Origin of the sequence: Brevundimonas sp. DS20 (genome assembly GCF_001310255.1) — a bacterium.
Classification (GTDB): domain Bacteria; phylum Pseudomonadota; class Alphaproteobacteria; order Caulobacterales; family Caulobacteraceae; genus Brevundimonas; species Brevundimonas aurantiaca.
On sequence record NZ_CP012897.1, the window covers coordinates 1,887,949 to 1,942,683 of the forward strand.

Annotated in this window: 57 protein-coding genes (2 of these 57 cut by a window edge); 22 read left to right on the plus strand and 35 right to left on the minus strand. The window is 67.3% G+C overall.

Annotation, left to right across the window (positions count from 1 at the left end; all coding sequences use genetic code 11):
- The 8 genes from ychF to JL11_RS09135 form a co-directional block, all read right to left on the minus strand.
- Window positions 1-1,090, minus strand: the 5' portion of a protein-coding gene (gene ychF / locus JL11_RS09100) for a redox-regulated ATPase YchF (protein ID WP_054765390.1). Its footprint begins 5 nt before the window's first position; the window shows 1,090 of its 1,095 coding nt (coding positions 1-1,090); the start codon lies at window positions 1,088-1,090; its stop codon lies off the left edge, out of view.
- Between the two features lie 70 nt (window positions 1,091-1,160).
- Window positions 1,161-1,646, minus strand: coding sequence for a copper chaperone PCu(A)C (locus JL11_RS09105; protein ID WP_054765391.1), 486 nt, complete (start codon window positions 1,644-1,646; stop codon window positions 1,161-1,163).
- A 13-nt stretch (window positions 1,647-1,659) separates the two neighbouring features.
- Entirely contained in the window at window positions 1,660-3,015 is a 1,356-nt protein-coding gene (locus JL11_RS09110) for a PepSY-associated TM helix domain-containing protein (protein WP_054765392.1), read from the minus strand.
- The gene (locus tag JL11_RS09115; protein ID WP_054765393.1) at window positions 3,015-5,099 is read right to left on the minus strand and encodes a TonB-dependent receptor family protein; all 2,085 of its coding nucleotides are present in this window, start codon (window positions 5,097-5,099) and stop codon (window positions 3,015-3,017) included. Before JL11_RS09115 ends, JL11_RS09110 begins: the two co-directional genes overlap by 1 nt.
- A 67-nt stretch (window positions 5,100-5,166) precedes the next feature.
- Window positions 5,167-5,553: a DUF2946 family protein gene (locus JL11_RS09120; protein WP_054765394.1), complete on the minus strand. Its 387-nt coding sequence runs from the start codon at window positions 5,551-5,553 to the stop codon at window positions 5,167-5,169.
- A gap of 37 nt (window positions 5,554-5,590) precedes the next feature.
- Complete coding sequence (gene pth, locus JL11_RS09125; protein ID WP_054765395.1) at window positions 5,591-6,211, minus strand: aminoacyl-tRNA hydrolase; 621 nt, start codon at window positions 6,209-6,211, stop codon at window positions 5,591-5,593.
- 88 nt (window positions 6,212-6,299) lie between these two features.
- The gene (locus JL11_RS09130; RefSeq protein WP_054765396.1) at window positions 6,300-6,917 is read right to left on the minus strand and encodes a 50S ribosomal protein L25/general stress protein Ctc; all 618 of its coding nucleotides are present in this window, start codon (window positions 6,915-6,917) and stop codon (window positions 6,300-6,302) included.
- Window positions 6,918-7,069: 152 nt separating this feature from the next.
- On the minus strand, window positions 7,070-9,355 hold the full coding sequence (locus JL11_RS09135; protein ID WP_227975894.1) for a hybrid sensor histidine kinase/response regulator: 2,286 nt from the start codon (window positions 9,353-9,355) through the stop codon (window positions 7,070-7,072).
- Window positions 9,356-9,507: 152 nt separating this feature from the next.
- Between JL11_RS09135 and JL11_RS09140 the strand changes: the two genes are divergently transcribed.
- The 6 genes from JL11_RS09140 (at window position 9,508) to phoB (ending at window position 16,197) form a co-directional block, all read left to right on the plus strand.
- Window positions 9,508-10,920 carry a sensor histidine kinase gene (locus JL11_RS09140; protein WP_054765398.1) on the plus strand — a complete coding sequence of 471 codons (1,413 nt, stop codon included), beginning with the start codon at window positions 9,508-9,510 and terminating at the stop codon, window positions 10,918-10,920.
- A gap of 144 nt (window positions 10,921-11,064) precedes the next feature.
- Complete coding sequence (pstC, locus tag JL11_RS09145; protein WP_054765399.1) at window positions 11,065-12,495, plus strand: phosphate ABC transporter permease subunit PstC; 1,431 nt, start codon at window positions 11,065-11,067, stop codon at window positions 12,493-12,495.
- Window positions 12,488-13,792: a phosphate ABC transporter permease PstA gene (gene pstA, locus JL11_RS09150; protein ID WP_054765400.1), complete on the plus strand. Its 1,305-nt coding sequence runs from the start codon at window positions 12,488-12,490 to the stop codon at window positions 13,790-13,792. Before pstC ends, pstA begins: the two co-directional genes overlap by 8 nt.
- 4 nt (window positions 13,793-13,796) lie before the next feature.
- A complete protein-coding gene (gene pstB / locus JL11_RS09155) occupies window positions 13,797-14,759 on the plus strand; it encodes a phosphate ABC transporter ATP-binding protein PstB (RefSeq protein WP_054765401.1) in 963 nt (320 codons plus the stop codon).
- The gene (gene phoU, locus JL11_RS09160) at window positions 14,759-15,484 is read left to right on the plus strand and encodes a phosphate signaling complex protein PhoU (protein ID WP_054765402.1); all 726 of its coding nucleotides are present in this window, start codon (window positions 14,759-14,761) and stop codon (window positions 15,482-15,484) included. The genes pstB and phoU overlap by 1 nt, the downstream gene beginning before the upstream one ends.
- Before the next feature lie 20 nt (window positions 15,485-15,504).
- Window positions 15,505-16,197, plus strand: a complete 693-nt coding sequence (gene phoB, locus JL11_RS09165; protein ID WP_054765403.1) for a phosphate regulon transcriptional regulator PhoB — start codon at window positions 15,505-15,507, stop codon at window positions 16,195-16,197.
- Window positions 16,198-16,204: 7 nt separating this feature from the next.
- Here phoB and JL11_RS09170 read toward each other — a convergent pair whose 3' ends face one another.
- From JL11_RS09170 to JL11_RS09190, 5 genes are all read right to left on the minus strand, one after another.
- A complete protein-coding gene (locus JL11_RS09170; RefSeq protein ID WP_156314185.1) occupies window positions 16,205-17,368 on the minus strand; it encodes a CsgG/HfaB family protein in 1,164 nt (387 codons plus the stop codon).
- A gap of 42 nt (window positions 17,369-17,410) precedes the next feature.
- Window positions 17,411-18,313 carry a holdfast anchoring protein HfaB gene (gene hfaB, locus JL11_RS09175; protein ID WP_054765405.1) on the minus strand — a complete coding sequence of 301 codons (903 nt, stop codon included), beginning with the start codon at window positions 18,311-18,313 and terminating at the stop codon, window positions 17,411-17,413.
- A gap of 131 nt (window positions 18,314-18,444) precedes the next feature.
- On the minus strand, window positions 18,445-18,882 hold the full coding sequence (hfaA, locus tag JL11_RS09180) for a holdfast anchoring protein HfaA (RefSeq protein ID WP_054765406.1): 438 nt from the start codon (window positions 18,880-18,882) through the stop codon (window positions 18,445-18,447).
- Between the two features lie 59 nt (window positions 18,883-18,941).
- Window positions 18,942-19,640, minus strand: a complete 699-nt coding sequence (locus JL11_RS09185) for a hypothetical protein (RefSeq protein ID WP_054765407.1) — start codon at window positions 19,638-19,640, stop codon at window positions 18,942-18,944.
- A gap of 74 nt (window positions 19,641-19,714) precedes the next feature.
- On the minus strand, window positions 19,715-20,638 hold the full coding sequence (locus tag JL11_RS09190; protein ID WP_054766903.1) for an Hsp33 family molecular chaperone: 924 nt from the start codon (window positions 20,636-20,638) through the stop codon (window positions 19,715-19,717).
- 283 nt (window positions 20,639-20,921) lie between these two features.
- On the opposite strand from JL11_RS09190, the gene JL11_RS09195 reads away from it, so the two are divergent.
- The 3 genes from JL11_RS09195 (at window position 20,922) to JL11_RS09205 (ending at window position 25,405) form a co-directional block, all read left to right on the plus strand.
- The gene (locus JL11_RS09195) at window positions 20,922-21,473 is read left to right on the plus strand and encodes a YtxH domain-containing protein (protein WP_054766904.1); all 552 of its coding nucleotides are present in this window, start codon (window positions 20,922-20,924) and stop codon (window positions 21,471-21,473) included.
- 121 nt (window positions 21,474-21,594) lie between these two features.
- Window positions 21,595-23,487 carry a phosphoglycerate dehydrogenase gene (gene serA / locus JL11_RS18240; protein ID WP_054765408.1) on the plus strand — a complete coding sequence of 631 codons (1,893 nt, stop codon included), beginning with the start codon at window positions 21,595-21,597 and terminating at the stop codon, window positions 23,485-23,487.
- 112 nt (window positions 23,488-23,599) lie between these two features.
- Complete coding sequence (locus JL11_RS09205; RefSeq protein ID WP_054765409.1) at window positions 23,600-25,405, plus strand: autotransporter domain-containing esterase; 1,806 nt, start codon at window positions 23,600-23,602, stop codon at window positions 25,403-25,405.
- A gap of 22 nt (window positions 25,406-25,427) precedes the next feature.
- On the opposite strand, the gene JL11_RS09210 is transcribed toward JL11_RS09205, so the two are convergent.
- On the minus strand, window positions 25,428-25,991 hold the full coding sequence (locus JL11_RS09210) for a GGDEF domain-containing protein (RefSeq protein WP_054765410.1): 564 nt from the start codon (window positions 25,989-25,991) through the stop codon (window positions 25,428-25,430).
- 178 nt (window positions 25,992-26,169) lie between these two features.
- Between JL11_RS09210 and purE the strand changes: the two genes are divergently transcribed.
- From purE to JL11_RS09230, 3 genes are all read left to right on the plus strand, one after another.
- The gene (gene purE / locus JL11_RS09215) at window positions 26,170-26,661 is read left to right on the plus strand and encodes a 5-(carboxyamino)imidazole ribonucleotide mutase (RefSeq protein ID WP_054765411.1); all 492 of its coding nucleotides are present in this window, start codon (window positions 26,170-26,172) and stop codon (window positions 26,659-26,661) included.
- Complete coding sequence (locus JL11_RS09220; protein WP_054765412.1) at window positions 26,662-27,744, plus strand: 5-(carboxyamino)imidazole ribonucleotide synthase; 1,083 nt, start codon at window positions 26,662-26,664, stop codon at window positions 27,742-27,744.
- Between the two features lie 227 nt (window positions 27,745-27,971).
- A protein-coding gene (locus JL11_RS09230; protein ID WP_156314186.1) for an IS3 family transposase occupies window positions 27,972-29,161 on the plus strand; the annotation gives its coding sequence in 2 pieces (ribosomal slippage) (window positions 27,972-28,224 and window positions 28,224-29,161; 1,191 coding nt in all).
- A 53-nt stretch (window positions 29,162-29,214) separates the two neighbouring features.
- On the opposite strand, the gene JL11_RS09235 is transcribed toward JL11_RS09230, so the two are convergent.
- Complete coding sequence (locus JL11_RS09235; RefSeq protein ID WP_054765414.1) at window positions 29,215-29,862, minus strand: COQ9 family protein; 648 nt, start codon at window positions 29,860-29,862, stop codon at window positions 29,215-29,217.
- A gap of 188 nt (window positions 29,863-30,050) precedes the next feature.
- Here JL11_RS09235 and rpsU point away from each other — a divergent pair, with 188 nt between their 5' ends.
- The gene (rpsU, locus tag JL11_RS09240) at window positions 30,051-30,293 is read left to right on the plus strand and encodes a 30S ribosomal protein S21 (protein WP_087120183.1); all 243 of its coding nucleotides are present in this window, start codon (window positions 30,051-30,053) and stop codon (window positions 30,291-30,293) included.
- A gap of 112 nt (window positions 30,294-30,405) precedes the next feature.
- Here the strand turns inward: rpsU and JL11_RS09245 are convergent, their stop codons facing one another.
- From JL11_RS09245 to JL11_RS09280, 8 genes are all read right to left on the minus strand, one after another.
- Complete coding sequence (locus tag JL11_RS09245) at window positions 30,406-31,767, minus strand: ABC transporter permease (RefSeq protein WP_054765415.1); 1,362 nt, start codon at window positions 31,765-31,767, stop codon at window positions 30,406-30,408.
- Window positions 31,764-32,714 carry an ABC transporter ATP-binding protein gene (locus tag JL11_RS09250; RefSeq protein WP_054765416.1) on the minus strand — a complete coding sequence of 317 codons (951 nt, stop codon included), beginning with the start codon at window positions 32,712-32,714 and terminating at the stop codon, window positions 31,764-31,766. The genes JL11_RS09245 and JL11_RS09250 overlap by 4 nt, the downstream gene beginning before the upstream one ends.
- Window positions 32,715-32,789: 75 nt before the next feature.
- Window positions 32,790-34,676 carry a CocE/NonD family hydrolase gene (locus tag JL11_RS09255; protein ID WP_054765417.1) on the minus strand — a complete coding sequence of 629 codons (1,887 nt, stop codon included), beginning with the start codon at window positions 34,674-34,676 and terminating at the stop codon, window positions 32,790-32,792.
- A gap of 70 nt (window positions 34,677-34,746) precedes the next feature.
- Window positions 34,747-35,379: a M23 family metallopeptidase gene (locus JL11_RS17960; RefSeq protein WP_054765418.1), complete on the minus strand. Its 633-nt coding sequence runs from the start codon at window positions 35,377-35,379 to the stop codon at window positions 34,747-34,749.
- 157 nt (window positions 35,380-35,536) lie between these two features.
- Entirely contained in the window at window positions 35,537-36,157 is a 621-nt protein-coding gene (locus JL11_RS09265) for an SAM-dependent methyltransferase (protein ID WP_054765419.1), read from the minus strand.
- Between the two features lie 67 nt (window positions 36,158-36,224).
- A complete protein-coding gene (locus JL11_RS09270; protein WP_054765420.1) occupies window positions 36,225-36,449 on the minus strand; it encodes a YdcH family protein in 225 nt (74 codons plus the stop codon).
- A gap of 48 nt (window positions 36,450-36,497) precedes the next feature.
- Window positions 36,498-36,995 (minus strand): TIGR02444 family protein, encoded by a 498-nt coding sequence (locus JL11_RS09275; RefSeq protein ID WP_082382665.1) that lies wholly within the window; start codon window positions 36,993-36,995, stop codon window positions 36,498-36,500.
- Window positions 36,992-37,591 carry a UbiX family flavin prenyltransferase gene (locus tag JL11_RS09280; RefSeq protein ID WP_054765421.1) on the minus strand — a complete coding sequence of 200 codons (600 nt, stop codon included), beginning with the start codon at window positions 37,589-37,591 and terminating at the stop codon, window positions 36,992-36,994. The genes JL11_RS09275 and JL11_RS09280 overlap by 4 nt, the downstream gene beginning before the upstream one ends.
- Before the next feature lie 115 nt (window positions 37,592-37,706).
- On the opposite strand from JL11_RS09280, the gene JL11_RS09285 reads away from it, so the two are divergent.
- Window positions 37,707-37,880, plus strand: a complete 174-nt coding sequence (locus tag JL11_RS09285; RefSeq protein ID WP_054765422.1) for a YdcH family protein — start codon at window positions 37,707-37,709, stop codon at window positions 37,878-37,880.
- 167 nt (window positions 37,881-38,047) lie between these two features.
- Here the strand turns inward: JL11_RS09285 and JL11_RS09290 are convergent, their stop codons facing one another.
- Window positions 38,048-38,716 (minus strand): DUF1013 domain-containing protein, encoded by a 669-nt coding sequence (locus tag JL11_RS09290; RefSeq protein ID WP_054765423.1) that lies wholly within the window; start codon window positions 38,714-38,716, stop codon window positions 38,048-38,050.
- Window positions 38,717-38,937: 221 nt separating this feature from the next.
- On the opposite strand from JL11_RS09290, the gene JL11_RS09295 reads away from it, so the two are divergent.
- Window positions 38,938-39,573: a beta/gamma crystallin-related protein gene (locus JL11_RS09295; RefSeq protein WP_054765424.1), complete on the plus strand. Its 636-nt coding sequence runs from the start codon at window positions 38,938-38,940 to the stop codon at window positions 39,571-39,573.
- Between the two features lie 6 nt (window positions 39,574-39,579).
- On the opposite strand, the gene JL11_RS09300 is transcribed toward JL11_RS09295, so the two are convergent.
- Window positions 39,580-40,551 carry an NAD(P)H-quinone oxidoreductase gene (locus JL11_RS09300; RefSeq protein ID WP_054765425.1) on the minus strand — a complete coding sequence of 324 codons (972 nt, stop codon included), beginning with the start codon at window positions 40,549-40,551 and terminating at the stop codon, window positions 39,580-39,582.
- Between the two features lie 90 nt (window positions 40,552-40,641).
- Here JL11_RS09300 and JL11_RS09305 point away from each other — a divergent pair, with 90 nt between their 5' ends.
- Entirely contained in the window at window positions 40,642-40,845 is a 204-nt protein-coding gene (locus tag JL11_RS09305; RefSeq protein WP_054765426.1) for a DUF1192 domain-containing protein, read from the plus strand.
- A gap of 104 nt (window positions 40,846-40,949) precedes the next feature.
- Entirely contained in the window at window positions 40,950-41,465 is a 516-nt protein-coding gene (gene rcdA / locus JL11_RS09310; protein ID WP_224761396.1) for a protease adaptor protein RcdA, read from the plus strand.
- 18 nt (window positions 41,466-41,483) lie between these two features.
- Here rcdA and JL11_RS09315 read toward each other — a convergent pair whose 3' ends face one another.
- Window positions 41,484-43,046: a L,D-transpeptidase family protein gene (locus JL11_RS09315; protein WP_054765427.1), complete on the minus strand. Its 1,563-nt coding sequence runs from the start codon at window positions 43,044-43,046 to the stop codon at window positions 41,484-41,486.
- Between the two features lie 167 nt (window positions 43,047-43,213).
- Window positions 43,214-43,438, minus strand: a complete 225-nt coding sequence (rpmE, locus tag JL11_RS09320) for a 50S ribosomal protein L31 (RefSeq protein ID WP_054765428.1) — start codon at window positions 43,436-43,438, stop codon at window positions 43,214-43,216.
- A 138-nt stretch (window positions 43,439-43,576) separates the two neighbouring features.
- Here rpmE and JL11_RS09325 point away from each other — a divergent pair, with 138 nt between their 5' ends.
- Window positions 43,577-45,460 carry an ABC transporter transmembrane domain-containing protein gene (locus JL11_RS09325; protein WP_054765429.1) on the plus strand — a complete coding sequence of 628 codons (1,884 nt, stop codon included), beginning with the start codon at window positions 43,577-43,579 and terminating at the stop codon, window positions 45,458-45,460.
- A gap of 20 nt (window positions 45,461-45,480) precedes the next feature.
- On the opposite strand, the gene JL11_RS09330 is transcribed toward JL11_RS09325, so the two are convergent.
- From JL11_RS09330 to JL11_RS09355, 6 genes are all read right to left on the minus strand, one after another.
- Window positions 45,481-46,521: a glycerophosphodiester phosphodiesterase gene (locus tag JL11_RS09330; protein WP_054765430.1), complete on the minus strand. Its 1,041-nt coding sequence runs from the start codon at window positions 46,519-46,521 to the stop codon at window positions 45,481-45,483.
- Window positions 46,522-46,716: 195 nt separating this feature from the next.
- Window positions 46,717-47,523: an inositol monophosphatase family protein gene (locus JL11_RS09335; protein ID WP_054765431.1), complete on the minus strand. Its 807-nt coding sequence runs from the start codon at window positions 47,521-47,523 to the stop codon at window positions 46,717-46,719.
- A gap of 187 nt (window positions 47,524-47,710) precedes the next feature.
- Complete coding sequence (gene efp / locus JL11_RS09340) at window positions 47,711-48,277, minus strand: elongation factor P (RefSeq protein WP_054765432.1); 567 nt, start codon at window positions 48,275-48,277, stop codon at window positions 47,711-47,713.
- 101 nt (window positions 48,278-48,378) lie between these two features.
- The gene (locus JL11_RS09345) at window positions 48,379-48,936 is read right to left on the minus strand and encodes a tryptophan-rich sensory protein (RefSeq protein ID WP_054765433.1); all 558 of its coding nucleotides are present in this window, start codon (window positions 48,934-48,936) and stop codon (window positions 48,379-48,381) included.
- 54 nt (window positions 48,937-48,990) lie between these two features.
- Window positions 48,991-49,233, minus strand: a complete 243-nt coding sequence (locus JL11_RS09350) for a helix-turn-helix domain-containing protein (protein WP_054765434.1) — start codon at window positions 49,231-49,233, stop codon at window positions 48,991-48,993.
- The gene (locus JL11_RS09355) at window positions 49,234-49,719 is read right to left on the minus strand and encodes a hypothetical protein (RefSeq protein WP_054765435.1); all 486 of its coding nucleotides are present in this window, start codon (window positions 49,717-49,719) and stop codon (window positions 49,234-49,236) included.
- A gap of 96 nt (window positions 49,720-49,815) precedes the next feature.
- Between JL11_RS09355 and JL11_RS09360 the strand changes: the two genes are divergently transcribed.
- A complete protein-coding gene (locus JL11_RS09360; protein WP_054765436.1) occupies window positions 49,816-50,751 on the plus strand; it encodes an ABC transporter ATP-binding protein in 936 nt (311 codons plus the stop codon).
- Complete coding sequence (locus JL11_RS09365) at window positions 50,751-51,467, plus strand: ABC transporter permease (RefSeq protein ID WP_054765437.1); 717 nt, start codon at window positions 50,751-50,753, stop codon at window positions 51,465-51,467. The genes JL11_RS09360 and JL11_RS09365 overlap by 1 nt, the downstream gene beginning before the upstream one ends.
- 149 nt (window positions 51,468-51,616) lie before the next feature.
- On the opposite strand, the gene bfr is transcribed toward JL11_RS09365, so the two are convergent.
- A complete protein-coding gene (gene bfr, locus JL11_RS09370) occupies window positions 51,617-52,117 on the minus strand; it encodes a bacterioferritin (RefSeq protein ID WP_054765438.1) in 501 nt (166 codons plus the stop codon).
- Window positions 52,118-52,259: 142 nt separating this feature from the next.
- Window positions 52,260-52,445, minus strand: coding sequence for a (2Fe-2S)-binding protein (locus JL11_RS09375; RefSeq protein ID WP_054765439.1), 186 nt, complete (start codon window positions 52,443-52,445; stop codon window positions 52,260-52,262).
- 127 nt (window positions 52,446-52,572) lie between these two features.
- On the opposite strand from JL11_RS09375, the gene thiE reads away from it, so the two are divergent.
- Both thiE and JL11_RS09385 read left to right on the plus strand, forming a co-directional pair.
- Window positions 52,573-53,226: a thiamine phosphate synthase gene (thiE, locus tag JL11_RS09380; protein ID WP_054765440.1), complete on the plus strand. Its 654-nt coding sequence runs from the start codon at window positions 52,573-52,575 to the stop codon at window positions 53,224-53,226.
- Between the two features lie 76 nt (window positions 53,227-53,302).
- Window positions 53,303-54,735 carry the 5' portion of a sensor histidine kinase gene (locus tag JL11_RS09385; protein WP_054765441.1) on the plus strand. Its footprint extends 235 nt past the window's final position, so 1,433 of the gene's 1,668 nt are visible here — the first part of the coding sequence; the start codon lies at window positions 53,303-53,305; its stop codon lies off the right edge, out of view.

A 54,735-nucleotide genomic window follows, 5' to 3' on the forward strand; every position in this document is an offset into this window, starting at 1 on the left:
TGAACAGGAAGTTCATCACGTCGCCGTCCTTGACGACGTAAGACTTGCCTTCCGCGCGCAGCTTGCCGGCTTCGCGCGCCTTGGCCTCGCCGCGCAGGGCGACGAAGTCTTCGAAGGCGATGGTCTCGGCGCGGATGAAGCCTTTTTCGAAGTCGGTGTGGATGACCCCGGCCGCCTGGGGCGCGGTGTCGCCGACATTGATGGTCCAGGCGCGGGCCTCTTTGGGACCGACCGTGAAATAGGTCTGCAGGCCCAGCAGCTTGTAGGCCTCGCGGATCAGCCGGTTCAGGCCGGGTTCCTCCAGACCCAGGGTCTCCAGGAACTCTTTCTGCTCGGCGTCGTCCAGCACGGCGATCTCGGATTCGATCTGGGCCGAGATGACGACCGAGTTGGCGTTGTCCTGGGCGGCGCGGGCGGCGACCTTGGCCGACAGCTCATTGCCCTGGTCGGCCGAACCCTCTTCGACATTGGCGACATAGAGGGCGGGCAGGGCGGTCAGCAGCTGCAGCATGTGCCAGGCCTTCATATCCTCCTTGGATACCTCGGCGGTGCGGGCGGGCTTGCCGGCGTTCAGCTGGGCCAGGGCCAAATCGACCAGTTTCAGCGTAAGCGCCGAATCCTTGTCGCCGGTCTTGGCCCGCTTCTCCAGCTGGGGCCGGCGGCGCTCCAGGCTTTCCATATCGGCCAGCATCAGCTCGGTCTCGATGATGTCCAGATCGGCGATCGGATCGATGCGGTTTTCGACGTGGGTGATGTCGTCGTCGACGAAGCAGCGGGCGACGAAGGCCACGGCGTCGCAGTCGCGGATATTGGCCAGGAACTGGTTGCCCAGACCTTCACCCTTGGAGGCGCCGCGCACCAGGCCCGCGACGTCCACGAAGGTGATACGGGCAGGGATGATGTCCTTGGAGCCTGCGATCTCGGCCAGGGCGTTCAGGCGCGGCTCGGGCACGGCCACGTCGCCGGTGTTCGGCTCGATGGTGCAGAACGGATAGTTGGCCGCCTGGGCCGCCGCCGTCTTAGTCAGGGCGTTGAACAGGGTGGACTTGCCGACATTGGGCAGGCCGACGATCGCGACTTTCAGGGCCATGGGATTCCTCGTGAGGCGCGAGCCTTTAGCCGGTTCGAACCGGTTTGTCAGGCTCGCGCTTCAAAAGGCCTCAGTGGGCGGCGTGATCCATCCCCGCCATGGTCGGTTGGCGCACCGCCGCCTGAACCGTCACCTCGGGCGCCGAGGCGAACGTCAGGGTGATGGGCACGGTCTCGCCTGCGACCAGGGGGGCGGTCAGGCCGATCAGCATCAGATGATTGGCGCCGGGCGCCAGCTCGACCGCCTGACCGGCCGCCAACGGCAGGCCCTCGGTCAGTTGGGCCATCTTCATCATGCCGTTCTCGGTCTTCATCTCATGGACCTGAAGCTCGGCCGCGCGCGGGGTGGAGCCGCCGGTCAGCCGGTCGTCGGTCGCGGCGGTCAGGGTGACGTAGCAGCCCCCGGCCTTGGCTCCGTTGGGCGAAGGGCGGCACCAGGCGTCGGCGGCGGTCACGGCGGCGGCCGTCGCCTCAGCGGCAGGGGCCGGCTTGTCCGCAGGCGGGTTGCAGGCCGTCAGTGCAAGGGCGGCGACGGCGAGGGACAGATGGGTCTTCATGGCGTCGGTTCTTTCAGGAAACGGCGGGACGGCGCCGGATCATCGGCCGCACGGCTCGATCGAGCAATACGGCGAAGACCAGGCTCAGGCCCGTCAGGGGATAGAGGAGGGCGAGGGGCAGGACGATGCCCAGGACGGCGGCGCGGATGCGCGGTCCGGGCGGGGCGGGCGGGGCGCCCAGCCGAAGGCGCGACAGGTTGGGCGGGCGGCGCTTCCACCACATGACCAGACCGCTGATCGCCAGCAGCCAGACGCCGATACAGCCCAGCAGCATGATGATCCGGTTCACCTGCCCGTACTGTGTGCCCTGGTGGGTGTAGACGCCCCATTCGATGGTTTTGGCGCCGACGCCGAACCGGTCGTAGCCGAGGTCGGCCAGCAGACGCCCCGAGGCGGCGTCGATGTACAGGGACCGGCTGTCCTGAACCCGGCGGGCCTGGGTCGTGATCGTATAGGCCGTGCCGCCGGCGGCGGGGATGTTGACGGCGTATGGCCGGTCTAGACCGGCGTTGTCGGCGGCTTTCAGCACCCGATCCAGGGAGCCATGGCCCGCGTGGTCGTGGGTCATGACCATTCCGTCCATGGCCCAACCGGCGCCGATGGGTTGGTCATGATGTTCGGCCCTTTGCCAGGCTCCCGCGACAGGCGCGGGCGGGCGGCCCAGACCGCTGGACTTGACGGCGTCCATCACCGTGTCGCCCCAGAAGGCCGACCAGGGCATGCCGGTGACCGCCAGGAACAGCACCACACCGCCGACGTAAAAGCCCGTCAGGGCGTGCAGGTCGCGCCAGAAGGGGCGGCGTCGGGCGTCGGTCGTTCGGAGCGAGACGGTCGCGACAGCCCGTCCACGCGGCCACCACAGATAGAGGCCCGTGGCGAACAGGATGATGGTCCAGCCCGCCACGATCTCGACCAGGATGTTGAACGGCCGCCCCAGCAGGGTCAGGCTGTGGGTCTTCTTGACCAACTCCATAAAGCCGCCGGCGGGAATGACGCCGGTGACGCGGCCGGTGTGGGGATCGACGAAGACCGTCTTCTGCACCCCGTCGGGTCGATCCACGCGCAGGCGAACGGCCTGGTCCGCCTGGGCGGGCAGGACCAGATTGGCGACCCGACCGCCGTCGGCCGCCTGGGCCGCCGACGTCAGCCAGGTTTCCGGCGCGGTCTGGGTTTGGGCCGCCGGCACGCGGATCATGTCCCGATAAAGGGCTCCGTCGATCTCGTCCTTGAACAGATAAAGCCCACCCGTCAGGGCCAGCAGCATCAGCACGGGCATGACGAAGACGCCGGCGTAGAAATGCCAACGCCAGACGGCGCGGTAGGCGCCGGACAGATCCTCCGGCGCCTGGGTTGTGGCCTTCCCGGCCATCAGTAGCTCATCCTGACGCCGACATAGGCCGAGCGGCCTTCGCCGGGGAAGAAGACGGCCTTCGAGACGCTGGCGAGGCTGGCGTCGGTGACGGCGCTGAAGTTGGAGACATAGGTTTCGTCGAACAGATTGCGCACGTCTGCGAAGACAGTCAGTCCATCCCGCACATCCCAGCCCATGTTCAGGTTCGCCACCGTATAGCCGGGCGACTTCAGAGACGGCGTATTGGCGTAGTCGACCCAAGAATCCGCCATTGACCATTCCACGCTGGGCGCCACGAACCAGCCTGCGGTGTGGTCATACCTCAACTCGGCCCGGTAAAGGTGCGGCGGCACGACCGGCAGATGGCCGTCGCCATATGTGCTGTCTCCGTCGAAGAAGAAGTCCGAGAAGGCATAAGTCTGGCGCAGGCGCCACTGCGGCGCGATCCGCCAATCCAGCCCGGCCTCAATGCCCTGGTGAACGGTCTCTTCGGCGTTGAAAGTGACGGTGGTGCCGAGCGTCGGGTTCGACACATAGTTCAGCAGTTCGTGGTCCAGGTCGGCGCGATAGGCGGTGACGTCCCAGGTCACCGGCCCTCGGCGACCGCGCGTGCCGATCTCCCAGGTCACCGCCTCCTGCGGGACCAGGGGCTGATAGCCGGCGGCGGTCGGCGACAGGGCCGAGAAGTTGGGCGGCTCGACCGAGCGGGTGACATTGGCAAAGACCTGATCGCCCTGCTCGTTTTCCCACAAAAGGCCGGCGCGGGGGGCGAACCAGTCGAAGCTCTTGTCGACGGTCAGGTCGATCGTGCCGGAGACGCCGGGGACCACATAGCTCTGATAGTCCCGCTCGGCGCGGCCCCAGGTTCCCCCGGCGACCAGGGCCAGGCGGTCGGTGACGAACAGCCGCCCCTCGCCGAAGACGTCCAGCCCCTTGCCGTTCTGGAAGCTGCGGGCGCGCAGGCCGTTCTGCTGTCCCGCCAGATTGCCCCATTGTTTGGCGTCCAGATCGCCCTGACGATACCAGGCGCCGTAGAAGGCGTCGGCGCGCAGGCCGAAGACCTGTCCCTGCCAGTCGAACCGTCCGAAGGCGCCGTAGTTGCGGCTTTCCTGATCGATCACCTGGAAGATGGGGTGGTCCAGATCCTTCCAGGTTCCATAGATCGCGCCCTCGAACACGGTGGACGGATCCAGCCGCCAGCGCGTCTGCACCGTCGTGCGGACTGATTGCATATTGCGCTGATAATTCAGGGTGATGTTGCCTGGGTTGGCCGCTGTTGGGTCGGTCAGGGCGCCCGACAGGCTGACGCTGCCGGGGATTTCCTGATGGATGTCGCCCCCCGAGACCAGCAGACGAACCTCCCGGTCCTGGCCGAAGCTGCGGCCGATGTTGGCGGACAGGTGCAGGGACTTGCCCTCGCTCTGTTGACGCCAGCCGTCCACGCTCTGGCCCGTGACGGCGGCGAAGCCGTCCCAGTCGCCGCGAACGCCCGCCACCTCAGCATGGGCGCGCACCGTGCCATAGGAACCGCCGTCCAGCCGCAGGTTCAGGTTCGATGCGGCCGTGCGCCCGGTCGGGGCGACTAGATTGACCGCTCCGCCCAGCAGGGCGCCGCCGAAGCGCAGGGCGTTGCCGCCCTTGTACACCTCGGTATAGCGGGCGATCAGCGGGTCGATCAGCTGGAAGTCGCCGAAGCCGTCGGCCTCGTTGAACGGGACCCCGTCCTGGGCCAGCAGGGTGCCGCGGTTGTGGCTGGAGTTGCCGATGCCGGAGCCCCGGATCGAAAGCCGGATGTCGCCGCCCCACTTCTTCTGGGCATAGACGCCCGGCGCGTCGCGCAGCACGTCGGCGAGGTTGGGCGCATAGCGGTCGGCGTAGGATTCGGCCGAGACGACGGCGACCGCGCCCGGCGTGCGGGCCAGACGCTCCCGCGCCTCGGCGACGACGGCGGGGTCGTCGGCGTTGCGGCGGGCGGTGACGATGACGGTGTCGAGGACGGCGGGCTCTGACGCCTGTTGCGCCAGGGCGGGGCTGGCCCATCCGGTCGTGGACAGGGCGGCGAGCAGCAGGGCGCAGGGCGCCGCAGTGGTCTTGAGAGACATGATGATCCTGAAGTCAGAACGGGAAAGGGCGCGCGAGCGTGGGGCCGGCGCGGGCTTCGGGTCTGGTTCAGGCGTGGGGTGGGGCGGTGGACGGCGGACGCGGCGGCGCGCGGGCCGGCGGCGGTGGGCTGACACGGGCGGGCGTATAGACGACGGTCTCGACCGTGCGGAGGACCGGCGCGGGTTCGGGCGCGGGCGGGACGGGCAGGGCGGCGGCCAGGGGCACGACGCAGGCCGCGCACTTGGCTCCCAGATGTTTGTTGACCGGGCCGTCCATGCCGCCGGACTGGATGGTCTGCGGCCCTTCTGCGGAACAGATGACCAGAGGCTGGCCCGGCTGGGCCGCCGCCAAGGCGCCGAACGGCAGCAGACTTCCGAGCACGATGGCGAAGACCGCCGCCAGGAAGGCGAGCGACTTCGATGTCGACCAATGATCGGCCTCGGAACGGTTCACGCCTCGCCTCTACGGCGTTTCGCCAAGGGCGTACAGGCTACAGTTCGCCGCGCGCCGCCTGTCGGGGGCTGAACTTGGGCGCCGGGGCCAGGCGCATGACCTCGCCCTGATAGCGTTCGTCGTCGCCGGCGACGGCGAAGGGCAAAGCGTCAGCGCAGGCCTCGAGCAGGGCGTCCAGCCAGGGCTGCTCCGCCTTGTGGAAGTCGCCCAGGACGTGGGGCATGACCATTTCCTTCTCGCCGGGATGGCCTATGCCCATGCGCGCGCGACGGAAGTCCGGTCCCAGGTGGCTGATCAGCGAGCGGATTCCGTTCTGGCCCGCCGCCCCGCCGCCGGTCTTCATACGGAAGCGGCCGGGGGCAAGGTCGATCTCATCGTGGAAGACGATGATCTCGCTGGGCTTGATCTTGTAGAAGCGCGCGGCCTCGCCGACGGCCCGGCCGCTCTCGTTCATATAGGTCTGGGGCTTCATCAGCAGAACCTTGACCGGCCCGTTCGCCGTATCGACCTGGCCTTCGCTGACGATCGACTGGAACTTGGCCCGCTCGGGGCCGAAGCGCCAGCGCCGCGCGATCTCGTCGGCGGCCATGAAGCCGATGTTGTGGCGGTTTTTCTCGTATTTGGCGCCCGGATTGCCCAGGCCGGCGATGATGATCATGGCGCTCCTCATGCCGTTTGCGTCGCGCAAAGAAAAGCCCCGCCGCGGCGAGCCGGGCGGGGCCTGATCCGGTCGATGCGACGAAGGCTCAGCCTTCGGTCGTCTCGGCCTCGGCGGCTTCGTCGGCGGCGGCCGACAGGGCGGCGGACGAGACCTTGATGGTGGCGATCACGAAGTCGCGGTCGGTGATGGTGGGCTGCGCGCCCTTGGGCAGGGCGATGTCCGAGATGCGGATGGTGTCGCCCATCTGCGCCTTGGCCAGATCGACCACCAGTTCTTCCGGAATGCTGTCGGCCTTGACCAGGATTTCAACGGCGTGACGGACGACTTCCAGCGAACCGCCCTGACGGGCGAACGGCGCTTCGTCAGCGTTCTTGAAGTGCACGGGCACTTCGATCTTGACCGGGGCGTGCTCGTCGACGCGCATCAGGTCGAAGTGCAGGGGACGGTCCGACACCGGGTCGAACTGTACGTCCTTGGCGATGACCGGCTGGGTTTCTTCGCCGTACTTCAGCGTCACCAGATGGCCCAGCAGCTTGCCGGTGTAGAGCGACTTGCGGAAGTCCTTCTCGTTCACCGAAAGGGCGACGGGGGCCTTGTCGCCGCCGTACAGGACGCCCGGCACGAAACCGGCGCGACGGGCGGCGCGGGCGCCACCGGTGCCGACGCCTTCGCGGACGTCCACGTTCAGAATGATCTCGGCCATCTGGCTCGCCTCAACAACAACGGAAACACCGCGCCAACCCTGGGCCCGCGCGGCGGGGGTCATGAACCCTCGAATTCAAGAGCGCGGGCTATTACACGCATCATGACGGATGTGCAACCGCCTGAGACCGGATCGGGGACCGCTCAGCGGAATCACGCCGCCTGAGCGTCGATCTTCGGCAGGGCGGCGGGGTCGATGACGATCGCCAGCAGTTCGGCGGCGTTGAACGGCTTGGCCAGATGGTGGTCCGCTCCGGCCGAGCGACCCGCCGCCACATGTTCAGGCATGGCGTTGGCCGTCAACATGACGATCGGGGTTCGCGCCGACCCGGTCGCGCTTTCATGCAGTCGAATCTCCCGGGTGGCGGTCAGGCCGTCCATCACCGGCATCTGCATGTCCATCAGCACCAAGTCAAAGCTGCGAAGACGGAAGGCGTCAACGGCCTCTGCGCCGTTTTCGACCATGCACAGCTCGACCGAGGTCTGGGCTAGAATCAGCTCGATCACCCGACGGTTGGTGGGATGGTCGTCGGCGACCAGCACCCGCACGGGACGGCGCAGGCGAGCCGGCGTTTCAGGGTCGGCCTGGGGTTCGCTCTGGGCCGGAGCGTCGCAGACCGACAGGGGCAGGGTCAGTATGAAGGCCGAGCCGCCCCCGGGCTCGCTTTCGCAATCCAGGTCGCCGCCCATCATCTCCGCCAACTGGCGGCAGATCGACAGCCCCAGGCCGGAGCCGCCGAACTTGCGCGTAATGCCGCCGTCGGCCTGTTCGAAGCGTCGGAACAGACGCTCTCTCGTCGCTGAGTCGAAACCGATGCCGGTGTCTTCGACGGTGAAGCGCAGGGTCGGCCCACGCGCATGGTCCGCTCCACGCTGGACGGTCAGGCCGACAAAGCCCTGGCTGGTGAATTTGACGGCGTTGGAGATCAGATTGGTCAGGATCTGCTTCAGGCGCACGACGTCGCCCCTGACCCAAAGCCCGTCTTCGACATCGATGTCCACATGGAAGCCGAGGTGCTTCTCGCGGGCGTTCTCGGCATAGAGCTGGGCCGCCTCGCGCACCGCGCCAGCCAGTTCGAAGGCGTCCTCAGTCAATTCCAGCCTGCCCGATTCGACCCGCGCCAGATCCAGAATGTCGCTCAGCAGGGTCCGAAGCGTCTGGCCGGAGGCTTGCATCAGATCCAGGATTTCGCGCTGCTCGGCCGTCAGTTCCGTCTTGGCTAGAGCCTGGGACAGGCCGATGACGCCGTTCAGCGGGGTGCGAATCTCGTGGCTCATATTGGCCAGGAACAGGCTCTTGGCCACATTGGCCGCCTCGGCCGCGTCGCGCGCCTCGCCCAGGGCGCGGGCGTCGTGCTTCAGGTCGGTGATGTCGTTGCAGACGGTGACGGTCCCACCCTCCGCCGTCCGGCGGTCCTGGATCCGCAGCCAGCGGTCGCCAGCCACCTGCTGCTCAATGAAGGAGGATGCGGCGCGGCGCGCCCTCAGCCGCTCGGCGATCCACTCGTCCTCGCGCCCGATGGCGTCGTCATACCGCCCTTCGTCCATGCCGATCCGAATCAGGTCCAGGAAGGGGGTCCCGACCTTTAGAAGCGGCCCCAGTTCCGGGTTCACCTGGGCATAGCGGGCGTTCCACAGCACCAGTCGATCGTCGGCGTCGAAGAAGGCCAGGCCGTCCGGCATGGCTTCGACCGCCTCGCGGATGCGCGCCAGGGCTCCCGCCCGCGTCATATAGGCCATGACCCCGATCACCCCGCCCGTTCCGCCGACGGCCAGAAAGACGAGGATGATCAGGGGGCGCATCGCCTCTGGAGACAAGGCGGCCTGCCGTCCCGCCGCCGGATCGGGCGTCACGCTCAGCGCCGCCGTACCCATGACATGGAGGAACATGATGGCGGCGACCGCCCCGCCGGCGCTCAACAACAGGCGAGGAAGGCTGCCCCGACGATGCAGGAAGGCGGTTGCGCCCGCGATGGCCATGCCGCCGACGATAGACAGAACCACCAGATCGGACCGCCACTCCATCCGACCGGACGCCTGGAAACCCACCATGCCCAGATAGTGCATGGCCGCCACGCCGGACAAGGCGATCAGCCCCGCAAACGTCCGCCACAGCCGTCCTCGCGCCAGGGCCACGACGACGGCCAAGCCGATCATCGCCATAGCCAGTATGCTGGACCCCAGGGCCAGGCCGACGTCATAGGTCCCGCCCAGGCGGGCGGCCAGCGCCTTCATGGCCAGGACATGGGCCACCCAGGTCGTGAGCGAGGCGACGATGCCGGCGGCGACGGCGAGCCGCCAGCGCGTCTTGACGTCCCGCCGGCGTGTCAGCTCGATCAACTGCAGGGTCGACGCCATTCCCGCAAAGCAGAAGGCGACGGCGAGCAGGCTGAGCCGCCAGTCGTGACCGTACAGGACCGCGTCCATCGTCCGAACCAAGGAAGTTCCCCCTTTGGCGACAGCCTGCCTAAAACTCCTAAACAAACCGTGCGGTCAGGCTTGGAGAAATCGCCGGTCCTGTCGGCGCGGCGTCACAAAATCCGTGCAAGGATGGGATTTACCCAACCGTTCGAGCGAGTCTCGCGCCGCCCATGTCCTATGATTCCTCGCCTTCGCCGGTGGCGCCGACCTCGACGTCTCGACTCTGGACGGTCGGCATCAGCATCGCGATCGCGGTGGGGGTTCTGCTGGGTCTCGCCTTCGTCCATCCTCAGATCGCCGGATGGCTGGTCGGCGGGGCGGTGGTGGTGGCCGGATCGGCCTGGCTGCTGAACGCCCAGTCGCCGGCGCCGGCGCCGACGCCGACGCCGGAGGGCGCGCCGGCGGACGGGCCGACCGATCCCGTCACCGCCGACCTGCTGGACCGGGTGTTCGAAAGCCTGGACGATCCTGTTCTGATCGTCAGCGGCGGCGAACCGGACGACATCGCCGGTCGGCGCATCGTGATGGCGAACAAGGCCGCGCGCGACCTGTTGCGGATTCATCGTCAGGGCGCGCTGCTGGTCCAGGTGATCCGTGAGCCGGGGGTGCTGGAAGCCGTGGACGAAGCCCTCTTCGGCGACGTCTCGCGCACGACAGACTACACCACCGGCGGGCAGCGGGACCGGCGCTGGCGCGCCTGGACGCGGCCCTTGTCCACCGAGGCGGGGGAGGGGCGCGATCCCCTGGCCCTGGTCGTCCTGCGCGATGAGACCGCCGCGCGCCGCACCGAGATGATGCGCGTCGACTTCCTGGCCAACGCCAGCCACGAACTGCGCACGCCGCTCGCCTCGCTCAGCGGCTTCATTGAAACCCTGAAAGGTCACGCGCGCGACGACGCCGCAGCGCGCGACCGATTCCTGGACATCATGTCGGCCCAGGCGGATCGCATGGGACGTCTGGTCGCCGACCTTCTGTCGCTCAGCCGGATCGAGCTGAATGAACATATTCCGCCGTCAGGCCGGGTCGATCTGGATCGCGCGGCGGCCGACGTGGTCGACGCCGTCAGCATTCTGACCCAGGCGAAACAAATCGTCGTGGCCCTGGATCGCGGGGAGACGCGCGCCTCCATAAACGGCGACCGCGACGAAATCCTCCAGGTCGTCCAGAATCTGCTCGACAACGCCGTCAAATATTCGCCTGCCGGGGGAACGGTGGAGATTTCGGTGCGCTCGGACCTGTCGTTCGACGAGGCCTGGTCGTCCCGCATGCCGGGCGCGACCCGGCTGCCGCTTGTCACGCCGGACCGGGCTGCGGGCGTCCTCTATGCCGCCGTCACCGTGCGCGATCACGGGCCGGGCATGGCGCGCGAGCACCTGCCGCGACTGACCGAGCGATTCTATCGGGTCGAAGGTCAAAAGAGCGGCGAGCGCCAGGGCACCGGACTGGGTCTGGCCATCGTCAAACACATCGTCAATCGCCACGAGGGCGGTCTGGTGGTGGAGAGCGCACCGGGTCTGGGCGCCGCATTTACCGCCTGGTTCCCCATGGTGGTCGAACGGCGGGATGTTCGCGCCGCCTCCTGATCGCCGCGCCGCGCCGCCTGCGCTGTTATGGAACTGTCATCAAGTCGTCTTATTCCGCTGACCATTCGCGGGCAGTAGTCGCGCCGCGTAGCCGCCGGATCGCCGGCCTTCTTTCGATTCGCGCCTGACCGCCTCGGACCCGGAATGATCTGGATTTACCTACTGATCCTCGTCGCGCTCAGCGTCGCCGCCTATCTGGGCGGTCGCGCCCTGGCCGTCCGCCGCGCCGTCGGGGCCAAGCCGCATTCGCGACCCGGACAGCATGGCGCCTACGCCCTGATCTGGGTCGCCGCGCCGGCCCTGCTGGTTCTGGTGCTGATGAGTCTGTTCTCGGCGCCCCTGGAGCGGCAGCTGACCGCAGTGGACACGCCGCCGGAGGTGGCCGCCCTGGATCCGTTCCGTCGCGACGCATTCTTCGCCGACGCCCATCGCCTCGGTCGCGGCGAGCCCGCCCTTCAGATCTGGGAACGGCCCCTGGCCGAGCAGCTCCCGGTCGAAGCGCGCCGCATGGTCAGTATCGAGCGCACCTTGAAGTGGGGCGGGGGACTGGCCGCCGTCCTGGCCGCCGTCCTGGGCGGTCTGTTCGCCATGACCCAAATCCGTCCCCAGACACGCGCGCGCAACCGGGTGGAAGGCTGGGTGTACGGCGCCCTGTTCGTCTGTTCCGCCATCGCCGTTCTGACGACGATCGGCATCATCGCCTCCCTGGCCTTCGACTCCTTCCGCTTTTTCCAGCGGGTCCCGATCTTCGACTTCCTGTTCGGAACCCAGTGGAGCCCCCAGATCGCCATCCGCGCCGACCAGGTGGGATCGACCGGGGCCTTCGGCGCCGTGCCCCTGTTCGCGGGCACCCTGCTGATCATGGCGATCGCCATGTGCGTGGCCGCGCCGATCGGACTTCTGTCGGCCATCTATCTGTCGGAATACGCCGGGCGCGGCACGCGGGCGGTGGTCAAGCCGCTGCTGGAGATTCTGGCCGGGGTGCCGACGGTGGTCTACGGCTTCTTCGCCGCCCTGACCGTGGGGCCGCTCCTGCGGGTCTTCTTCAATGAAATCGGGCTGTTTCTGATCGGCGGACCGCTGGACGGCCTCGGTCATTATCTGGCCCTGGTGCAGAACCAGATGGCTCTGACGGCCGGCGCTGTGATGGGGATCATGCTGATCCCCTTCGTCTCCTCCCTGTCGGATGACATTCTGAACGCCGTGCCCCAGACCCTGCGCGACGGCTCCTTCGCCATGGGCGCCACCAAGTCGGAGACGGTGAAGCGGGTTCTTCTGCCGGCCGCCCTGCCGGGCATCGCCGGCGCCCTGCTGCTGGCCATGTCGCGCGCGATCGGCGAGACCATGATCGTGACCATGGCGGCGGGCCTTGCGGCCAACCTGACCTTCAATCCGCTGGACACGGTGACCACCGTCACGGTCCAGATCGTCACGCTGCTGACCGGCGACCAGGAGTTCAACAGCGCCAAGACCCTGTCGGCCTTCGGCCTGGGGTTGACCCTGTTCATGGCGACCCTGGTGCTCAACATCGTCGCCCACCGCATCGTGCAGACCTATCGGGAACAATATGACTGACGCGACCTCCGATCGCCTCGCCGGCGCGACCGACAGGACGCGGCTGGACCGACTGCGCGCCGGGCTGAAACGACGCCACGCCAAGGAGGCGCGGTTCAAATGGTATGGCCGTCTGGCCATCGCCGCCGCCGTCCTGTTCCTGGCGATCCTTCTGGTGCGGATCGTGGAGCAGGGGCACACCGCCTTCTACACCCATACGGTGACCGTCCCGGTCTATATGGACCCGGCCCGCGTGGATCGGGCCTATCCTCAAGGGTCCAACTTCGAGCAATTGGCCGCCGAGCAGCAGCTGGCGCGCTGGGGCGTTCAGGACGACGCCGCCGGTCGCGCCTCGGCCGAAATGCGCGGCCTGTTCTCGTCCGAGCTGAAGTTCGTCGCCGCCGACCTAGTCGCCAAACGCCCGGACGTCATCGGCGAGACCGTGCCCCTGGCCGCGCCCCTATCGGACGATGCGGACCTGTATCTGAAAGGCGAGATTTCGAAATCGACCCCTGAAGACCAGCGCCGTCTGACGGATCGGCAGATCGCCTGGTTGGAGCGGATGCAGGCCGAGGGGGTGGTGGGGGCGCACTTCAACACCGCCCTGTTCACCAACGGCGACTCGACCCAGCCGGAACTGGCGGGCGTGCTGGGCGCGGTGGTGGGTTCGGCCCTGATGCTGATGGTCACCGCCCTGATCGCCATTCCGCTGGGCGTCGGCGCAGCGGTCTGGTTGGAGGAGTTCGCGCCCAAGAACAGGCTGACCGACATCATCGAGGTCAATATCAACAACCTCGCAGCCGTGCCCTCGATCGTCTACGGCCTGTTGGGCCTGGCGCTGTTCATCAACTGGATGCACCTGCCGCGCGCCAGTCCCCTGGTCGGCGGCCTGGTCCTGGCTCTGATGGCCCTGCCGACCCTGGTCATCGCCACCCGGTCCTCGCTGAAGGCGGTGCCGCCCTCGATCCGGGAGGCGGCCCTGGCCATGGGCGCCTCGCGCACCCAGACGGTGTTCAGCCACGTCCTGCCCCTGGCCATGCCGGGCGTGATGACCGGCGCCATCATCTCCATGGCCCACGCCCTGGGCGAAACCGCGCCCCTGCTGCTGATCGGCATGGTCAGCTTCGTGCCGGGCGTACCGCACGCCATCGACCAGCCGGTCGGCGCCCTGCCGTCGCTGATCTACATTTGGGAAAACGCCTCTGAACGCGCCTTCCACGAACGCACGGCTGCGGCGATCATCGTTCTGCTCGTCTTCATGATCATCATGAACGCGGCGGCTATCATCTTGAGGCGGCGCTTCGAGCGCCGGTGGTAAGAGCATGAAAACTCGCATCTTCCGTTCTGCTGAAGACCAGACCGGCGCCGGGACGGCCGATCCGACCGACGCCGTGCGCATGGGCGGTCAGGTTCTGCCTGCGGCCGTGAGTGAAGCGTCTGAAACGGCTGGCGACGCGGACCGGATCGAGGCCGCCGCCGAATCTTCGCGCCAGGCGGATCAGACGGTCGTGGCTACGCCGCCCACCGGCCCGATCAAGATCGCCGCGCGCGACGTTTCGGTCTTCTACGAGGGCAAACAGGCCCTCTTTGAGGTGTCGCTGGACATACCGGACAAGACGGTCACGGCCCTGATCGGTCCTTCGGGCTGCGGCAAGTCGACCTTCCTGCGCACCATGAACCGCATGAACGACACCATCTCCGGGGCCAAGGTCACGGGGCGGATCGCCATGGACGGCGAAGACATCAACGACCGCTCCATCGACCCGGTCCTGCTGCGCGCGCGGGTCGGCATGGTATTCCAGCGTCCGAACCCCTTCCCCAAATCGATCTACGAAAACGTCGCCTACGGCCCCAAGATCCACGGCCTGGTCTCGGCGAAGTCCGAGATGGACGGCGTGGTCGAAAGCGCCCTGAAACGCGCGGGCCTTTGGGATGAAGTCGCCGATCGCCTTCAGTCCTCGGCCATGGGCCTGTCGGGCGGCCAGCAGCAGCGTCTGGTGATCGCCCGCGCCATCGCCGTGAACCCCGAAGTGATCTTGATGGACGAGCCCTGCTCGGCGCTTGATCCCATCGCCACCGCCCGGATCGAAGAGCTGATCGACGAACTGCGCGAGCGGTTCTGCATCGTCATCGTCACCCACTCCATGGCCCAGGCGGCCCGGGTGTCGCAACGCACGGCCTTCTTCCACATGGGGCGTTTGGTCGAGACCGGCGACACCGAAGACATCTTCCAGAATCCGCGCGAGCGGCGCACCCTGGACTACATCACGGGACGCTTCGGCTAATGAACCAGCACACGGTCAAGGCTTACGGCGACGAGCTGAATCAGATCACGGCCGAGATCGCCCGCATGGGCGGTCTCGCCGAGGCCCAGGTCGCAGATGCGATCGACTCTGTCGCCCGGCGCGACATCGCCCTGGCCCGCGCCGTGGTCGAGCGGGACCTCAAGCTCGACGCCCTGCACCGTGACATCGAAAAGAAGGCCATTCGCCTGATCGCCCTGCGCCAGCCGGTCGCCAGCGACCTGCGCCGCACCCTGGGCGCCATGAAGATCGCGACCGACCTGGAACGCACCGGCGACCTGGCCAAGAACATCGCCAAGCGCGCCCTGATCCTGGCCGAGGGCGAGCCCATGCAACCCCTGACCCGGTCGATCGAGCGGATGGGGCGGCTGGTCTCGACCCGGCTGCGGGACGTGCTGGACGCCTATACGGCCTCAGAGCTGGATCGCGCCGTCGCCGTCTGGCAGACCGACGACGAGGTCGATGAGCATTACAACGCCCTGTTCCGCGAACTGCTCACCTATATGATGGGCGACCCGCGCACGATCGGGGCCTGCACCCATCTGCTCTTCATGGCCAAAAACCTGGAGCGGATCGGCGACCACGCGACCAATATCGCCGAGACCGTGCACTACGAAATCACCGGCGAAGACATCGTGGGCGAACGCCCGCGCGCCCAACCCACGGCCGAAGATTCCGATCCGACGCCGAACCTTTCGACGCACTGACCCGAGACCGGAGACCCGACGTGCAGCCCTATATCCTTGTGATGGAAGACGAGAACGCGCTGGCGACCCTGCTTCAGTACAACCTTGAAAAGGAAGGCTACGACGTCACCGTCGCCGCCGAGGGCGAGGAGGGGATGCTCCAGATCGACGAGCGCCAGCCCGATCTCGTTCTGCTGGACTGGATGCTGCCCAAGCTGTCGGGCATCGAGGTCTGCCGTCGCATCCGGGGCAAGGCCGAGACGCGCAACCTGCCCATCATCATGCTGACGGCTCGCGGCGAGGAAAGCGATAGGGTGCGGGGGCTGGATACCGGCGCCGACGACTATCTGACCAAGCCCTTCTCGATGGTCGAGCTGATCGCCCGCATCCGCGCCGTCTTGCGCCGCATCCGTCCGGGTCTTGCCGACGACCGCCTGAACCACGGCGACATCATCATCGACCGCGTCTCCCATCGGGTGAAGCGGTCTGGGCAGGAAGTCCATCTGGGGCCGACCGAGTTCCGCCTGCTGGATCACTTCATGCAGCATCCGGGCCGGGTCTTCAGCCGCGAGCAGCTGCTGGACGCCGTGTGGGGGTCGGACGTCTATGTCGAGGCGCGCACAGTGGACGTCCACGTGGGCCGTCTGCGCAAGGCCCTGGCCATCGGCGACGACAGCGCCAATCCGATCCGCACGGTCCGCTCAGCCGGCTATTCGCTGGATCTGGAAGGCTGATCAGCCCTCAGCGCCGGACGCGCCAGGTGCCGGGCTCGATCACCGGCCCCGGATGGGCTTGAACCGATCGATTTGACGCCGTCTGGACGGGGAGGGGAATGGGCGTCGCCGCCTCAAGGCGTCGCTCGATTTCAGGCTCTACCGCACGGGCGATCCGGGGCGCCGCGTCTTCGGCCATGAGGAAGTGATGCGGACCCAGGGGAAGCAGAGGCGTGACCCCGTCTTCGCTCTCCAGTCCGTCGGGCAGGCAGGCGGACCGGTCCAATCCATAGAGGTGGCTGGCCAGGTCGAATACGCCGCGTTCCACCAGGGTGCGGATCCCCAGCTGCATCGGCTCCAACTGGCTGGCGCCCCCCGATATGTCGAAGACGTTGCCGTCCAGAAAGTCGAAGACGCCGGCCTTGATCTCTCGGCCGATCAACTGCTTCTGATAGGAGGCGACGGCCGCGACCTGTTGGCTGACGGAATCCACCAGGCGCAGGTCGATGGCGATATTCATCACAAAGGCGCTGTTGCGGAAACTGCCCTTGGCGCCCTGGCTGTCCACCTCGCCCCCGGCGGCGTCGACGCCCGAAGATCGGATGTTGTAGTTCAGCTCGGTGACGCCGCCGACGATATAGTAGCGCGAACCCGCGATCTGACCGGCCAGGACCGGTCGGGGGGCAAGAGCCGTCGCATCGGCCGGAACGACGGTCGAGACCACCTCGGGGTCCGGTTCCGACGGCGTCCGGGGCGCGATCGTCGCGGCAGGCGTCGTTTCGCCGATCAGGGCCCCGGACAGAGCCCCCGTCTGGGCGTAGGCCAGCTCGATGTCGGACACGGAGCGGTCATAGCGTTCGACCACCGGCAGTCCGGCTCGGCCCAAGGCGGTCATGGCGAAAAGCGCGGCGCCCTGGCTGACTTTTCGTCCAGTGTCCCAGTCGTTCTTGCCGGTCAGGTCCGAAATGGCCCCCACGGCCAAGGTCGGCCCGCGCAGGCTCTGGGCGCGCGCCACCCGTCCAAGGCACTCTAGCGATTGAGTGTAGGGCGTCGGGTTCGGTGTCGCCGGCGCGCCCCCCAGGGTGCGGGCGTAAAGCCCGGTCGCCGGATCGTAATGGGCGCCGACACAGCCGGACATTCCAACGGCCGCGACGCACAGGGCGGCGGTCATTTGTATCGACAGGCGCTGCATGGCGCCTTGAATGCCCCAAATCCGTGAAGATTCAGGAAAGCGTCAGGAGCCGGGCAGGGCGGCGTAGGTCGGCAGCGTCGGACCGGACGGATTGGCGGCCGGGTTCAGACAGTCGGCGGTCGCGTTCCCGCCCTGAAGATTGGCGATCAGCTGAAATACGCCCCGCTCGACGAGCGTGCGCACCGCCGCTTGCAAAGGCTCCATGGCGCCGCGTCCGCCGTTCAGATTGGCGCCGTAGTCTCCGACCGTCCCGACCACCCCCAGGCTGGCGTCGCGCCCAGTCACCTGTTTCTGGAAAGAGGCCATGTCGATCACCTGCTGTGTGCGGGTGTCCACCAGGCGCAAATCGACGGCGACGTTCATCACATAGCCGGTCGTGGACGCCGTGCCCCGCACCCCGGCTGCGGCCGCCTCTCCGACCGTGGCCTTCAGACCGGAGGAGGCGATATTGTAGTTCAGCTCGGTGACGCCGCCGACGATGTAGTACTGCGACCCGGCGATCTGGCCCGCATAGATGGGGCGGAAGTTCTGTGGATCGGAGCCCGCCCGTTCGGGGGTGTCCGACAACAGATGTTGGCGGGCGTAGTTCAGCTCGATCTCCGCGACGGAATTGTCCAGCCGTTCGACAACGGGAACGCCCGCCTTACCCAGGGCGGTGATGGCGAACAGGGCCGCGCCCTGCGGGATTTTGGCGCCAGTGTCGAAATCCACGCGCCCCGTCAGGTCGGAAATCCGGCCGACCGAGATGCGCGGGGCCGGGCGCCCCGCCGCACGTTCCGCCAGGCAGGTCAAGGCAGGTGTATAAGGAGTCGGATTGGAGGTGACAGGGGCGTCGCCGATCGGCGGGACATAGTTCTGGCGCGTCTCAGCCGACGCCAGGCCGGGCGTCAGTCCCAGACCAGCGGCGATAACGAGCGCGGCGGCGCGAAGGGCGATCGGCGACATGTGTCGTTCCTGAACAGTCTTAGGTCTCTCGACGGTTGAAACGCACCGTTCGGGCCAGCGGGAAATTCGCCCGGAAAACGAAAACGCCCGTCGGCGAACCGACGGGCGTCCAGCCTTCCCTGATCGAAGACCTATTGTCCGGTCGTGTTGCGTCCGGTCACTGTGGTGGTCGCATTGATCGGGGCGTTGTTGATCTGTGTCGAATCCAGCACCACCGTGTTCCAGGAACCGTTGACGTTGACGTTGATCTGATTGCCGATCGCCGTCGAACTGGCGGTCAGGGCCCCCGCCGTGAAGCTGTCTGCGCCGGAGCGGAAGAAGTCCGCCCCGGAGGTCTGGCCGTTGGCGTTGACGTTGATCTGGCTTCCGCCCTGACCGTCCTGGATCACCCCGTTCATGATGACGCGGTTGTTGTTCGCATCACGGGTGGACGGATTGAAGGCGGTGGACAGGGTGCGGCGGGCCCCACCGTATCCGGCCTCCATCTGGGCGACGCTGGACTGGGCCTGAACCGCGCTTGCAGCGGCGAGAAGGCTCAGAACGAAGAGCGCAAGCAGCCGGTGTCTCATTTAAGTCTCCTCGCCTGATCTGTGGCGGGACGCGACCGCGGCCGCGTCCCGCCGTAGGATCAGAAGCCCTTGACGGTCAGGCTGTTGCCGATCGACGTGGCGGCGGCGTCGATCTTGCCGGAGACGGCGCCGACCGACAGGTTCGTCACGGCGTTCAGAGGCGCGGCGTGGGCGAACTGGTTGGAGGACAGGTTGGCCACGTCGGCGGTCACATTGGCGATGTTGCCGCCGGCGATGGCGCTGACGGTCAGATCGCCGCCGACCGAACCCAGCTCGGCGTTGACCACGGCCGACGGATCGCGGTTCAGGATTTGCTGGTTCAGATCGATGCGGCCCGCCTGCGCCACGTCCACCGACGTGTTGTTGGCGATGGCGCTGGAGTTCAGGGTGACGTCCGAGGCCGCGTCGCCGATCTTGGCGTTCAGCGTAGCGTAGGCCTCGCCTTGGAAGACTTGGTTCGAAGACAGGGATTCGACCGACCGGCCCTCGGCCTTGAAGTTGTTGCCGATGGAGGTGGCGGCGGCGGTGACGGTGTCGGCGGCGTGACCGATTGTGGTGTTGACCGTGGCGTTCAAGATCGAGTTCGTGCCGTCGATGCGCTGGGTGTTGGCGATCGACTTGCTCCAGACTGCGTCATAGCAGGGGTCGGTGGGGCGGCAGGTGTTGCTGGTGGTGGTCGTGGTGGCGGTCTGGGCGAAGGCGACAGGCGCGACGCTCAGAGCGGCCAGTGCGGCGGCGGCGGCGATGGCGGTTTTCATGGCGATGTCTCGAATTCGGTCAGAGGGACGGTCCTCCGTCCCCCAGGTCGCAAACACCATGCCTGAATGCCCGATCAGATCTGGGCCGCCACCACCTCGTCCGGTTCCAAGGCGTAGACCGTGGCGCAATATTCGCAGGTGACGTGGATACGCCCGTCGTCCTCGATCATTTCGGCCCGTTCGGCCGGGTCGAAGGAGGCCAGGACCGAGGCGATGCGGTCCTTGGAACACCGACAGACGGCCGTCAGCGGTCGCGCACCCTCCAGCCGGACCCCGTCCTCGTGGAACAGGCGGAACAGCAGGGTTTCGGGCGTGATGGTGGGGTCGATCAGTTCGTCGTCGGCCAGGGTGCCGAACAGGGCGCGGGTGCGGTCCCAGACTTCCTCGGTCGAGCCGCGCGTCTCGTCGCCGGCGATGATCTGGATCATCGCCCCGCCGGCGCGCCACTGGACCCCGGCGCCGGTCTGGACCGAGCCGACGGCTAGGCGCACCTTGGTCGGCACCTGTTCTGACTGCTGGAAATAGTGTTCGGCGCACAGAGACAGGCTCTCGCCCTCGATCGGGGTGATGCCTTGCGTTCGTTCGAAATCAGGACCGCGGTCCAGGGTCATGATGAAAACGCCCTGACCCAGCAGGGTCCGGGCGCCCGGCCGCGCGAAGCCCTGAGAGGCCGCCGCCACCTCGTCCTCGTCATAGCGGCAATAGCCCCGCAGAGAGCCGTCCGTGCCATAGTCGGCGACGACATAGCGCACCGGCCCGTCGCCCTGGGCCTGGACCAGGAGCCGGCCTTCGAACTTCAGGCTGGAGCCGATCAGGGCCGCCAGGGCGCAGGCTTCGCCCAGCAGGGCGGCGACCGGCTCAGGATAGGCGTGGGCGGCCAGTATGGTGTCGATCGCCGCGCCCAGCCGAACCAGGCGACCGCGCACGGGCCAGCCCTCGATCTGGAAGGCGGCGGCCAGGTCGTCGGAAACAGCGGATTGGGGCGCGTGATCGGTCACGGCAAGGTCCTTGGAAGGCGTCATTTCGGGATCGGGGCTATTTAGGCGCCCGAGACCGGCTTGGTAAGAGGCGCCCCCAACATCCCGCCGGCCGCGCCTCAAGGGCTTGCGCCTGCGCCCAAGCCAGGCATCTTTCTATCTGACCCGGTCGGGTGGGGCGGAACCGTTTTTGGCGCGGTTCGCTCCTTCGCTGATGCGGAACCGCCGTTCCGCCTATCGGCCGAACGACGGCGGGCGCCGTGACCCGACCGCGAACGGTCTGGATGAAGAGGTTCACTATCCTATGGTTCGTAACTTCAACGCCTTGGACGAAGTCCGCAAACATCCGGGCGTCAGCGCCGGGACCCTGGCCGCCCTTCTGGTCGGCGCCGGTCTGGCCATCTATCTGTCGCAGCGCAGCGGCCCGACCCGCTATGAGCGGATCAAGATGCGGATGAATCCCCGCGCCTGGGTCGATACGGCCGATCTCCGCGACCGGTTGCATGACGCCGTGGACGCTTTCCGCCACCGGGCCGAAGACGCCGGGGAATGGGCCGGCGAGCGCGCCGGCGAATGGTCGCGCGAAGCGCGTCACCGGGCCGCCGACGGCGCCCGTTACGCCCGCGCCCGCGCCGACGGCTGGTTCCACGCAACTCGCAAGGGCTCCAAGAAGGCGCTGAAGAAACAGGGCAAGAAGGCGCGTCACTACGCCGATGAAGCCGGCGCCTACGCCCGGGATCATGCACGGGAGGGCGGGGCCTTGCTCGCCGTCGCGACCCTTGCGGCTGCGATCGGCGCCGTCGTTCTGGAAAGCCGCCGGCCGGACAGCCGCGTGCGCCGTATCGCCCGGTTCTGAGATTTCTTGCCGCCCGCGGCTTGGAATATCGCGGCGGGCGGCAAGGATTAAGCGCAACTGATCGCCTTCTTCAGCACGCCTCGGCTTTGCCGCAGGCGCGAAGGCGGCTAAGACGCGGCCCATGACTGCGCGCCCCACCCTGATCTTCGACTTTGATTCGACCCTGGTCGATTTCGAGACCCTGGAAGCCTTGGCCGACATTGCCTTGGCGGACTCGCCCCAGGCTGAGGCGACGCGGGCCGAAATCGCCGCCCTGACCGATCAGGCCATGGCGGGCGACCTGGCCTTTGGGGAGGCGCTGCGTCGGCGTCTGGCCCTGCTGCCCCTGACCCGCGACCATGTGCAGTCCCTGGCGGAGCGCGCGCCCGACCGGCTGACCGCCTCGGTGCGGCGCAATCTGAACTTCTTCCAGCAGCACAAGGGCAGGGTGGTCATTCTGTCCGGCGGCTTCCGCGAGGTGATCGCGCCGGTGGCCGAACTGCTGGGCGTTTCGCCCGACCGGGTGCTGTGCAACGACCTGATCTATGGCGCGGACGGGCGGGTCACGGGCGTCGACGACGCCAATCCCCTGTCCCACGCCGACGGCAAGCCGGCCGTGATCCACGCCCTGAATCTGTCGGGTCGCGTGGTCATGGTCGGCGACGGCTGGAACGACGCCGAGGTCAAGCTGGCCGGCGCGGCGGACGCCTTCTACGCCTTCACCGAGGTCGCGCGTCGTCCGTCGGTGATCGAGGTCGCCGACGCCGAAGCCGCTTCTCTGGACGAGGTGCTGCACGCCGAGGGCCTGTCCGGCCGCTGGTCCTTTCCGCGCAGCCGGATGAAGATGCTGCTGCTGGAGAACATCCACCCCGTCGCCGTCGAGCGGCTGGAGGAGGCGGGCTATTCCGTCGAGACCATGAAGGGCGCCCTGGACGAGGACGATCTGATCGCCGCCATCAAGGGCGTGCACGTGTTGGGCATCCGCTCCAAGACCACGGTCAGCCGCCGGGTGCTGGAGGAGGCCGATCGGCTGATGGCCGTCGCCGCCTTCTGCATCGGCACCAACCAGATCGATCTGGAGGCCGCCGCCGATCACGGGGTGGCGGTGTTCAACGCCCCCTATTCGAACACCCGCTCGGTCGTTGAATTGGCCGTCGGCCTGATGATCGTCCTGATGCGCGACGTGCCCGACAAGTCTGCGGCCATGCACGTCGGAAAATGGAACAAGTCGGCGACCGGATCGAAAGAGCTGCGCGGCAAGACCCTGGGCATCGTCGGTTACGGCGCCATCGGCAGCCAGCTGTCGGTGCTGGCCGAGAACCTGGGCATGCGGGTGCTGTTCTACGACCTGTCGGAACGGCTCGCCCTGGGCAACGCCCGGCGCATGCGGTCGCTGGACGCCCTATTGGCCGAGAGCGACGTGGTGACCCTGCACGTTGACGGGCGGCGTGAGAATTCCAACATCTTCGGCGCGGCCCAGTTCGCCCGGATGAAGGAGGGCGCGCTGTTCCTGAACCTGTCGCGCGGCCATGTGGTCGATGTCGGCGCCCTGGCCCAGGCCATGGGGTCCGGCCGGATCGCCGGGGCCGCGGTCGATGTCTTCCCGGAAGAACCGCGCACCAATTCCGACCCATTCGAAAGCCCGCTTCAGGGGCTGAAGAACATGATCCTGACGCCGCACATCGGCGGTTCGACCGAGGAGGCCCAGGAAGCCATCGCCGAGTTCGCGGCCGAGCGTCTGCTGGGCTATCTGAACCGGGGCGACACCACCTTCAGCGTCAATCTGCCGAACGTGCAACTGGCCGAGGTCTCCGGCGCGCACCGCATCCTGCACATCCACAGGAACCAGCCGGGCGTCCTGGCCGAGCTGAACCGGGCCCTGGCGGCGGCGGGGCTCAACATCCTGGGGCAGCATCTGAAGACGGACGAGCGCACCGGCTATGTCATCACCGACGTGGACCGCGACTATGATCCCGAGGCGCTGCGGACGCTGAAGACGGTGCCCGGCACGCTGAAGTTCCGCACCCTGCATTAGGCGTCTCCGACATATTCTGCCGGATGCTGACGTAACGGCATCTTGCGCTCTTCGCAGAGTGGCGCATCCTCCGGCTTAACGGCCGCGACACAGACGGCTGTGGGAGGAACATATGTCACGCTATCTCAACGGCGCCGCCGCCGCGGCCCTGGCGCTCGTCGCCTGCGCCTTCGCCGGTTCGGCCTCGGCCCAGACCTATAATCGCCTGGTCGTCTTCGGCGACAGCCTCAGCGACAACGGCAATCTCTATCTGGCCTCGGGCGGCACGCAGCCGCCGTCGCCGCCCTATTATCAAGGCCGGTTCTCCACCGGCCCGGTCTTTACGGAGTTGCTGGGCTTCAACGCCGTCAACTTCAACGGGTCGGTCAGCGGCAGCATCAACTACGCCTTCGGCGGCGCCCGTACCGATTCGTCGGCCGGCCCGCCGCCAGGCATGCTGACCCAGTTGGCCGCCTACACCAGCCGCGGCGGAACCTTCGGGGCCAATGACCTGGTCAGCGTCCTGGGCGGCGCCAATGACATCTTCCAGGGTCTGCCTGCCGCCGGCGCCTCCTCCAGCCCGGTCGCCGCCATCACCCCGGTCGCGACCGGCGCGGCGGCCAACGTCAACAGCCTGGTCAACAGCGTGGCCGGAGCAGGCGCGGGGACCATACTGGTCACCAACCTGCCCAAACTCAGCCTGACGCCCCAGTTCCGAGGCACGACAGCGGCGCCCTTGGCGGATTATGCGGTGACCACCTTCAACACCGCCCTGCAAACGGGCCTGACCGCAACGGCGGCCGCCCGTCCAGGCAGCAACATCATCATGATGGACCTGTTCAAGATCGGCGACACCTTGGCGGCCAATCCCGGCCAATTCGGTGTGACCAACGTCACCCAGGCCTGTTTCAACGGGGTGACGGTCTGTTCGAACCCCGCCAGCTACTTCTACTTCGACGGGGTGCATCCGACCGCGACGGGGCACCAGATCATCGCCCGGCTGGCGACCGACTACCTCTATTACGGCGACATCGGCGCCCAGGCGGCCTTGCAGGGGGAGACCGCCTTCCGGCACCGTGAAGACGCGCTGGACGCCGCCAGCGAGGCCCTGTCCGGGCGCGAGGCCTGGGAGGCGGGCGTGGCGATCACCGCCTCGGCCATGGTCGACAGCGTCGAGACGGATGCGCGCGGCTCGGTCACCGATTCTTCCAGCGACGGCTGGGGTGCTCGCATCGCCCTGGAAGCCGGTCCGTCGGAACATTGGCGTTTTGGCATGGCCGGGACGGCCCGCACCAGCGACGTCGAAAGCCAGGCCTTGACCTTCAGCGTCGAAAGTTTCGGCCTGGACCTGTACGGCGGCTGGCGCTCGGGCGACCTGTTCGTCAATGCGGCGGTCGGGGTGGCGCGCGACAATATCGACGACATCGAACGCACCACCAGCCTGGCGCCGATCGTCCATACAGCCGAGACGCGCGCTCTCAGCACCGGCGCGCGTTTGCAGGGCGGGATGTGGTTCGAGATGGGGGGGCTGGCCCTGTCGCCTCGCGCCGCCGTCACCTGGGCGACCAGCGACGTCGACGGCTATTGGGAGCAGGGCGTCGCCGCCCAGTACCAGTACGAAGACCGCGAGATGAAGGCGATCAGCGGCGAGGTCGCTTTGCGGGCCGAGGCGGAGATGGGCCGTTTCGCCCTGTTCGCCGAGGGCGGCTATCGCGACGCCCTGGACGACAGTTCGGATCCGGTCCGCGTCGGCCTGTACAATAATCCGGCCCAGGTGCTGGAGCGTGAGGTGGAGGAACCCTTCGGCGGCCAGTTCCTGGCCTCGGCGGGGGTCGAGGGCTCGGTCGGCCCTGTGAAGGTGTCGGTGGCCTATCGTGGTCGCTACGGCGAACACGCCGACAGCCATATGGGCGGCGTCCAGCTGCGCCTGCCCCTGTAGGACGGAAGGCGGGGAAGGGGCCTCAGCGCCCCTTCTTGCGCACCCACATGGCGGCGTCGGCCTCGGTCAGCCAGACCTCGGCGTCCGTATGGCCGTCCCAGGCGCGGACCCCGAAAGAGCCCCCCAGGGGGGTGCGTTCGCCGTTCCAGACGAAGCCTTCGGTCTCCAGAGCCTCGGCCAGCTGTCGCGCCTTGGCCCGCCCGTCTTCCTGGCCGGCGTTCAGCATCAAGAGGGCGAATTCGTCACCGCCCAGGCGGCCCACGGCGTCGGATTCCCGCAGATGGCCGATCATCATCCGCGCAACGGCCACCAGCGCCGCATCCCCGGCGGCGTGACCCAGGCGGTCGTTCACCCCCTTGAACCCATCCATATCCAGATAAAGCAGAACTGCCGGCACCTCATGCCGCTGGCAATAGGCCATGGCCCTTTGTAGGGCGGCGACGAAGCCGCGACGGTTCAGGGCCGGGGTCAGGACGTCGTGATCGGCCGCCGCCTCGGCCGCCGCCGCGCGCTGTTTCCAGGCGTCCAGCTCGGCGCGCAAGCGCGCGATCTCGGCGGTCAGGTCGTGTTCGGCCACGTCGGTCACGGCGCAGGCAGGCTCCGGCGGCGCGACTCAGACGGACGCGCGATAGGTCGATGTTAGAGGCTGGACGGCAGAGATTGAAGGCGGCGGGGCGCGGATTCCGGCGATGAACCGGCGCTGTTCGGTTGCGGCGGCGCCCCGTGTGCTGTAACGGGCGCCTTTCCGCGAGGGGCCTTGAACTATGGCGACTTCCGCAACGCCGGTGGCGATCATCATGGGCAGCCGTTCGGACTGGCCGACGATGAAGCTGGCCGCCGACAAGCTGGATCAGCTGGGCGTCGCCTGGACGGCCAAGGTCGTCAGCGCCCACCGCACCCCGCAGCGACTGGTCGAGTTCTCCACCGGCGCCAAGGTGGCGGGCTTCAAGGTCATTATCGCCGGAGCCGGGGGCGCCGCCCATCTGCCGGGCATGGCCGCCTCGATGACGGACCTGCCGGTGCTGGGCGTCCCGGTTCAGTCCAAGGCCCTGAAGGGCATGGATAGTCTGCTGTCGATCGTGCAGATGCCGGCCGGCGTCCCGGTCGCCACATTGGCCATCGGCGAGGCGGGCGCCGCCAACGCCGGCATCCTCGCTGCCCAGATCCTGGCCCTGTCGGATGAAGCCCTGGCCCAGCGCCTCGCCGCCTTCCGGGCCGCCCTGACCGATTCCGTCGCCGAAACCGTCGAGGACTGAGTGCCCCAGCTTCCGCTTCCCCCAGGCTCCACCCTCGGCATCCTCGGCGGAGGACAGCTGGGTCGGATGCTGAGCCAGGCCGCCTCGCGCCTGGGCTTCGACGTCGTGATCCTGGATCCGGAACCGAACAGCCCTGCGGGCCGCGTGTCCCATAGCCAGATCGTCGCCGCCTATGACGATCCCGAGGCCCTGACGGCGCTCGGCCGCGCCGCCGACGTCGTGACCTTCGAGTTCGAGAATGTGCCGGCCGCCTCCATCGAGCGGCTGGCCGAGGCCGGCGCCCTGGTCGCGCCGGGGCCGACGGCGCTTCGCGTGTCGCAGGACCGGGTGGACGAAAAGACCTTCCTGAACGCCGTCGGCGCCCCGACGGTGGATTTCGCCGTGGTCGATACGCTGGACGACCTGGTCGTCGGCCTGACGGAGCTGGGCCTGCCCGCCCTGCTGAAGACCCGCCGCGAAGGCTATGACGGCAAGGGCCAGGTCTGGATTCACGCGATCGAGGACGCGCCCGCCGCATTGGAAAGCCTGGGCGGCCGTCCGGCGATCCTGGAGGCCAGGGCGACCTTCGTGCGCGAACTGTCGGTCATCGCCGCGCGCGACTGGGACGGTCATATGGCGGTCTATCCCTTGGGCGAGAACCGGCACGAGGGCGGGGTGCTGCGCACGACCCTGGCCCCCGCCGCCGTCGACGAAAAGACCCAGGTGCGCGCCCGCGCCATCGCCGAGGCGATCCTGGACGGCCTGGACTATGTCGGCGTGATCGGGGTCGAGCTGTTCGACCTCGGAGACGACGTTCTGCTGGTCAATGAGATCGCCCCGCGCGTCCACAATACCGGCCACTGGACTCAGGACGGCTGCGTCTGTGACCAGTTCGAACAGCATATCCGCGCGGTGGCCGGCTGGCCCCTCGGCCCCACGGCGGCCCATGCCCGGATCGAGATGAAGAATCTGCTGGGCGACGAGGTCGATCAATGGCGCGCCCTGTCCGCCAAGGCCGACGAACGGCTGCACCTCTACGGCAAGGCCGAGGCTCGACCGGGCCGCAAGATGGCCCATGTGAACCGGGTGTTGGGGACGGTCTGACCTCCTCACTTTCGTCATCCTCCGGCGAGCGTAGCGAGAGCGGGGGACCCAGCGGCGCGCGAGAGCGCGAACCTTTTCCCGGACACGAGCGCCAAAAAGCAGCCTGCGGCTAACACATCGCCTTCGGCGCCGCTGGGTCCCCCGGTCTGCGCCGCGAAGAGGCGTGACGTGATCCCCTGAAACTCCGCCAGGAATAGCTAGAGTCCGCCCAACGAAGGACGGACAGAATGAAGCGATCAAGGTTCACAGAAGAGCAGATCATCGGGATCCTGCGGGAGCAGGAGGCCGGTGTGGCGACGGCGGAGGTGTGCCGGCGGCACGGGGTCAGCTCTGCGACCTTTTACAAGTGGAAGGCCAAGTTCGGCGGGCTCGACGTGTCGGAGGCTCGGCGGCTGAAGGCGCTCGAGGATGAGAATGCCCGGCTGAAGCGGATGCTGGCGGACGCGATGCTGGACAACGTGGCGCTGAAGGACCTGCTGGGAAAAAAGTGGTGACGCCCGCCGGTTGGCGCGAGGCGGCTGGTCATCTGCAGGCTGCCTACGAGATGAGCGAACGGCGGGCGTGCCGTGTCCTGGGCGTCGATCGGACGAGCGTGCGCTATCAGGCGACGCGCCCGGACGACGGCGCCCTGCGCGACCGGCTGAAGGCCCTCGCCCAGGAGCGTCGCCGGTTCGGCTATCGCCGCCTGCACGTCCTGCTGCGACGCGAAGGCCATGCGGTCAACAGGAAGAGGGTTCAGCGGATCTATCGCGAGGAGCGACTGACGGTGCGCCGGCGCGGCGGTCGGAAGCGAGCGATGGGCATGCGGCGACCACTGGACCTGCCGCTGGTGGCCAACCAGCGCTGGTCGCTGGACTTCGTCGCCGACCAGATGACGGACGGGCGGCGCTTCCGCATCCTGACGGTGATCGATAACTGCACCCGCGAATGCCTGGCGCTGGTGGCCGACACCTCGCTGTCGGGCGCGCGGGTCGTGCGGGAGTTGGACGCCGTCATTCGGCAGCGGGGCCGGCCCGACACCATCGTCAGCGACAACGGGACGGAATACACCTCGAACGCGGTCCTGGCCTGGGCCGACGACACCGGCGTCGGCTGGCATTACATCGCGCCCGGCAAGCCCCAGCAGAACGGCTTCAACGAGAGCTTCAACGGACGCCTGCGTGACGAGCTGCTGAACGAGACGCTGTTCCGATCCCTGCCGCACGCCCGCGCGGTGCTGGAAGCCTGGCGGCGCGACTACAACGAGCGGCGTCCGCACTCGAAGCTCGGGTGGCTGACGCCGCAGGCTTATGCAGAAGCGCTCAGTGGACAGATCGGCCGGTCCGCTGCGCTGGTTGGGGGCTGCGCTGACCGGCCTCTTGCAAACCCCGACAACCCCAGCTCAGATCAACCCAGGACTCTCGTTATGGCTGGATGAGAAACGGGGGTCACGTCAGGCGGCTTGCCGGAGGATGACGAAAGAAGAAGCGCCTAACCCCGCGCCCCATACCGGATGCGACTCAGCAAATCCGTCACCTTGCGGAACGGCGCCTCGAAATCCTTGCCAGCCTTCCACTTTTCGAAGGCCATGACGTTTTCGATGCGGCGAGCGACAAAGGCTTCCGCCGCCTCGCGGCCGTCGAACCAGCGCATCGTCAGGGCGGGAATCAGTATGCCCGACAGGATGGTCCGCTTCGAATAATGGTTCCAGTCGGTCGATTCATCCCCAGCCCAGCGCCACATTTGGTCCGCCGTCTCCCACGCCAGCTTCAGCCCCAGATCGGCATTGACGGGCAGGGCCAGGAAGGCGGCGCAGCGGCGCGTCGCCTCCAGGTCGGCCGCGCCCGCCTCCATCCGTTCGGACACGGCGCGGGCGATTCGCTCGCGAATCTTCAGCGACTTGGGATCGACGGCGACCAGGGCCTCCAGGGCGCGCGCGTCGTGGCGGCGCGACAGCAGGGCCGCCAGATCCCGCGCGCCGTTGGGCAGCAGCAGTTCCTCATCCCCCAGCGACAGGCCGCAGGCTTCGCACGCCTCCCGGACCAGCCGGGCGTTCCAGCCCAGGGCGGGGGCGCGGGCGACGGCGGCGTCCAGCACGGTCTGTTCGGTCTGATCGGCCCAATCGTCGGTCTGTGTCATGGGCGGATCATACGCCCGTCTTTTCGGGGTTTCGAGCCTGGAAGAATGGTTGCGACGAACTGGACAGACGCGGCGGGCTCGTGTATCAGCCCGCCTTCATCCGAGAGCCTCGCTCCCGGGAGAGGATTTTATTTGTCTGCCCGTCTCCCTTCGAAAGGACGCGGCGGGCGGCCAAAGGAGAGATACCCCTGGTTCAGATTTTCGTCCGCGACAACAACGTCGATCAAGCGCTGAAAGCCCTCAAGAAGAAGATGCAGCGCGAAGGCAGCTTCCGTGAAATGAAGCGCCACGTGCACTATGAAAAGCCGTCGGAAAAGCGCGCCCGCCAAAAGGCCGAGGCCGTCCGTCGCGCCCGCAAGCTGGCCCGCAAGCGCGCCCAACGCGAGGGCCTGCTGCCCGCGCCCAAGCCGCGCGTCCCCGGCGGCCGCTAAGGCTCAGCCCGAAAGGGCTCAGGCGTAGGCCGAAAGATCAAAGGCCGCTTCCTTCGGGAAGCGGCCTTTTTCTTGTCGCCTCCGTGGTGCGAGGCGGAGAGGAGGCGGCGCCTCATCCCCGTCCCGTCACCGCCCGTCCGAACGTCTTCCAGCTCAGCTTCACGTCTGACAGGGCTCCGGCGCGGAAGGCGCGGCCGGCGATCCAGACCATCAGGGCGGCGGTGGCGAACATGCCGATCAAGGTCAGAATGACCTCGATCAGGGGCGGATCGCTGGGCGCACGCGCGCTCATCAGGAAGGGGGTGAAGAAGGGAATCCACGACAGGACCTTCACCACCGGCGCATCGGGGCTGGTCAGGGCCATCTGCATGACCAGGATCGGCACGACCAGGATCATCATGATCGGCCCCATCAGGGTCTGGGCGTCGCGCGGCGTCTCGCAGAAGGCGCCGATGGCCGCGAACAGCACGGCGTACATCAGGTAGCCGCCGACCATATAGGCGATGAAATAGAAGACCAGGCCGCCGTCCAACAGCACCTGGCCGATCGTCGCCGCCGTATCGGGCGAGGCCGACGTCAGGACCGAGGTTCCGATTCCCGCCCAGACCGCCAGCACGGTCAAGGTCAGCATCGCCACCCCCAGAACCTTGCCCGTCAGGATTTCCGAGGCGGAGGCCGAGGACAGCAGCACCTCCAGAATCTTGTTCGACTTCTCCTCCATCACGCTGTTCAGCAGGATGGAGGCGCCGGTGATCACCAGCGACCACAGCAGGAAGCCGGCGCCCAGGCCGATGAAGGCCGGAATTCGATCACGCATCGACACCTCGCCCCCGCTGGCGGCGTTGGGCGAAAAGGCCTTCACCTCGGGCTTGAAGGATTCGATCTGCTCGACCAGGGACGGGGCGACGCCTGCAGCGGTCAGGGCCTGGTCGCGATAGCCGGTCCGCAGGGCGTTGCGGACGAAGTCGGCGACGTCATTGTCCATGGCCCGCGCGGTCCAGACCTGGGCCTGGGGCTTGCCGTCGACGCGGCTCAAGAAGACCACGGCGTCCACGCGCCGGTCCTTGGACGCATCCTTGTCCAGCACCTCGCGCAAGGCCGCCTCACGTGCGGCGCCGGGCGCCGCGACGGTGAGGGCGGGCGGGGCGTCGATCAGCCGCATCTTCGGACCGCTGATGGAGGCGGCGGCGCGGCCGGCCGCGGCCTGGCCCTTCTGGGCTGCTTCCTGCACCCGCTCCGCCAGACGGTCCTTCTCTTCCTGAAGGGCGGCGCGCACCTCGGCGGCCAGGCCGGTCGCCGCCGGACCGTCCTCGATCACCGTCACTACCTTGATCGGTTCCGCCGAGCGGATCAGCAGGGGGATGCCCCCGCCCAGGACGGCGAACATCGGAAAGGCCAGAAGCGACAGCCAAAAGCCCACGGTCTTGGCGTAGGCGACATATTCGCGGCGGGCGATCAGCAGGGTGCGTTTCATTGGACCGCCTCCGCGCGGACGGCGGGTTGATCGGGATTGTCGCCGGTCAGGCCGATGAAGGCGTCATGCAGGGTCGGTTCCTTCAGGGCGAAGCCCCGGACGTCCAGCCCGCTCAGGAAGGCGGCCTTCAGCGTGTCTTGGCCCCCCGCGCCGGCCGCCAGCACGATCTTCAGTCGGCGCACCCCGTCCTGATCGGACAGGGTCTCGACCCCCGCCACGCCGGGCAGGGCGCCGGCCGCCTCGGGCGAGATGGCGCCTTCCAGGTCCAGGACGCGGGGGGAGGTGGCCTTGGCCTCCTCGACCGTGCCTTCGAACGCCTTACGCCCCTTGGCCAGCAGCACCACCTTGTCGCACAGCCGTTCGGCATGCTGCATCACATGGGTCGAGAACAGGACCGTCGCCCCGTCCGCCGCCAGGCCGCGGATCATCTCCTCCAGCCCCTGCTGGTTCATCGGATCGAGGCCTGAGAAGGGCTCGTCCAGGATGACGAACTCGGGCCGGTGCACCACGGCGGCGATTAACTGAACCTTCTGAGCCATCCCCTTGGACAACTCCTTCATCTTCTTCTTCTGCGCCGCGCCCAGGCCCTGCTGCTCCAGCAACTGCCTCGCGCGCTTCTTGCCTTCGTGGGAGGGGAGGCCCTTCAGGGCGCCGAAGAAGGCGATGGCCTCCACCGGGGTCATCTTCTTGTAGAGACCGCGCTCCTCAGGCAGGAAGCCGATCCGGTCGCGGACCAGCCGCCCGTCCGGCGCGCCCAGGATGTCGATCCGGCCCGAGGTCGCCGGTTGCAGCCCCAGGATCATCCGCAGGGTTGAGGTCTTGCCCGCCCCGTTCGGCCCCAGAAAGCCGCAGATCGAGCCCTTGGGCACTTCGAAGCTCAGGTCGCGCACGGCGTCGAAACCGCCGTACCGCTTGCTCACGCTTTCCAGCGTCAACGCAGCCGTCATTCCGTCTCCCCTTATGATTGCAGCCAGCCTAGCAAGGCGGAAGCGGTTCAGGCCAGCCGCTTCCGCCCCGTCGCCCTATTTCAGGACGGGCAGGTCGATGTAGGAGGCGTCGTCTCCGGCGTGATGCAGGGCGTTGTCGGCGACCCGGCCCTGGGTCTCGCTTTCGTTCGGCCCGCCGGTGTTCAGATTGCGGACGAATTTCGGGAAGTTGGAGCTGGTCACCTCGACCCGGATGCGGTGGCCCGGCTGGAAGGTGTTGCTGATGGTGATCGGCGTGGGCTGCACCGTCGCGATCTGGCCGGGCGTCAGGGGCGTGGGCCGGTCGTAGCCGGTGCGATAGCGGGCCCGCAGGATGGTGTCGCCCAGGATATAGGCCGTCCCGTCCGGCGCCACATCCACCAGCTTGACCGCGAAGTCGGTGTCGGGCGCCGATGACGACACCTTCAGCACCGCATCGACGAAGCCCGTCACCTGCATCGGCTCGGTCAGCGGGTCCGAGGTATAGACCAGCACGTCGTCGCGCGCCTCGATCTGACGCTGGTCAAAGGCGCCGGCCGTGACCAGCCCGCCGTTGCAGCAGTCGCCGCCGCCGATGGTCTGGACCGGGTTCATAGGATCATAGCGATAGCGGTCGGCCTGTTCGCCCGTCGGCGGGGCCTCGGGGCTCAGACGGCCGTCGCCGTTCAGACTGTTGGCCGCTCCGCCGGATCGCAGATACATCCGCACGGTCTGGACGCCGGCCGGCGGCCACTGGGCGGCGGTGCGCCATTCGTTCTGGCCCATGTTGAAATATTGGACGTGCGGCGTGCTGTCGGGGAAGGCGCGGCGCTCGCCCTTCAGCCAACGGTCGAACCAGGCCAGGACCAGGCCGTCCGCGTCGAAACTGGCGTCGCCCAGGTCGCGATCGCCCGAGCGGAAACCGGCCTTCAGCCCGGCGAAGGCGCAGTGAGTGTTCGGCCCCACCACCACATACTGGTTCTCGGCCGCCTCGCGGTCCTGGGTGGTCGAGCGAGCGTGATTGAACAGCTCCATGTTCGGCCCGATGGAGACGTCGTACCAGCTGTTGAACCACAGGGCCGGCACGCCCCAGCCCATGTCGTCGTGATAGAGGCCGCCCTCGCGCCAGGCCGGATCGGCGGGCGTGCGGGCGATCAGTTCCTCGAAGGTCGCGGGGGGCTCGCCCAGGTCCTTCAGCATCTCGTTGACCGGCAGATGGCGGATCTGGCTGGGCCAGTTCACCTCGGGCTTCTTGGCGTCCAAGTCGTTGTAGCGGACGATGCGGGCGCGGGTCTCCTGGTCCGTCTCCGCCGGGATCTGGGCGCGAAGCGGATTGTCGACACCGTACAGCCAGACGAAGAAAAGATTGCGCGGCACGCCGCCGGTGTACCAGTTGCCCTGTTCCTGGAACCGCCCGACCTTGCCGATTCCGGCGCCCGACGCCTGGGGGACCATGGCCGCATGGGCGGGATGGTTCTGGGCCGCCAGCGCCAGCTGCCATTCGGCCGAGGACGAGCAGCCCAGGGTGCCGACCTTGCCGTTCGACCAGGGCTGGGCTGCGATCCAGCTCAGGGCGTCATAGCCGTCGGTCTGGGGATAGCCCAGGATCTGATAGTCCCCGCCCGAGAAATAGCGCCCCCGCTCGTTCTGGATGACCAAGGCATAGCCGCGGCTGACCCAGGTCAGGGCGCTGCGGGTGGTGCGGGGGTTATAGGCCAGCTCATTATAGGGAGTGCGGATGAAGACGGTCGGCAGGGGGCCCTGGGCGTTCTTGGGCCGATAGATGTTGGTGGCCAGTCCGACTCCGTCGCGCATCGGCATCATGACCGCCATCTGCACATCGGCGATGCGGGACAGTTCGGTCTGGGCGGCCGCATCGCTGTACCGGCCATAGTCCTGGGCGGCGACCACGGCGGGCGTAGCCGCCAGTACGGCCGCGACGACGGCGGCGACGATTCTGTTCATGATGATGCCCCTCCAAAAAGCTTGCAGAAGGTTAGGCTGCAAAGAAGGGCGCGGCAATCTTTCGCCGGGATCAGTCCTTCGCCTTGACCGCCACCTTGAAATGGCGGCCCACGATCTTGGCCGGGTTCACCTGGGCGCCGCTGCGGCGCACTTCGAAATGCAGATGGGGGCCTGTCGAATAGCCGGTCGAGCCGACCAGGCCGATTCGCTGTCCGCTCGTCACCAGATCGCCGCTGGCCACATCAATGCGGCTGAGGTGGCCGTAAAGGGTGCTGAGGCCGTTCGGATGGCGCACCTCGATAAAGGCGCCGTAGCCCCCGGCCTCATAGCCGGTGCGGACGATCCGGCCCTCTGCAGCGGTGAAGACCGACGTTCCCTTGGGCGCGGCGATGTCCACGCCCTTGTGCGCGCGGGCGCGGGCCTCGATCGCCAGCTTGCGCAGGCCGAAGGGGGAGTTGATCGCATAGCCGCGCACGGGGGCGGAAAACCCGATCTCCCGCATCACCGGACCGGCCTTTTCGACCTGAGCCTTCACCGGCGGGGCCACGGGCTCGGCCGCAACTGTCGGCGCCGCTTCGCGCGTCACGCCGGGGGCGGCGGCGGCGGCCAGCAGGGCCACGGTCGCAAAGGCGGCGGTCTGGCCGCCGTGGATCAATAGGCTTTTGCAACGCGCCAGGGGCGCGTCGGTCAGCAGGCGTCGCATTCGGCGGCGTCTCCAGCTTGGACAGGCTCTGGATTGAGCCGGAGCATGGAGCGACACGCGCGGGCGCGTTCGAAACCGTCATGCTCCTGGAAGCGGCGCTTATGCTCCTAGGCTGGGGCGACTTTTGGACCCTGATCGGGCCGGGATGGGGCTGGGCCTAATCCAGCGGGCGTCGCGCGACCAGGTCGATCAGGGCCGAACGGCCCCTGTGGCCGGCGCCTTCGTCCAGATCAGCCTCATAGGCGTGTAAGTGCTCGATCCCGAAATCGCCGAACGCCGCCTCCAGCAGTTCAGAGGTGTAGAGCTGTTCGACCTGGGAGGGACCCCCGGTGCCGTAGTCCAGCTGGCGCGGCGTATAGCCGTGCAACAGGATCAGGCCGCCCGGCTTCACCGACCGCTTCATGCCCTCAAAGATCGCCGCACGGAAGTCGGGTGGCGCGAACTGGATGAAGACCGCCGCCACGGCGTCATAGGCCGCTTCCGGCCAGGTCCAGCCCTCAAGGTCCTGAATCTGGAAATCGACCTCGACCCCCTCCCGCGCGGCCAGGCGTCTCGCCTTGTCCTGCGCGGCGGGCGAAATGTCGGTGGCGGTCACCTGGTGGCCCAGCCGGGCGAGATAGACGGCGTTCCTGCCTTCGCCGTCGGCGGGCGTCAGAATCCGACTGCGGGGCTTCAGCCGGTCGGCGTGCGTCACCACGAACTGGCTGGGCGCCGTGCCGAAAACATAGTCGGCGGTCGCCGCATAGCGGGCGTCCCAGCCGTCACTCAAGGTCGCCATGATCGGCCTCCATTCCTGCGAATGGCTATCATTTGCGACCATTCGACGCAACCCAAGCCGCTGGACCTCAGGCGATGATGTCCGGCAGGATCTGATCCTCGATTTTGACGATCTCGTCCTTCAGCGCCAGCTTCTTGCGCTTCAGCCGGGCGATCAGCAGCTGGTCTGGAACAGCCGCCTCGGACAGGGCGTCGATCGAGGCCGAGAGGTCGGCATGCTCCTGGCGCAGCAATTTGACGCGGGCGTGAAGCGCCGCCTCTTCTTCGGTGATGTCCGGCACATCGTCGTTCATCGTGCAGTCCATCTTGCAGTCGGTGGTGCCAACATAGTCGGACGACCGTCAGGCGGAAAGGGTTTCGGCCAGCCGCTGCAGGGCCGGGCGAGGCGTCACCGGCGCCCAGAGCCGCGCCGTGGCGACCAGGGCTTCCAAGGCAGGGCGCGGCGACGCGCGGGGCGCGTGGTCGTCCGCTTCGTGGATCAGGGCTTCCAGGGCGGCGAGCAGATGGCGTTCCGCCTCCAGCTCCAGCCCCTTGATCTTCTCGCGGACCGCCAGGCGCGGCGCGTCCTCGATGTCGGGGACGGGCGCCTTCAGGGTGCGGCGAACGGCGCGCAGCGGCGCGACCACCACCCCGTCCCAGGCGCGGGCGATGTCGCAGGCCGCCTCGATCGTCTCGGCGTCGGCTTCATGGCCGGCCGCAGCGGCCCAGGCCGACCACAGCAGCAGGGGAACATTCTGGTCGTGGCTGTCCTGCAAGGCCAGGCAGGCTTCGCTGACGCCGGGTCGCCCATAGGCGGCGACGGCCCAGTCCCACAGGCTGCGCGTCTCGACGGCGGTCACTTCAGCCCGTCCCAGCGCCGCACGGCGCTCCAGTCCAGCCCGAACAGATCCAGGGTCCGCCCCACCGACTGGTCCACCATCTCCAGGATCGATGCCGGCCGCGCATAAAGGGCGGGCAGGGGCGGGGCGATGGTCGCGCCCATTTCGGCCAGGGCCGTCATCGTCCGCAGATGGCCCAGATGGAAGGGCGTCTCACGCACCATCAGCACCAGCGGCCGCCGTTCCTTCAACGTCACGTCGGCGGCGCGGGTCAGAAGCGAGGAGGTCACGCCCGTGGCGATCTCGCTCATCGTCTTGATGGAGCAGGGGGCCACGATCATGCCCAGGGTCTTGAAGGAGCCCGAGGCGATGGTCGCCCCGAGGTCGGCCAGTTTGTGAACGACCGAGGCCTTGGCGGTCAGGTCGTCGGGCGACAGATCGGTCTCCTGCGACAATGTGAGCAGGGCGGCCTTGGTCACCACCAGATGGGTCTCGACGCCTAAATCCTTCAGCGCGTCCAGCGTCCGCGCGCCGTAGATCGCGCCGGACGCCCCTGAAATTCCCACCACCATCCGATAAGGAGCAGTCCGTATGGCTCCGTTCACATCATCGACCATTTTTGGGGCCAGCCTCCGTCGTGCCCGGACGAAAAGCAGTCACTGGAATGTGATTCCACAGCCTGCCGAACCGGGCGCTCACTCTACTGGTCCCTAACCAACGGAGGCGCAAGCCATGACCATCGAGGCTCGTATTCGCGAACTGGGTAATCGGCACCGCATGCTGGATCAGACGATCCAGCGAGAACTCAACCATCCGTCCGTGGACACGCTGCAGGTCAAGGAATTGAAGCAGAAGAAGCTTCGCTTGAAGGAAGAGATCACCATTCTGGAGCAGCGGGCCCACTGAGGGTCGCGCACGCCCAGACGACGACGGCCCCGGAGACCGCTCTCCGGGGCCGTTTTTATTCCCGTCATCCTCGGGCTTGACCCGAGGATCGGATGATCCGCCGCTGGTGCGAAGACGTCAGCGCACGGCGCCGGGCCCTCAGGCCAAGCCCAAGAGCGACGGACGGATCAATCCTTGGCGCCGAACACCGATTCCGCCGTCGGCTCGGCGCCGGGACGCTGGCGGGCTTCGGGAACGAATTCCGGCTCTTCCTCGACCTCTTCGGCCACGGGCAGGATGGTGCCGCCGCCGTTCTTCAGATCGTCCTTGGCCTTCTTGTCGGCGGCCTTCTTGACGATCTCGTCCAGGGCCAGCTGACCGACCAGGCCCAGGGTCACCGGATCGACCGGCTTGATGTTGGCGCTGTTCCAGTGGGTGCGGTTGCGCACGCTCTCGATCGTGGACTTGGTCGTGCCCAGCAGTTTGGCGATCTGGGCGTCGGTCACTTCCGGGTGGTTGCGCACGAACCAGGCGATGGCGTCCGGCCGATCCTGACGCCGCGACACAGGGGTGTATTTCGGCGCAGGCTTGGCCGACTTCAGCAGTTCGGCGTGGCGGCTCACGATCGCCTTCATGCGATAGTTTTCGTCGGCCTGGGCCTTGTCCAGCTCTTCGCGGGTCAGTTGGCCGCCGGTGACGGGATCGACGCCGCGGATGTCGCGGGCCACGTCGCCGTCGGCGATGCCGCGGACTTCCAGCGGATGCAGACCGCAGAAGTCGGCGATCTGCTCGAAGCTGAGGGAGGTGTTGTCGACCAGCCAGACCGCAGTGGCCTTGGGCATCAGAATGTCGCTCATGGGGCGTTCGTCCCGGTAGGGTGGGGGCCGCCGAAGGGGGGTTCGGCCAGCGTTGGATACGACGGCGCCCGGCCTTTCGACCGGGCGCTTATGGTTTCGATATAGGCCTATTCGCCTGAAAAGAAAACGTCGCCCGACATTCTCGTACAGCCACGGTTCATCCGGGGGGCGGCAACCTGCGCCTTAATCGAGGCTTTCGCCTTTGGGAGAGGAGAACCATCATGTCCATTCTGCTCGGCGCCGCCATGGCCGCCGCCCTGGCTTCCGGCCAGGACATCACCGCCCAGCGGGTCGCCCCGCGCGGCAGCTACAGCCGGTCCTGCACCGAGGCCTACACCCACCGCGGACGGCTCTACGCCGACTGCCGCGACATGCGGGGCCGCGTTCGCGGCACCTCGATCGAACTGGCCCGGTGCGGCGACCAAGAGATTTCCAACCAGGACGGCCTTCTGGTCTGCGGCCGCGAGCGGGGGGACTATGAAGATCGTCGTCCCGACTATCCCGGTGGGAATGGCGGATGGAACGGCGGCGAAGACAATGGCGGGGGCTGGGGCGGCGGCTCCGGCGGCGGCTGGAACGGGGGATGGGGCCGGACCTCGATCACCGTCTATGAAAACGCCAACTTCCGCGGCGCCTCGCGCGAGTTCGTCGATGAGGACCGCAACCTGGGCCGCACCCCCTTCAACGACCGGATCAGCTCCATGCGCGTTCGCGGCCGATGGGAGGTCTGCACCGACGCCGAGTTCCGGGGGCGCTGCCGCATCGTCGAAGGCGACGTCCGCTTCCTGAGCGACGGCTTCAACGACCGCATCTCCTCGATGCGGCCGGTGCGGGGCGGGGGGCGTTGGGATCGCTGAGGGCGGTCAAGGCGTCAGCACGAACTTGCCGATGTGATCGCCGGCCTCCAGCGCGCCATGCGCCTCGGCGGCCTTGTCCAACGGATAGACAGCCTGCACCGGCGGTCGCACCGCGCCGGAGGCGACCCAGGGCCAGACCGTCGCCTTAACGGCGGCGGTCAGCCGGGCCTTCTCATCGGCCGATCGGCTCCGAAGGGTCGATCCCGTCAGGACCAGCCGCTTCAGCATGATCCGCATCAGGTCGATTTCGACCACCGATCCGGACAGGGATGCGATGACCACCCAGCGACCGCCGGGCTTCAACGCCTTCAGGTTCAGTTCGGCGTAGTCTCGGCCCACCATGTCCAGCAGCACATCGACGCCGCCCGCTTCGGCGATTGCGGCCGCCAGGTCGTCGGATCGGGCGTCCAGGCTGACATCGGCGCCCAAAGCCTGGGCCGCCTTCGCCTTGTCCGCCCCGCGCGAGGTGGCGATCACCGCAGCGCCCGCCGCCTTGGCCATTTGGATCGCCGTCACCCCTATGCCGCTGGTCGCCCCGTGGATCAGCAGCGTCTGGCCCGCCTTCAGCCCGCCCGCCTCGAACACATTGGCGAAGACGGTGAAGACGGTCTCGGGCAGGGCGGCCGCCTGAACGAAGGACAGGCCCTCCGGGATCGGCAGAACGTGGCGGGCGTCCACCACCGCCTGTTCGGCATAGCCTCCGCCGCCCAGCAGGGCGCAGACCCGGTCGCCCCGGCGCCACTGGCTCACGCCTTCGCCCAGGGCCGCGATTTCGCCCGCGACCTCCAGTCCCAGGATAGGCGAGGCGCCGGGCGGGGGCGGATAGCCGCCCCGCCGCTGCAGCAGGTCGGGCCGGTTGATTCCGGCCGCGCGCACCTGGATCACCACCTCGCCGGGGCCGGGCGTCGGATCAGCCCGTTCGGCGATCTTCAGCGCCTCAGCCGAACCCGAACCGCCCTCGATCTGGATAAGCCGCATGTCGCCTCCGCTTGCATTCGTCGCAGTCCGCGCGTTCAGATAGGGGCTCCGGCCGACTTCGGCCATGACAGGCGCAGAAAGGCGACGACCATGTTCGACGATTTCGAGCCTCGCCCGCGGCGTGGAGAGGCCCTGACCACTCTTGAGCGCGAGGATCTGGACTCCTATTCGATTGAAGATCTTCAGGAGCGGATCGGCGCCCTGACGGCCGAAATCACTCGCGCCCAGACAGCGATCGAGAAGAAACAGGCCAAGAAAAGCGCCGCCGACGCTCTGTTCAGCTTTAGACCCTGATCGCCCGTGTCTCAAATCCGTGGCATGACGGTTGCAAACCCTTCGGCCTGGGCCGTTTGTGGCCCCAAGTCGGAACAAGCCTAACCTTCATGATGATGTCCCCCATGACCCTGAGCGACGATCAAGACATGGCCGCCCGGGCCGAACGCGCTCGCAAGGTGCAGGATTTCACCCGTTCCGAACTGTTCGACCGCACCTTCCGCGAAGGCATGGAACTGGTGGAGGAGACGGCGGCCTATCTGGACGGAGAGGGCCGTCGCGATTCCAAGATGCTGTCCCGTTCGGCCGCCCTGGCCTATGCGGCCGAAAGCATGAAGCTGACCACGCGCCTGATGCAGATCGCCTCCTGGCTGCTGGTGCAGCGGGCCGTACGCGAGAACGACATGACGGCCGAGACCGCCTGCGAGCCGCGCTATCGTCTGAACGACCGCAAGATCGAGAGCCAGCCCAGCCACGCGGAACTGCCGATCGCCCTGGTCGAATATCTGGTCCGGTCGGAAAAACTGTTCGACCGCGCCCTCTATCTCGACCGCCGCATGTATCTGGAGGCGCCTGAGGAACAGCCGCAGAATCCGGTCCTCAGCCAGCTGGGCCTGCTGGAAGCCGCCTTCAAGGGCTGACGCCTCTAAAGCCCGAACTTACGGCCCGACATCGTCGGCGTCGCGACGCCCGTCGTCGATCGGCCGAGGCAGGCTGACGGCGATCCCCAGGGCCTGGGCCAGCTTGTCGTCGCGGCCATAGACGTCCTCGCGGAAGGCGACCCGTCCCTGACCGTCCACGAAGGCGGTCCAGTACAGCAGCCGCACCGTGATTTCGCGCCCGGTGGTCACCCGAGTGGTCTCACGCGTCTCCTGGGCCGTGTCGAACTCGGCCAGCTTGGCGGGATCGGGCGACAGCAGCAGCCGGGCGAATTCCACGGCGTTCTGCACCCGCACGCAGCCATGGCTGCGCTGGCGCATGGACAGGTTGAAGGCGGCCTTGGACGGGGTGTCGTGCAGGAAGATGGCGTAGCTGTCGCGCAGCTCGAACTTCACATAGCCCAGGGCCGACTTCGGCCCGGCGCGCTGGATCACCGTTCCGTTGGCCACATACATGTCGTTGGCCGCCAGATAGCCGGGGCCCTTGGGCAGGATTTCGCGCCGTGCGATGCCGGCGGGCACGTACCAGGGCGGATTGGCGACGACCGAGGCGAAGGGCTTCTCCAGGCTGGGCGTCTGGTTCTCGGCCGAGCCGACCACCACCCGGTTGGAGTGCACCGGCTTGCCGTCTTTCCAATAGACCATGATGGCGGCGGCGGTGTTGACCTCGATCCGCTCTGGCGCAACGTCGCGCTTCAGCCAGCGGCGGCGTTCCAGGTTCAGGGCGATCTGACGCGCCCGGTCCTCGGCCGAGGCTGAGAGGGAGCGCTGGGTGCCCGTTCCGATGCGGCCGTCTGCGCCCAGGCCGTGCCGCGTCTGAAAGCCCTGGACCGCCTGTTGCAGCTCGGCGCCGTAAGTCAGGCCCTGGGCCTTCAGCCGCGCGCCCTGTGCCGCCGTCAGATCGCCCTCGGCCGTCAGCCGGTCGATCAGGGCGGGGATGCGGCGGTCGCTCATGTTGGGTTCAATCGTCGGACCGGCCGGGAAGGCGGGCCAGCCGCCGCCGGCGGCCAGTCGGCGATAGCGCACATAGCCGGCCGACAGGTTCTGATAGCCGATGTCGGTCGGCGCCAGACCCTCGAACCAGTCCAGCAGGATGTTGCGGGCCAAGGCGTCGCTGAGGCCGCGCGGCAGGTCCACGCGGTTCTTCTGCATTTCCCACAGATCCTCGACCGTCTCGGGCCTCACCTTGCCCTCGGCCAGGACGCGGCCATAGGCCAGGGCCGCCGCCGTCGTGCGCAGATCGGCCGAGGCGGGATCGGCGGCCAGGCCCACGAAGTCGAAATAGTCGCCGGCCGACAGGCCGTGGCGCTCGGCCCGGGCGGCGACGGCGTTCAGGGCGCGCATCCGCTCGCCGGTCCATACCGGCCGCCAGCCGTTCATCTCATAAAAGGCGCGAACGTCCGGTTGCTGGGTTTCGGGCAGACGCGAAATCTGATCGTTGAAACTGTTGTAGAAGGCGGTGGCCGCCGCAGGGCGCTGGATGGAAACCTGTTGCGCCCGCGCAGCGGAGGCGAGGGCGATCGTCGCCGTTGCGACGCCCAAACCCAGTTCCCGTCTATTCATAATCCGTCCGCTTCTCGATGGCCCGATCCCCGTGAACCGACGCCCTTGTTCTTGCTGATTTGAACGCCGTCCATGTTACCGACGTTCCAGGCAAACAAAAAGCGCCGGCCATCGGACCGGCGCTTTTCGTGACGTGATTGCCGCGATGTGTCGCAGCCAGGACGCGCTTACTTCTTGATGAAGCCGGCGAACTTGTTGTTGAAGCGCGAAACGCGACCGCCGCGGTCCATCAGCTGGGCGTTGCCGCCGGTCCAGGCCGGGTGCGTCGTCGGGTCGATGTCGAGCGCCAGCTTGTCGCCTTCCTTCCCGTAGGTCGAACGGGTCTGATAGGTCGTGCCGTCGGTCATCACCACGGTGATGAAGTGGTAGTCGGGGTGGGTGTCCGCCTTCATGGGTCGTCGTCCGGTCTCTGGGCGCGATGACGATGCCGACCGTCGCTGCGCATGAAATGAGAAACCCGCCAGAAAATCCGGCGGGAATGAGGGGCGGCGTTTACACCGGGGGGCGTTCCGGGGCAAGAGGCGGTCGCAATGACTGATCAATCCGCCGCCTCCGCCCGCTCCGCCAGTATTCCTGCGGGGCGCGCCGCCGGCGCGGCCAGCCTGGACGGGCGGCCCAGCGCCGGCGCCGTCCTGGCCGAACAGATGTCTGAAGCGGGCGAGAAGCGGGCGAAGCGCCGGGACATCCGTCCCCTGGCGCGGCTGATTCCCTATGCGCTTCGGCACAAGGGCCACGCCCTCATGGCGGTCTTCTGGCTGCTGCTGTCCACCACCGCCTCACTGGGGCTGACGGCCCTGGCCCGAGGGGCCATCGATCACGGATTTGAAGACGGCGGCGCGCGCCTGAACCTTTGGTTCCTGCTGCTGGGGGCCAACGCCCTGTTCCTGGGGCTCGCGACCGCCGCCCGCTATTTCTACGTCACACGGACGGGCGAGCGGGTCATCGCCGACCTCCGAAAGGGGCTGTTCGGCCGCATCCTGACGCTGGACCCTTCCTTCTACGCCCATATGCGGACCGGCGAGGTGCTGTCGCGCCTGACGACCGACATCGCCCTGGTCGAGACCCTGATGACGACCTCGGTCTCCTATGCGCTGCGGAACTTCCTGACCCTGATCGGCGGGGTCGTGCTGCTGTTCTTCGTCAGTCCGAAACTGACCGGCCTGGTCCTGTTGATCGTGCCGTTCCTGCTGGGGCCGATCTTCATTTTCGGCCGCCGGGTCCGCAAGTTGACCGTCGCCTCCCAGGACCGGTTCGCCGGCGCCGTCGGCTTTGCCGGTGAAAGCGTGGACGCCGTCGAGACGGTCCAGGCCTTCGGGCGCGAACACAGCGCCATCGCCCGCTTCGGCGCGGCGGTGGAGGACGCCTTCGACGCCTCTCTGAAGCGGATGCGGGCGCGGGCCTGGATGACGGCCCTGATCATCGTCGTCATGTTCGGCGGAGTGACCCTGGTCCTGTGGCTGGGCGCGCGCGATGTGGTGGCTGGTCAGATGACGCCCGGCGCCCTTCTTCAATTCGTCCTCCTGTCGGTCTTCGCCGCCGGGGCCGTGGGCGCGCTCGGCGAAAGCTGGGGCGATGTGCAGAAGGCCGCCGGCGCCATGGAGCGGATCGAGGAACTGATGCGGGCCACGCCCGACATCGCCGCCCCGGCCCGGCCCGTCGCCCTGCCCACCCCGCCGCGCGGCGAGGTCTCCATGTCGGCCGTCGATTTCGCCTATCCCGGCCGGCCCGATCTTCCGGCCCTGAAGGGGTTCAGCCTGACCGTCCGTCCCGGCGAGACCGTGGCCCTGGTCGGTCCCTCCGGCGCGGGCAAGTCCACCGTCTTCCGCCTGCTGCTGCGCTTCTATGATCCGCAGACCGGTCTGGTCTCGGTCGACGGGGTGGACGTGCGCCAGGCCGATCCGGTCGAGGTTCGCAATCGCTTCGCCTGGGTGTCGCAGGAGACGCCGCTGTTTTCAGGCTCGGCCTTGGAGAACATTCGCTTCGGCCGCGAGACCGCCACCCTGGAAGAGGCCCGCGCCGTCGCCGAAAAGGCCCAGGCCCTGGGCTTCATCGACGCCCTGCCGGAAGGCTTCGACACCCCACTGGGCGAACGCGGCAAGAGCCTGTCGGGCGGTCAGCGCCAGCGTCTGGCCATCGCCCGGGCCCTGGTCCGCGACGCCCCCATCCTGCTGCTGGACGAGGCGACGAGCGCGCTCGACGCCGAAAGCGAACGGCTGGTCCAGGCGGCCCTGGATCAGGCCATGACCGAGCGCACCACCCTGGTCATCGCCCACCGCCTCGCCACCGTCCTGCGCGCCGACCGCATCGTCGTCATGGATGACGGCCGTGTGGTGGAGGAGGGGACCCACGCCCAGCTGGTCGCCCAGGGGGGGCTCTACGCCCGCTTGGCCGAGCTTCAGTTCCGGGCGGACTGAGCCGAAGACCCTTAGTTGGACTAAGGAGTCGCGGAGCGTCCTGATTGCGCCAGGGCCGGAAAGTCTGTGAAGACGGCGTCCACCCCTGCCTCGGAGAAGGCGGCGGCGTAGCCGGCCATGTCGCCGTGGTCCGCAAAGCCTTCGCCCCGGCGCCGCTCGGCGGGCAGGAAGGCGTTCTCGGCCCTGAGGGTCCAGATCACCACCTTCAGCCCTGCGGCGTGGGCGTCGGCGACCAGGGCGCTCGGTCCGGTCGTCCGCCCGTCCGCGTCTCTCGGCAGGACCAGGGTCATGTCCGGCGCCGCCCAGTCGGCATAGGCGGCCATGGCCTTCAGCCCTTCCGGCGTGATCATCTGGGCATAGGTCAGGTCCGGCCGATCCACGGGCCCGCCCTCGGACGCGATCAACTGGGCCAGGGGCGCGTCGATCCGCCTCGACAGCCGCTCCAGCGGCCCGACCTCGAAACACTGGATGATGATCGGGGCGTCGGCGCCGGTCAGGTCCAGTCGTCTCAGCTCGGCTACAAAGGCGTCTTCCATCGGCAGGCCGATGCCGGCGAAATAGGTCGGGTGTTTCAACTCGGGCGCCACCGCTATGGTCCGGCCCGTCCGGGCCGAGGCCTCGCGGGCGATGGCTGCGACCTCGTCGAAGGTCAGGATCGCCTCCTGCCGGTCATAGGCGGCGCTGCCGGGGCGGAAGGTGGGCAGCCGTTCCTTGGCCCGCAGCGTCTTCAGCTCGGCCAGGGTGAAATCCTCGGTGAACCAGCCGGTGGTCGAGACGCCGTCGATGATCTTGGTGGTCTTGCGATCCGCGAACTCCGGCCGTTCGGCGACGTCGGTCGTGCCGCTGATCTCGTTCTCGTGCCGGTCGATGAAGACCCCGTCCTTGGACAGCACCAGATCCGGCTCGATGACGTCCGCCCCCTGTTCGATCGCCAGCAGATAGGCCGCACGCGTATGCTCGGGCCGTTCGCCCGAGGCGCCGCGGTGGGCGATGATCAGCGGCTGGGCCATGGCCGGCGTTCCGACAAGGAGGGCGAGGGCGGTGACGATGGCGCGGATCATGCCCCCTGGATAGGGGCGCGGCGCGACAAGGATATGAATGTCTCCTCCCCGCGCAGCGGGGAGGGGGGCCTCGAAGCGGTGGAGGGTTCTTGACGCCCCACCGGCCGCTGGTGATGCGGCAAGAGCCCCTTCGTCACGGCGCTGAAGAAGCGCCGCGCCACTTCCCCGCAAGCGGGGAAGAGACAGAAGCGAGCCTCAGGACGCCTGCAACACCTTGCGCAGTTGCGGATGCAGTTCGGTGTTCGACGCCAGGATCGACGCGCCCGTCTTGGGATCGCCGTCGTTCTCGATGGTCGTGACCCGGCCCCCGGCCTCGGTGACGAACAGTATGCCGGCCGCCACGTCCCAGGGCTTCAGATTGCGCTCATAGTAGGCGTCATATCGGCCGGCGGCGACCCAGGCGAAGTCCAGGGCGGCCGAGCCCAGGCGGCGGATGCCGGCGACCCGCTGGCCGACGGCGTGGATGTCCTTGATGGCCTGGGCGTGACCCGACTTGCCGATGAAGGGCAGGCCGGTGGCGATCAGGCTTTCCGACAGGTCACGACGCCCGGAGACTCGGATTCGCTGGTCGTTCAGATAGCAGCCCTTGCCCTTTTCGGCCCAGAACAGCTCGTTCATGACGGGGTTGTAGGTGACGCCGGCGACGATCTCGCTGGACCCGTCCGGGGCGCGCCGCTCCAGCCCCACCGTGATGGCGAAGTGGGGCAGGGCGTGCATGAAGTTGGTGGTGCCGTCGATCGGATCGACGATCCAGGTGTGGGACTTGTCGGTCCCCTCGACCAGGCCGCGTTCCTCGCCCAGGAAGCCGTAGCCGGGGCGGGCCTTCATCAGCAGCTCGTAAAGGGTGTCCTCAGCCTTCAGGTCGGCGGCCGTGACGAAGTCGCCAGGCCCCTTGCGCGACACTTGCAACTGGGACACCTCGCCGAAGTCGCGAAGCATCGGACGGGCGGTCTTGCGGACCGCGTCGGTCATGACCTGAAGCAGGGCGGAGGCGAGGGCCATTGTGGAATCTCCTGGTCCGCATGTCCTCTAAAGCCGCTCAGGGCCGGAGATGCGGAGAAGTTCAAGGGGGACGTGGAAGGCGTCGGGAAGTGCTAGTGAATAGTGCTAGTGAGCGGAAGCCGTGCGGAGCGCCTTGCCCCGCCGGCCCCTCTGCTCACTAGCACTATTCACCAGCACCTGTCGGAGTTCAGTCCGCGCGGCGGACGTATTCGCCGCTGGTCGTGTCGACGACGATCTTCTCGCCGGCCGACATATAGGGCGGGATCATGATCCGCACGCCGTTCGAGGCGATGGCGGGCTTGTAGGAGGACGAGGCCGTCTGACCCTTCACGGTCGGCTCGGTCTCGGCGACTTCCAGCACGACCTGATCGGGCAGTTCCAGGCCGATCGGACGCTCTTCGTGCATCTCGATGACGACCTTCATGCCCTCTTGCAGATAGGGGATGCGCTCGTCGCCGACCCAGTCCTTCTGCAGCTCGATCTGCTCATAGGTGGCGTCATCCATGAAGACCAGGCTGTCGCCGTTGTCGAACAGATAGGAAAAGTCCTTCTGCTCCAGGGTCACGCGCTCGACCTTGTCTTCCGAGCGGAAGCGTTCGTTCAGCTTGTTGCCGGTCTCGAGGTTCTTGGCTTCGACGTTGGCGAAGGCGCCGCCCTTGCCGGGCTTGACGTGGCTGGCCTTGGTGACGACCCACAGGCCGCCGTTGTGTTGCAGGACCATGCCGGGCTTGATGGCGTTGCCGTTGATCTTCATGGGGTCACATCGGGAATGGGGTTGCGCCCGCGCGCCCAGGTTGGAGCGTGGCGAATAGGGCGCGATCCCTAGAGGAAGCCCCCGAAAAGGGCAAGGCGGACCTAGTGGAGGGTCCGCTCGTTCATCTGATCCGCTTTCCGATGAAGGAAGTTGCCCACCCGAACGCCGCCGCCTGTCGGGGCGGCCATCTTGCCGGCGCCCTCGTCCAGTTTGCGGGCCTCATGGGCGAAGGCGGCAGCGAGACCGGCTGACGACATGGCGGCGGCCACCTGTTTCCACATCGTGGAGGGGCGCAACCCCAGCCAGACCGCGTTGACCGTCTGGGCCGCGACCCAAAGCCCCATGGCGCGCGTCCTTTCGGGCCGATGCGGCGCGTTCCAGACCCGCACCGCCGACAGGGTCGTGGCCGAAAACACCGCCGGCAGAATCAGGCTGAAGGCGCCGCGCGGCTTCTCCGTAATGGGCAGATCGCCGTCGCGCACATGTTTCAGCTTTCGTTTGGGGGTGAATGCGCCTGACGCTATGCCCGTCGCCAGCAGGGCGAACCCCACCGTCAGCGCCACCCCTACGGCCACATGCGCCGCGCTCCGCCCCTCGCTGTTCAACAGATCCACGGCCGCGTCGCGCACGTCGTCGATGGCGTCGTCGATATCCGTCATGGTCCGCTCCCGCTTGTCAGGAAAATCTAATGGGCGGACGGGGCGCCGGTTCCGTCAGACCTCGTCCGGTTCGACCGGTTCTGTCTCGCGCGGATCGAAATCATAGTCCAGCAGATCGCCGGGCCGGCACTCCAGCACCGCGCACAGCCGCGCCAGGGTGCTGAACCTTATGCCCTTCACCTTGCCGGACCGAAACAGCGAGAACTGGGTCTCGCTGAGGCCCACCTGGGCGGCGACGTCGCGCGCCTTCAGGCCCTTGCGAACCATCAGATCATTCAGGGTGACGCGAACCGGCATTCAGATCATCTCGTCCATCTCGGCCTGTATTCGGCCGGCGTGGTCGATGACGCGCCCCAACAGGAACAGGGCGCCGCCGATCATGCCCAGAGTCATGCCGGCGATGTCGAAATAGGCGAAGCCGCCCTGGGTAAGACCCAACAGCCGCATCAGGTTGGTGACGCCAAAGACGCTGAGCACTCCGCCAAGGCCAAGCGCCAACCCCACGCGACGCAGGGCGGACGATAAGGTCGGCTGGATCAAACGCCCCTTCGCCAACTGCCCCATCGCCGACCCGATCGACCAGACGGCGAAAAGGTAGAATAGGGCGGGCAGGGCCCAAAGGACTTGTTCAACCAGCAGCCGGACCGGGCGATCTCCCTGCGCCAGGAAGAAGGCGACCGGCGCCAGGGCCAGCAAGCCGCCGACGCTGACGACCATGAAGATCGCAAGCGCGCGGAACTGCCGGCACATCAGCCGAAAGCGGGCGAGGTTGTCAGCGGTCATGGGCCTTGCTCCGAGTTGAAACCTGTCTTGTTTTTAATCTTGACTTAAAAATCCGAGGGCCGCAACTCTATCTAAGAGTTAAAGATCGGGCGGAGCATGGCGGCTATAGAGACTGAGGGACTGACCCGTCTTTTCGGGGATCGTCGGGCGGTGGACGGCGTGTCCATGACCGTGCCGGATCATTCGGTCTATGGCGTCCTGGGCCGCAACGGCGCTGGCAAGACCACGACGATGAAGATGCTGACCGGCCTGCTGCGGCCCTCATCGGGCGTGGCTCGGGTTTGCGGCGTCGATGTCGTCAAGGACCGCAGAGGCGCGGCCCGCAAGATCGGGGCCCTGCTGGAGGCGCACGGCTTCTATGGCCATCTGTCGGGACGAGAGAATCTGGACCTGACCCGGCGACTTCTGGGCCTGGCGACGACTGAGGTCGATCGCGTGCTGGACGTCGTCGATATGACGCGCGACGGCGGACGGCGCGTCGGCGACTATTCCCTGGGCATGCGCCAGAGGCTCGGCATCGCCCGCGCCCTGCTGGGTTCCCCGCCGGTGCTCATGCTGGACGAACCGACGAACGGGTTGGACCCCGACGGCATCGCCGACATGCGTCATTTCCTGCGGGAACTGCCGATCCGCGCGGGGGCGACGGTCCTGCTGTCCAGCCACCTGCTCGGCGAGATCGAACAGACCGCCACCCATGTCGGCGTAATCCATCAGGGTCGGCTGGTGGTCGAGGGCGAACTGGCCCGGCTTAAGGCCGAACTGGCGCCAGAGATCGGGCTGCGTGTCGATGACCCGGCACGCGCCCGCGCCGTGTTGCGTTCGCGCGATCTGACCCTGAGCGACGACGCCGATGGGCTGGTGGCGCAGCTGCGTCCCGGCGACGATCATGACCAGGTCTGCGCGGCTTTGAACCGCGATCTGGTTGCGGCCGGCGTAGCCGTCTTCTCTATCGGCTCGCGCGCGCCCTCGCTCGAGGGCGTCTATCGCGCCGCCTCCGCCGTCTCCCGAAGACCCGTCTCGGAGCCCGTCTGATGTTGACCGTTCTGTCTGTAGAAGTCCGGAAGCTGAACCGTTCTTTGGCTCTGGTGCTTGCGGCGACAGCGCCCGCCCTGATCGCCGTCTTCGTCTTCTCGATGCTGCTTCGGTCCAAGACGCCGTCGGAGTGGGACATGTGGATCGGCAGCGGCATGGCGATCTGGGCCTATTTCATGATGCCGCTTTGCGTCGCGGCCCTGACCGCTCTGGTCGCGCACATGGAGCACGGCCCGCGAAGCTGGGATCATTTGCGCGCCCTGCCTGTTCCCCGCTGGACCCTCTACGCGGCAAAGGCGGTCTGCGTGATCGCTCTCGTGCTGATCATGAGCGCGGCGGTGCTGGGCGCGACCATAGGGGCGGTGGCGCTGGGCGGCCTGATCAAGCCGGAGGCCGCGGCTATGGGCGCGCTCGATTTGACGGGCTACGCCTGGTCGATGGCGCGGATGGCGGCGGCCGCCCTGCTGATGATCGCCATACAGTTTTGGACCGCCATCCGTTTCGCCAGCTTTGTGCCGGGCTTGGCCTTGGGCATAGGGGGAACCTTCTTCGCCGTCGTGGCCACATCCGCCAGGCAAGGGGTGTTCATGCCGTGGCAGATGCCCGTCAACATCCTGGCGACCGAGGCCTGGCGGGTGCAGACCGCATTGACGCTGGGCGGTGGTCTGGGCCTTGCCGTGCTCGCGGCGGCGGTGCTGCACCTGGCCCGCCGCTAGGGACGCTAGAGCATGATCGTTTCGGACGGAACCGCTTCGCGGTTCCGACAGAAGCGTGAATCATGCTCTCGCTTTAATCTGGAGCCTGATTCACGGCTTCAGCGGAATCGCGAAGCGATTCCACTTCAACCGATCAGGCTCTAAGAGCCTCAGCCGCCCGTCGCGGCGCTGTCGGTGACGATCTCCTTCATGGCCGACTGCAGATAGTTCTGTGCGCCCATCAGTTCGATCAGCTTGTGCTGGTTTTCGAGGAAGTCGATGTGCTCCTCGGTGTCGGACAAAATCTTCATCAGCAGGTCACGGCTGACGTAGTCGCGGGCCTCTTCGCACTGGGTCACGGCGGCGGCGGTGGCGACACGACTGTCCAGCTCCAGCTGCAGGTCGGCGCCCAGACATTCGATCGGATCCTCGCCGACCTTGAGCTTGTGCAGATCCTGCAGATTCGGCAGGCCGTCCAGGAAGAGGATGCGTTTGATCAGCATGTCGGCGTGCTTCATCTCGCCGATCGATTCCTCGTAGATCACGTGGCCGAGGTGGGCCAAGCCCCAGCTCTCGAACATGCGCGCGTGAAGGAAATACTGATTGACCGCCGTCAGTTCGTTAGTCAGCACAGCGTTCAGTGTGCGGAGGATTGCGGGATCGCCCTTCATGGTCCTGTCCTTGCTCTGGAGACGACCCCTGCGCCGCCTGTCAGGCCGTGCCGTACCACAGTAAAAGCCAGTTTGTTTGTTTGCGAGTTTTTATCACTACATTGATAGTGCGAGTGATTTTCGCCCGCGAAGGCTTCAGCGACTATTCGGCGGCGAGGGCGAAGGCTTCGCGGCTGTCCTGGATCATCTGCCGCATCTCACAGACGCATTTGGCGCACTGGGCCTGACACTGGTGGCGCTCGAAAATGTCGCGCGGACGGCTGGCGCCAGCCTCGATGGCTTGAGCGACGTCTCTTTGACGCAGACCGTTGCAGTTGCAGACGTACACGAGGATCCATGCGGTCGAGGCTGATAATGGTTCGCTATAGCATCCGTTAAGGCGATTGCAAGTCGTTCGCACGCATTGCGCCGTCTGATACCGTTGACGAATGGTCGCAGGAGAGGGAAGCAGCGCCATGGCCAAGTCCCCCACCGTTCCCGCCCGTCCGCCCTGCCGCCTCTATCTGATCACCCCGCCGGTGATTCCGGATCTGGACGCCTTTGCGAACCTGTTGGGTCAGGCGTTGGACGCCGGCGACGTGGCGGCGCTGCAAATCCGGCTCAAGCCGGCCGACGACGCCGCGGTCCGGGCGGCGGTCGCGGCGCTGGCGCCCGTCGCGCGTCGCCGCGGCGTGGCCGTTCTGTTGAACGACCGCCCGGATTTGGCCAAGGAGACCGGATGCGATGGCGTGCACATCGGCCAGCAGGACGCTTCTCTGGCCGAGGCTCGGCGCATCATGGGACCCGACGCCATGATCGGCGTCACCTGTCACGACGACCGTGAGCTGGCTTGGGACGCCGCAGAGGGCGGAGCCGACTATGTCGCCTTCGGCGCCTTCTATCCGACCGGCACCAAGACCACGACGCACCGGCCGGAGTTGGAGCTTCTGACCGTCTGGCAGGAAACGGTCGAGGCGCCCTGTGTCGCCATCGGCGGGATCACGGTGGACACGGCCCAGGACCTCGCCCGCGCGGGGGCCGATTTCATCGCCGTCAGCAGCGGCGTCTGGTCCTATGCCCAGGGGCCGGCGGCGGCGGTCAAGGCTTTCAACGAAAGGTTGAAGTTCTGAACCGCGCCCTGCTTCAGGGTATTTTAGCATGATCGGCGTCTAATCTTCGGCGGATCCATTCGCCGAGACCCTTTACATGACGATGAGCCGCGCGCTCGACATCGCAACCGCAGCCCCTGCGTCGGCAGCCGGCCTAGGCCGCAGCAAGGCGGCCAGTGATCTGTTCGCCCACCCCGTCGTGCCCGTCTTGACCGGCGTGGCGGTGGCCTTGCTGGTCGCCGTGGCGGTCAATTTTGCGCGCAGCTCCGGCCTGGTGGTCGGCCTGTGGGCCGCCAGCGGCGTGGCGGTTGCGGTCTGGCTGAGGACCGGCAGCGGACGCCGTCACGACATGGTCTTCGCCCTGGTTCTGACCGTCAGCCTCATGATCGGCGAGTTGATCTCGGGAAACAGTCCGGCGCTGTCGTTGCTGTTCACTGCCGGCAATCTGATCGAGATCGGGGCGGCTGTGTTTCTGGTGCGTCGAGTTTTGCCGAGCCTGCACATTCTCAGTCTGGGCAGCACCGTCCGCTTTCTGCTCTGCGCCCTGATCGCCCCTGTCCCCGCAGGCCTGGCGGTGGCCTTTGCCCTGCCGCATCTGGGTCAGGAGGCGTCGCTGGAGAGTTTCAAGACCTGGTGGTTCGGCCATGCCCTGGGCATAGCGGTGATCGGGGCTCTGGGACTTTCATTGACCCGTTCCACTCTGACCCGCCTGAACCGCTCTCAGACGCGATTTGAGGCGGCGGGCCTGATGACCGCCATTCTGGCCTTCTACTACATCGGCTTCACCGGACAGATGTCCATGGGCTTCATCATGACGCCGCTGCTGCTGGCGGTGGCGGTGCGTCTGGGTGTGGCGGGCTCGGCCTTCAGCCTTCTGATCGTCTCGATCCTGGCGGTGGGCAGCGCCATGGCCGGCGCCGGCCCCTATGTCGCCGGAATGGCGCGCGCCGAACAGGTGCTGATAGCGCAGCTGCTGGTTCTCATCGGCTATATGCCGACCCTTCTGGTGGCCGCCCTTCTGGAAGAACGAGATCGGCTGGCCGAGCGAGCGCGTCTGGGACAGGTCCGGGCCGAAATGACCTCCGAAGCCAAGTCTCGCCTGCTGGCCAATGTCGCGCACGAGATCAAAAGCCCAGTGGCGGGCGTCATCGGCATCGGCCAACTCTGGTCAAGCGGGCAACTGGGGCCGGTGACGCCGAAACAGGCGGAGATGGCGGACATGCTGGTCAAGACGGCCCGACAGGTCGAGGCCCTGGCGCACGATCTGCTGGACGTGGCGCGCGCCGAATCCGGCTCGGTCAAGGTCGAACTGCGCCCGACCGACGTGGTGGGCGTGCTCGATGACGTCCGGCGCAGTGCGGTGCTGTTGCCCGAGGCTCAGGGCGTGGAGATCACCGTCGTCTGCGAGGACGGCCACGCGGTGGCTGTGGCGGACTCCCAACGACTGGTTCAGGTCGTGACCAACCTGGCGGTCAATGCGCTCAAATACGGCGGTGCGGGCGGCGGCGTGATCCTGCGAGCGATCCAGCA

What these genes read in the sequence shown, in the direction of transcription:
- JL11_RS09105 (WP_054765391.1), bottom strand. Translation starts at nt 1,646, where the DNA reads ATGAAGACCCATCTGTCCCTCGCCGTCGCCGCCCTTGCACTGACGGCC.
- JL11_RS09110 (WP_054765392.1), bottom strand. Translation starts at nt 3,015, where the DNA reads ATGGCCGGGAAGGCCACAACCCAGGCGCCGGAGGATCTGTCCGGCGCC.
- JL11_RS09115 (WP_054765393.1), bottom strand. Translation starts at nt 5,099, where the DNA reads ATGTCTCTCAAGACCACTGCGGCGCCCTGCGCCCTGCTGCTCGCCGCC.
- pth (WP_054765395.1), bottom strand. Translation starts at nt 6,211, where the DNA reads ATGATCATCATCGCCGGCCTGGGCAATCCGGGCGCCAAATACGAGAAA.
- JL11_RS09130 (WP_054765396.1), bottom strand. Translation starts at nt 6,917, where the DNA reads ATGGCCGAGATCATTCTGAACGTGGACGTCCGCGAAGGCGTCGGCACC.
- JL11_RS09140 (WP_054765398.1), top strand. Translation starts at nt 9,508, where the DNA reads ATGTCCTATGATTCCTCGCCTTCGCCGGTGGCGCCGACCTCGACGTCT.
- pstC (WP_054765399.1), top strand. Translation starts at nt 11,065, where the DNA reads ATGATCTGGATTTACCTACTGATCCTCGTCGCGCTCAGCGTCGCCGCC.
- pstA (WP_054765400.1), top strand. Translation starts at nt 12,488, where the DNA reads ATGACTGACGCGACCTCCGATCGCCTCGCCGGCGCGACCGACAGGACG.
- pstB (WP_054765401.1), top strand. Translation starts at nt 13,797, where the DNA reads ATGAAAACTCGCATCTTCCGTTCTGCTGAAGACCAGACCGGCGCCGGG.
- phoU (WP_054765402.1), top strand. Translation starts at nt 14,759, where the DNA reads ATGAACCAGCACACGGTCAAGGCTTACGGCGACGAGCTGAATCAGATC.
- JL11_RS09170 (WP_156314185.1), bottom strand. Translation starts at nt 17,368, where the DNA reads ATGCAGCGCCTGTCGATACAAATGACCGCCGCCCTGTGCGTCGCGGCC.
- hfaB (WP_054765405.1), bottom strand. Translation starts at nt 18,313, where the DNA reads ATGTCGCCGATCGCCCTTCGCGCCGCCGCGCTCGTTATCGCCGCTGGT.
- hfaA (WP_054765406.1), bottom strand. Translation starts at nt 18,882, where the DNA reads ATGAGACACCGGCTGCTTGCGCTCTTCGTTCTGAGCCTTCTCGCCGCT.
- JL11_RS09185 (WP_054765407.1), bottom strand. Translation starts at nt 19,640, where the DNA reads ATGAAAACCGCCATCGCCGCCGCCGCCGCACTGGCCGCTCTGAGCGTC.
- JL11_RS09195 (WP_054766904.1), top strand. Translation starts at nt 20,922, where the DNA reads ATGGTTCGTAACTTCAACGCCTTGGACGAAGTCCGCAAACATCCGGGC.
- serA (WP_054765408.1), top strand. Translation starts at nt 21,595, where the DNA reads ATGACTGCGCGCCCCACCCTGATCTTCGACTTTGATTCGACCCTGGTC.
- JL11_RS09205 (WP_054765409.1), top strand. Translation starts at nt 23,600, where the DNA reads ATGTCACGCTATCTCAACGGCGCCGCCGCCGCGGCCCTGGCGCTCGTC.
- purE (WP_054765411.1), top strand. Translation starts at nt 26,170, where the DNA reads ATGGCGACTTCCGCAACGCCGGTGGCGATCATCATGGGCAGCCGTTCG.
- JL11_RS09235 (WP_054765414.1), bottom strand. Translation starts at nt 29,862, where the DNA reads ATGACACAGACCGACGATTGGGCCGATCAGACCGAACAGACCGTGCTG.
- JL11_RS09245 (WP_054765415.1), bottom strand. Translation starts at nt 31,767, where the DNA reads ATGAAACGCACCCTGCTGATCGCCCGCCGCGAATATGTCGCCTACGCC.
- JL11_RS09250 (WP_054765416.1), bottom strand. Translation starts at nt 32,714, where the DNA reads ATGACGGCTGCGTTGACGCTGGAAAGCGTGAGCAAGCGGTACGGCGGT.
- JL11_RS09255 (WP_054765417.1), bottom strand. Translation starts at nt 34,676, where the DNA reads ATGAACAGAATCGTCGCCGCCGTCGTCGCGGCCGTACTGGCGGCTACG.
- JL11_RS17960 (WP_054765418.1), bottom strand. Translation starts at nt 35,379, where the DNA reads ATGCGACGCCTGCTGACCGACGCGCCCCTGGCGCGTTGCAAAAGCCTA.
- JL11_RS09265 (WP_054765419.1), bottom strand. Translation starts at nt 36,157, where the DNA reads ATGGCGACCTTGAGTGACGGCTGGGACGCCCGCTATGCGGCGACCGCC.
- JL11_RS09270 (WP_054765420.1), bottom strand. Translation starts at nt 36,449, where the DNA reads ATGAACGACGATGTGCCGGACATCACCGAAGAAGAGGCGGCGCTTCAC.
- JL11_RS09280 (WP_054765421.1), bottom strand. Translation starts at nt 37,591, where the DNA reads ATGGTCGATGATGTGAACGGAGCCATACGGACTGCTCCTTATCGGATG.
- JL11_RS09285 (WP_054765422.1), top strand. Translation starts at nt 37,707, where the DNA reads ATGACCATCGAGGCTCGTATTCGCGAACTGGGTAATCGGCACCGCATG.
- JL11_RS09290 (WP_054765423.1), bottom strand. Translation starts at nt 38,716, where the DNA reads ATGAGCGACATTCTGATGCCCAAGGCCACTGCGGTCTGGCTGGTCGAC.
- JL11_RS09295 (WP_054765424.1), top strand. Translation starts at nt 38,938, where the DNA reads ATGTCCATTCTGCTCGGCGCCGCCATGGCCGCCGCCCTGGCTTCCGGC.
- JL11_RS09300 (WP_054765425.1), bottom strand. Translation starts at nt 40,551, where the DNA reads ATGCGGCTTATCCAGATCGAGGGCGGTTCGGGTTCGGCTGAGGCGCTG.
- JL11_RS09305 (WP_054765426.1), top strand. Translation starts at nt 40,642, where the DNA reads ATGTTCGACGATTTCGAGCCTCGCCCGCGGCGTGGAGAGGCCCTGACC.
- rcdA (WP_224761396.1), top strand. Translation starts at nt 40,950, where the DNA reads ATGACCCTGAGCGACGATCAAGACATGGCCGCCCGGGCCGAACGCGCT.
- JL11_RS09315 (WP_054765427.1), bottom strand. Translation starts at nt 43,046, where the DNA reads ATGAATAGACGGGAACTGGGTTTGGGCGTCGCAACGGCGACGATCGCC.
- rpmE (WP_054765428.1), bottom strand. Translation starts at nt 43,438, where the DNA reads ATGAAGGCGGACACCCACCCCGACTACCACTTCATCACCGTGGTGATG.
- JL11_RS09325 (WP_054765429.1), top strand. Translation starts at nt 43,577, where the DNA reads ATGACTGATCAATCCGCCGCCTCCGCCCGCTCCGCCAGTATTCCTGCG.
- JL11_RS09330 (WP_054765430.1), bottom strand. Translation starts at nt 46,521, where the DNA reads ATGATCCGCGCCATCGTCACCGCCCTCGCCCTCCTTGTCGGAACGCCG.
- JL11_RS09335 (WP_054765431.1), bottom strand. Translation starts at nt 47,523, where the DNA reads ATGGCCCTCGCCTCCGCCCTGCTTCAGGTCATGACCGACGCGGTCCGC.
- efp (WP_054765432.1), bottom strand. Translation starts at nt 48,277, where the DNA reads ATGAAGATCAACGGCAACGCCATCAAGCCCGGCATGGTCCTGCAACAC.
- JL11_RS09345 (WP_054765433.1), bottom strand. Translation starts at nt 48,936, where the DNA reads ATGACGGATATCGACGACGCCATCGACGACGTGCGCGACGCGGCCGTG.
- JL11_RS09350 (WP_054765434.1), bottom strand. Translation starts at nt 49,233, where the DNA reads ATGCCGGTTCGCGTCACCCTGAATGATCTGATGGTTCGCAAGGGCCTG.
- JL11_RS09355 (WP_054765435.1), bottom strand. Translation starts at nt 49,719, where the DNA reads ATGACCGCTGACAACCTCGCCCGCTTTCGGCTGATGTGCCGGCAGTTC.
- JL11_RS09360 (WP_054765436.1), top strand. Translation starts at nt 49,816, where the DNA reads ATGGCGGCTATAGAGACTGAGGGACTGACCCGTCTTTTCGGGGATCGT.
- JL11_RS09365 (WP_054765437.1), top strand. Translation starts at nt 50,751, where the DNA reads ATGTTGACCGTTCTGTCTGTAGAAGTCCGGAAGCTGAACCGTTCTTTG.
- bfr (WP_054765438.1), bottom strand. Translation starts at nt 52,117, where the DNA reads ATGAAGGGCGATCCCGCAATCCTCCGCACACTGAACGCTGTGCTGACT.
- thiE (WP_054765440.1), top strand. Translation starts at nt 52,573, where the DNA reads ATGGCCAAGTCCCCCACCGTTCCCGCCCGTCCGCCCTGCCGCCTCTAT.